Origin of the sequence: Thiococcus pfennigii, from assembly GCF_016583835.1 — a bacterium.
Lineage (GTDB): Bacteria > Pseudomonadota > Gammaproteobacteria > Chromatiales > Chromatiaceae > Thiococcus > Thiococcus pfennigii.
In genome coordinates, this window is record NZ_NRRW01000003.1 from 1 (window position 1) to 57,671 (window position 57,671).

At 69.8% G+C, this 57,671-nt stretch carries 49 protein-coding genes and 1 pseudogene; 32 read left to right on the forward strand and 18 right to left on the reverse strand.

Going from position 1 to position 57,671, the window contains the following annotated elements:
- The first annotated feature begins 190 nt into the window (after positions 1-190).
- The 5 genes from CKO41_RS01545 (at position 191) to CKO41_RS01565 (ending at position 4,938) form a co-directional block, all read left to right on the forward strand.
- Positions 191-1,114, forward strand: a complete 924-nt coding sequence (locus CKO41_RS01545) for a putative porin (protein WP_200381038.1) — start codon at positions 191-193, stop codon at positions 1,112-1,114.
- A gap of 12 nt (positions 1,115-1,126) precedes the next feature.
- Positions 1,127-2,020: a metal ABC transporter substrate-binding protein gene (locus CKO41_RS01550; RefSeq protein WP_200254623.1), complete on the forward strand. Its 894-nt coding sequence runs from the start codon at positions 1,127-1,129 to the stop codon at positions 2,018-2,020.
- The gene (locus CKO41_RS01555) at positions 2,020-2,586 is read left to right on the forward strand and encodes an ATP-binding cassette domain-containing protein (RefSeq protein WP_200254624.1); all 567 of its coding nucleotides are present in this window, start codon (positions 2,020-2,022) and stop codon (positions 2,584-2,586) included. Before CKO41_RS01550 ends, CKO41_RS01555 begins: the two co-directional genes overlap by 1 nt.
- Entirely contained in the window at positions 2,583-3,407 is an 825-nt protein-coding gene (locus tag CKO41_RS01560; protein WP_200381039.1) for a metal ABC transporter permease, read from the forward strand. The genes CKO41_RS01555 and CKO41_RS01560 overlap by 4 nt, the downstream gene beginning before the upstream one ends.
- A 445-nt stretch (positions 3,408-3,852) precedes the next feature.
- The gene (locus CKO41_RS01565) at positions 3,853-4,938 is read left to right on the forward strand and encodes an alpha/beta hydrolase family protein (protein ID WP_200381040.1); all 1,086 of its coding nucleotides are present in this window, start codon (positions 3,853-3,855) and stop codon (positions 4,936-4,938) included.
- On the opposite strand, the gene CKO41_RS01570 is transcribed toward CKO41_RS01565, so the two are convergent.
- From CKO41_RS01570 to CKO41_RS01585, 4 genes are all read right to left on the reverse strand, one after another.
- Positions 4,914-5,258, reverse strand: a complete 345-nt coding sequence (locus CKO41_RS01570; protein WP_207143632.1) for a DUF2149 domain-containing protein — start codon at positions 5,256-5,258, stop codon at positions 4,914-4,916. The genes CKO41_RS01565 and CKO41_RS01570 overlap by 25 nt on opposite strands.
- A complete protein-coding gene (locus CKO41_RS01575) occupies positions 5,251-5,721 on the reverse strand; it encodes a MotA/TolQ/ExbB proton channel family protein (RefSeq protein WP_200251284.1) in 471 nt (156 codons plus the stop codon). Before CKO41_RS01575 ends, CKO41_RS01570 begins: the two co-directional genes overlap by 8 nt.
- Positions 5,722-5,789: 68 nt before the next feature.
- Complete coding sequence (gene cobN / locus CKO41_RS01580; protein ID WP_200381041.1) at positions 5,790-9,716, reverse strand: cobaltochelatase subunit CobN; 3,927 nt, start codon at positions 9,714-9,716, stop codon at positions 5,790-5,792.
- Positions 9,717-9,737: 21 nt separating this feature from the next.
- Positions 9,738-11,729: a TonB-dependent receptor domain-containing protein gene (locus tag CKO41_RS01585; protein ID WP_200381042.1), complete on the reverse strand. Its 1,992-nt coding sequence runs from the start codon at positions 11,727-11,729 to the stop codon at positions 9,738-9,740.
- A 244-nt stretch (positions 11,730-11,973) separates the two neighbouring features.
- Here CKO41_RS01585 and CKO41_RS01590 point away from each other — a divergent pair, with 244 nt between their 5' ends.
- From CKO41_RS01590 to CKO41_RS01635, 10 genes are all read left to right on the forward strand, one after another.
- Positions 11,974-13,266 carry an MFS transporter gene (locus CKO41_RS01590; RefSeq protein WP_420826441.1) on the forward strand — a complete coding sequence of 431 codons (1,293 nt, stop codon included), beginning with the start codon at positions 11,974-11,976 and terminating at the stop codon, positions 13,264-13,266.
- Between the two features lie 310 nt (positions 13,267-13,576).
- The gene (locus CKO41_RS01595; protein ID WP_200251293.1) at positions 13,577-13,894 is read left to right on the forward strand and encodes an ATPase; all 318 of its coding nucleotides are present in this window, start codon (positions 13,577-13,579) and stop codon (positions 13,892-13,894) included.
- A 56-nt stretch (positions 13,895-13,950) separates the two neighbouring features.
- Positions 13,951-15,051, forward strand: a complete 1,101-nt coding sequence (locus CKO41_RS01600) for a V0D/AC39 family V-type ATPase subunit (protein WP_200381043.1) — start codon at positions 13,951-13,953, stop codon at positions 15,049-15,051.
- A gap of 22 nt (positions 15,052-15,073) precedes the next feature.
- Entirely contained in the window at positions 15,074-17,044 is a 1,971-nt protein-coding gene (locus CKO41_RS01605) for a V-type ATP synthase subunit I (protein ID WP_200381044.1), read from the forward strand.
- Between the two features lie 48 nt (positions 17,045-17,092).
- Positions 17,093-17,551, forward strand: coding sequence for an ATP synthase subunit C (locus CKO41_RS01610; protein WP_200381045.1), 459 nt, complete (start codon positions 17,093-17,095; stop codon positions 17,549-17,551).
- Between the two features lie 13 nt (positions 17,552-17,564).
- Positions 17,565-17,921 carry a V-type ATP synthase subunit F gene (locus CKO41_RS01615; RefSeq protein ID WP_200381046.1) on the forward strand — a complete coding sequence of 119 codons (357 nt, stop codon included), beginning with the start codon at positions 17,565-17,567 and terminating at the stop codon, positions 17,919-17,921.
- Entirely contained in the window at positions 17,918-18,556 is a 639-nt protein-coding gene (locus CKO41_RS01620; protein WP_200381047.1) for a V-type ATP synthase subunit E family protein, read from the forward strand. The genes CKO41_RS01615 and CKO41_RS01620 overlap by 4 nt, the downstream gene beginning before the upstream one ends.
- A gap of 4 nt (positions 18,557-18,560) precedes the next feature.
- Positions 18,561-20,369 (forward strand): V-type ATP synthase subunit A, encoded by a 1,809-nt coding sequence (locus CKO41_RS01625; protein ID WP_200381048.1) that lies wholly within the window; start codon positions 18,561-18,563, stop codon positions 20,367-20,369.
- Complete coding sequence (locus tag CKO41_RS01630) at positions 20,366-21,745, forward strand: V-type ATP synthase subunit B (protein WP_200381049.1); 1,380 nt, start codon at positions 20,366-20,368, stop codon at positions 21,743-21,745. The genes CKO41_RS01625 and CKO41_RS01630 overlap by 4 nt, the downstream gene beginning before the upstream one ends.
- Before the next feature lie 55 nt (positions 21,746-21,800).
- Complete coding sequence (locus CKO41_RS01635; protein WP_200381050.1) at positions 21,801-22,424, forward strand: V-type ATP synthase subunit D; 624 nt, start codon at positions 21,801-21,803, stop codon at positions 22,422-22,424.
- Positions 22,425-22,633: 209 nt separating this feature from the next.
- Here the strand turns inward: CKO41_RS01635 and CKO41_RS01640 are convergent, their stop codons facing one another.
- From CKO41_RS01640 to CKO41_RS01665, 6 genes are all read right to left on the reverse strand, one after another.
- Positions 22,634-23,422: a PP2C family protein-serine/threonine phosphatase gene (locus tag CKO41_RS01640; RefSeq protein WP_200251314.1), complete on the reverse strand. Its 789-nt coding sequence runs from the start codon at positions 23,420-23,422 to the stop codon at positions 22,634-22,636.
- Positions 23,423-23,441: 19 nt separating this feature from the next.
- On the reverse strand, positions 23,442-24,179 hold the full coding sequence (locus tag CKO41_RS01645; RefSeq protein ID WP_200381051.1) for a DsbC family protein: 738 nt from the start codon (positions 24,177-24,179) through the stop codon (positions 23,442-23,444).
- Between the two features lie 13 nt (positions 24,180-24,192).
- The gene (locus CKO41_RS01650; RefSeq protein WP_200381102.1) at positions 24,193-24,675 is read right to left on the reverse strand and encodes a YajQ family cyclic di-GMP-binding protein; all 483 of its coding nucleotides are present in this window, start codon (positions 24,673-24,675) and stop codon (positions 24,193-24,195) included.
- Between the two features lie 81 nt (positions 24,676-24,756).
- Positions 24,757-25,653: a site-specific tyrosine recombinase XerD gene (xerD, locus tag CKO41_RS01655; protein WP_200255465.1), complete on the reverse strand. Its 897-nt coding sequence runs from the start codon at positions 25,651-25,653 to the stop codon at positions 24,757-24,759.
- Positions 25,650-26,123 (reverse strand): methylated-DNA--[protein]-cysteine S-methyltransferase, encoded by a 474-nt coding sequence (locus CKO41_RS01660; protein ID WP_200381052.1) that lies wholly within the window; start codon positions 26,121-26,123, stop codon positions 25,650-25,652. The genes xerD and CKO41_RS01660 overlap by 4 nt, the downstream gene beginning before the upstream one ends.
- Before the next feature lie 207 nt (positions 26,124-26,330).
- On the reverse strand, positions 26,331-27,515 hold the full coding sequence (locus CKO41_RS01665; RefSeq protein ID WP_338115527.1) for a ChaN family lipoprotein: 1,185 nt from the start codon (positions 27,513-27,515) through the stop codon (positions 26,331-26,333).
- A 240-nt stretch (positions 27,516-27,755) separates the two neighbouring features.
- Here CKO41_RS01665 and CKO41_RS01670 point away from each other — a divergent pair, with 240 nt between their 5' ends.
- From CKO41_RS01670 to CKO41_RS01695, 6 genes are all read left to right on the forward strand, one after another.
- Positions 27,756-29,903, forward strand: coding sequence for a M1 family metallopeptidase (locus CKO41_RS01670; RefSeq protein WP_200381054.1), 2,148 nt, complete (start codon positions 27,756-27,758; stop codon positions 29,901-29,903).
- 129 nt (positions 29,904-30,032) lie between these two features.
- Complete coding sequence (locus tag CKO41_RS01675) at positions 30,033-31,097, forward strand: hypothetical protein (protein WP_200381055.1); 1,065 nt, start codon at positions 30,033-30,035, stop codon at positions 31,095-31,097.
- 19 nt (positions 31,098-31,116) lie between these two features.
- Complete coding sequence (locus tag CKO41_RS01680) at positions 31,117-31,779, forward strand: hypothetical protein (protein WP_200381056.1); 663 nt, start codon at positions 31,117-31,119, stop codon at positions 31,777-31,779.
- Between the two features lie 482 nt (positions 31,780-32,261).
- Positions 32,262-32,594, forward strand: coding sequence for a DUF1820 family protein (locus CKO41_RS01685; protein ID WP_200252481.1), 333 nt, complete (start codon positions 32,262-32,264; stop codon positions 32,592-32,594).
- A 65-nt stretch (positions 32,595-32,659) separates the two neighbouring features.
- Complete coding sequence (locus CKO41_RS01690; protein ID WP_200252483.1) at positions 32,660-33,238, forward strand: ankyrin repeat domain-containing protein; 579 nt, start codon at positions 32,660-32,662, stop codon at positions 33,236-33,238.
- A 96-nt stretch (positions 33,239-33,334) separates the two neighbouring features.
- Positions 33,335-33,673: a BolA family protein gene (locus CKO41_RS01695; protein WP_200252485.1), complete on the forward strand. Its 339-nt coding sequence runs from the start codon at positions 33,335-33,337 to the stop codon at positions 33,671-33,673.
- Between the two features lie 20 nt (positions 33,674-33,693).
- On the opposite strand, the gene CKO41_RS01700 is transcribed toward CKO41_RS01695, so the two are convergent.
- The 4 genes from CKO41_RS01700 to CKO41_RS01715 form a co-directional block, all read right to left on the reverse strand.
- Positions 33,694-35,052 carry an alanine/glycine:cation symporter family protein gene (locus CKO41_RS01700; protein WP_200252486.1) on the reverse strand — a complete coding sequence of 453 codons (1,359 nt, stop codon included), beginning with the start codon at positions 35,050-35,052 and terminating at the stop codon, positions 33,694-33,696.
- Between the two features lie 187 nt (positions 35,053-35,239).
- Positions 35,240-36,571, reverse strand: a complete 1,332-nt coding sequence (locus CKO41_RS01705) for a class II fumarate hydratase (protein WP_200381057.1) — start codon at positions 36,569-36,571, stop codon at positions 35,240-35,242.
- A gap of 19 nt (positions 36,572-36,590) precedes the next feature.
- On the reverse strand, positions 36,591-37,955 hold the full coding sequence (locus tag CKO41_RS01710; RefSeq protein ID WP_200252491.1) for an NAD-dependent succinate-semialdehyde dehydrogenase: 1,365 nt from the start codon (positions 37,953-37,955) through the stop codon (positions 36,591-36,593).
- Between the two features lie 5 nt (positions 37,956-37,960).
- A complete protein-coding gene (locus CKO41_RS01715; protein WP_200381058.1) occupies positions 37,961-38,479 on the reverse strand; it encodes a hypothetical protein in 519 nt (172 codons plus the stop codon).
- Between the two features lie 330 nt (positions 38,480-38,809).
- On the opposite strand from CKO41_RS01715, the gene CKO41_RS01720 reads away from it, so the two are divergent.
- The 4 genes and pseudogenes from CKO41_RS01720 to CKO41_RS01735 all read left to right on the forward strand — a co-directional run bounded on the left by CKO41_RS01720 (position 38,810) and on the right by CKO41_RS01735 (position 45,160).
- On the forward strand, positions 38,810-39,253 hold the full coding sequence (locus tag CKO41_RS01720; RefSeq protein ID WP_200252496.1) for a tetratricopeptide repeat protein: 444 nt from the start codon (positions 38,810-38,812) through the stop codon (positions 39,251-39,253).
- A 184-nt stretch (positions 39,254-39,437) separates the two neighbouring features.
- The gene (locus tag CKO41_RS01725) at positions 39,438-40,541 is read left to right on the forward strand and encodes an efflux RND transporter periplasmic adaptor subunit (RefSeq protein ID WP_200381059.1); all 1,104 of its coding nucleotides are present in this window, start codon (positions 39,438-39,440) and stop codon (positions 40,539-40,541) included.
- 12 nt (positions 40,542-40,553) lie between these two features.
- Complete coding sequence (locus CKO41_RS01730) at positions 40,554-43,721, forward strand: efflux RND transporter permease subunit (RefSeq protein ID WP_200381060.1); 3,168 nt, start codon at positions 40,554-40,556, stop codon at positions 43,719-43,721.
- 79 nt (positions 43,722-43,800) lie between these two features.
- Positions 43,801-45,160: pseudogene (locus CKO41_RS01735) on the forward strand (IS1182 family transposase).
- 175 nt (positions 45,161-45,335) lie between these two features.
- Here CKO41_RS01735 and CKO41_RS01740 read toward each other — a convergent pair.
- On the reverse strand, positions 45,336-46,076 hold the full coding sequence (locus tag CKO41_RS01740; protein ID WP_200381061.1) for a PP-loop family protein: 741 nt from the start codon (positions 46,074-46,076) through the stop codon (positions 45,336-45,338).
- Between the two features lie 224 nt (positions 46,077-46,300).
- On the opposite strand from CKO41_RS01740, the gene CKO41_RS01745 reads away from it, so the two are divergent.
- Positions 46,301-46,666, forward strand: coding sequence for a hypothetical protein (locus CKO41_RS01745; protein WP_200381062.1), 366 nt, complete (start codon positions 46,301-46,303; stop codon positions 46,664-46,666).
- Between the two features lie 54 nt (positions 46,667-46,720).
- Here CKO41_RS01745 and CKO41_RS01750 read toward each other — a convergent pair whose 3' ends face one another.
- The gene (locus CKO41_RS01750; RefSeq protein WP_200381063.1) at positions 46,721-47,434 is read right to left on the reverse strand and encodes an aldehyde dehydrogenase family protein; all 714 of its coding nucleotides are present in this window, start codon (positions 47,432-47,434) and stop codon (positions 46,721-46,723) included.
- Between the two features lie 360 nt (positions 47,435-47,794).
- Positions 47,795-48,265 (reverse strand): aminoacyl-tRNA deacylase, encoded by a 471-nt coding sequence (locus tag CKO41_RS01755; protein ID WP_200381064.1) that lies wholly within the window; start codon positions 48,263-48,265, stop codon positions 47,795-47,797.
- Positions 48,266-48,725: 460 nt separating this feature from the next.
- On the opposite strand from CKO41_RS01755, the gene CKO41_RS01760 reads away from it, so the two are divergent.
- From CKO41_RS01760 to azu, 6 genes are all read left to right on the forward strand, one after another.
- A complete protein-coding gene (locus CKO41_RS01760; RefSeq protein WP_200250383.1) occupies positions 48,726-49,172 on the forward strand; it encodes a hypothetical protein in 447 nt (148 codons plus the stop codon).
- A 177-nt stretch (positions 49,173-49,349) separates the two neighbouring features.
- Positions 49,350-51,344: a TonB-dependent receptor plug domain-containing protein gene (locus CKO41_RS01765; protein WP_200381065.1), complete on the forward strand. Its 1,995-nt coding sequence runs from the start codon at positions 49,350-49,352 to the stop codon at positions 51,342-51,344.
- Positions 51,345-52,093: 749 nt separating this feature from the next.
- Entirely contained in the window at positions 52,094-54,628 is a 2,535-nt protein-coding gene (gene feoB / locus CKO41_RS01770; RefSeq protein ID WP_200381066.1) for a ferrous iron transport protein B, read from the forward strand.
- Positions 54,629-54,663: 35 nt separating this feature from the next.
- A complete protein-coding gene (locus tag CKO41_RS01775; protein ID WP_200250389.1) occupies positions 54,664-55,380 on the forward strand; it encodes a DUF4857 domain-containing protein in 717 nt (238 codons plus the stop codon).
- A gap of 12 nt (positions 55,381-55,392) precedes the next feature.
- The gene (locus CKO41_RS01780; protein ID WP_200250378.1) at positions 55,393-56,025 is read left to right on the forward strand and encodes a hypothetical protein; all 633 of its coding nucleotides are present in this window, start codon (positions 55,393-55,395) and stop codon (positions 56,023-56,025) included.
- A 313-nt stretch (positions 56,026-56,338) separates the two neighbouring features.
- Entirely contained in the window at positions 56,339-56,785 is a 447-nt protein-coding gene (azu, locus tag CKO41_RS01785; RefSeq protein ID WP_200250377.1) for an azurin, read from the forward strand.
- A 212-nt stretch (positions 56,786-56,997) separates the two neighbouring features.
- Here the strand turns inward: azu and CKO41_RS01790 are convergent, their stop codons facing one another.
- A complete protein-coding gene (locus CKO41_RS01790; RefSeq protein WP_200250376.1) occupies positions 56,998-57,513 on the reverse strand; it encodes a flavodoxin in 516 nt (171 codons plus the stop codon).
- Between the last annotated feature and the right edge of the window lie 158 nt (positions 57,514-57,671).

A 57,671-nucleotide genomic window follows, 5' to 3' on the forward strand; every position in this document is an offset into this window, starting at 1 on the left:
CCCCCGCGCGGCGCTACGCCGCTGCACGTCGCACCGAATATGCCTTCGCCGATGTGCGCCGAGCGCTCGCCCATGAGCTCGCCGACGTCGGTTTCGGGGTCGACTGCGGCGATCCCGGCCACGGCACTCGAAATCCCCTCATCGCGGCTGTCATGCGGTTAGTCGCCTGAGGAAAACGAGAAACTTCAGCTTGAAGGTCAAGGCCGGAAAATTCCTCTCCGACGTTGGTTACATGAACAACCAGCACCCGCACAGCTGGGACTTCACCGACCAGAATCTCGCCTATCTCAATCTGCTCGGCGACCATGGCCTACGCGACACCGGCGTGCAGATCACCTGGTTGCCGGATTGGGGGCATTACACCCTGTTCGGCCTCGAGGCATTCCAGGGCGAGCAGGAGAAACTCGGCGCGCTGGCCGACGTCGGCGACGGACTCGAGGCAGAACTCGCCGATGCCGGGCTGAGCGTCGACGACCTCGCTCTCGGTGACGAGCAAGACGGACCGCGACTGTACACGGCATTCGTCAAATTCGCCCCCGACCTCGGCTACGACCACGCCCTACAGCTCGGCGCCTGGGGTGGCTGGGCCGACCAGCACCAGGAGATCCATGGCGACCCGGAGGATGGCAACCTCCATACCCTCGAAGGCGATGCCTGGATGTGGGGCGTAGATGCCGTGTACAAGTACGCCGGCGGTGGCGCCTATGGCAAGGGTGACTTCAAGCTGCAGGGCGAATACATCTGGCAACGCAAGGATCTCGACCTGCAATTCCATCAGGCGAACCCGGCATTGGTCGGCGCCGAGCGCCAATTTACCGAGGATGGACTCTATCTACAGGGCCTGTACGGATTCGCGCCACGTTGGCAGGCAGGTCTGCGCTATGACGTCGTGGGCCTGACCAACAAACTGGAAAGCGGTGGCAGCACGCTGCGCGAGTGGAATGACTCGGATCGCTGGACCGCGGCGTTGACCTGGACGCCGACCGAGTATTCACGGCTGCGCCTGCAATACGCGATGGCGGATATCACGATCGACGGCGAGTCCAACGCGTTCGACTACGTCTACCTGCAGTACATCATGAGTCTGGGCTCGCACGGCGCCCACAAGTTCTGACGGGGTACGAAAATGAAAACGATCAGCTCATTGCTGGTAGCCGCCTTCACGATGTTACTCGCGTCATCGGCCTGGGCCGCATTGGACATCGCGGCAACCAGTTCCAGTACTGGGGCGCTGGTTCGCGAGATCGCGGGGGAACACGCGAATCTGACCGTTCTGGCACCACCCGACCGCGATCTGCATCACTTGCAGGCCCGCCCGAGCATGATTCGGGCGCTGCGAGGGGCGGATCTGGTGGTGGCGCTCGGGGCGGACCTCGAGGTCGGCTGGCTACCGCTGGCGATCAGCCAGGCGGCCAATCCGAAAATCCTGCCGGGCAATCCAGGCTACTTCGAAGCCGCGGCGCAGGTGAGCTTGCTCGACATCGGGGGTCCGGCCGACCGAGCCTTGGGTGACGTTCATCCAACGGGCAACCCGCACGTGAATATGGACCCGGTGCGCATGGCCGAAGTGGCCACGGCCCTGGCGGAACGCCTGGCGAGACTCGATGGCGAGCATGCCGCGGACTATCGCGCTCGTGCCCAGACCTTTGGGCGGCGGGTCGACGAACGGGTAGCGACTTGGCATCGACGGCTCGCCAATCCACCCGGTGTCGTCTCGTTCCACAAAGACGTCATCTACCTGCTCGAGCGATTCGACGTCCCCTATTGGGGAACGCTCGAGCCCGTGCCCGGGGTCCCGCCGACCGCGTCGCACATTCGCACGTTGATCAATGAACTGCAAGGCAGGTCCGGCCTGGTATTGTCCACGACCTATCAGCCCGACCAGGCACCCGCATCGATCGCCAATGCCTTGGGATGGAGGCAAGTCCGGCTACCCTTGGAGCCGCCGCTCGATGCCGATGGCGATGGCTACCTGCAACATATGCAGCGTTGGGTCGACGCACTGGCGGGCGGCGGTTGATGACGCAGACCCTGATCGTTGCCAATGGGCTGGTGGCCGGTTACGCAAAGCCGGTCATCGGTCCCTTGTCGTTTTCGGTCGGGGTCGGCGAAGTCGTGGGCCTATGGGGTGCCAACGGTTGCGGCAAATCGACCCTGCTGCGCGCCATCGCAGGCAACGCCCGGATCTTCGACGGAGATCTCGGGCGCCCACCAGGGCTGACCCTGGCCTGGCAGATGCAGCAACCGGTGCGGCTCGACGAAATGCCCCTCGATGGTCACGACTACCTGCGCTATGCACAGGCCCACCGGCAGGCGCCGCCGAACCGCCTGGCCCCGTGGCTGGACCAGCGCATCGATACATTGAGCGGTGGCCAGTTCCAGCTACTGGCAGTATGGGCCATGCTCGGCGGACAATGCGACCTGGTGATGCTCGACGAGCCGACGAACAACCTGGACCCGACCGGCGAACAACTACTCACGGAGATGCTGCAATCCCAGCAAGGCCGTCGCGCAGTGCTCCTGGCCAGCCATGAGCGGCGATTCCTCGACGAGGCCTGCAGCCGGATCTTGGAGATCGGTCGATGAACGGGGACGCGCTGCTGGACCCGCTGTTCCGAATCCCGTTCGCCGCCGGCCTGCTGCTAGCCCTGGCCCTGCCGATCGTAGGGACACTCCTGCGCCTCAGGGACGAGTGGCTGGCAGCCCTCGGACTCGCGCACCTGGCCGGCGCCAGCGGGCTCGTGGGCCTGGCCGCGGGGATCCCTACCGTTCTTGGTGCCCCGCTCGGCGCGCTGGGTGGCGCATTCGTCAAGTCGTTCGGACGCTTCCGCGGCAACACCGTCTACGCGCTCATGATCCTGGTCGGCTGGGCGGCCACATTGTTGGTCGCCGCCAATACCGCCCTTGGCAGCGCCATGGGCCATGCGCTCGTCGAAGGGCAACTCTACTTCGCCGGCCGCGCCCACCTGGCCGGCACGCTCGTCTATGTTGCGTCCACGCTCGCCCTCTTGCCGTGGATGATCCCGGTGCTCGTGCGTACCCGCCTGTTCCCCGGCCTGGAGATCTCCGATCAACGGTCTACCCAGCGGTGGCAACTTGGATTCGACCTGTTGGTGGCGCTGGGCATGGCCCTGGGCACAAGCACCCTCGGGCTGATGGCCGCCTTCGCGCTGGTGTTCGTGCCACCTTGGGTGGCCTTCCAGCGCGCACCCCACTGGCGCGCCTGCCTGACGATGAGCGCCGGGCTGGGCATCCTCGCCTACGTCCTGGCGTTCGCCATCGCCCTGGCCTGGGATCAGCCCTTCGGACCGACCCTCGTAGCCGTTCTGATCGCCGTGGCAGGGCTGACCATCTTCCAGGGACACGTCGCGGCACGGCGCCTCGGACCTCCGCCGGTATCGTCTTAGCGATCCGCCGTATCGAAGGCAACCTGGGACAGGTCCGCGAGCGCTTCACGGGCTGTCCTCTCAACACCGATGACCGGCCGACGGTCGAGTTCCAGGCCCCCGTCACCCACCGCGCCGAGGCCGCAGGACATCAGAACTGGCCCACTGGCGAGCGGTTGCTTCGCCTCCTGGCGAAATCGCCCCGCATGCCACCCGGTGGACGTACATCGACGCGGACAGCGAGTACAGCAGTGCGGATGTTCCCAGACCGCCGCCAACGACGATCGGAGACCTTGAAAGATTGCCATCCGGGCAATCTTTCAAGCCGGCATCCTTACCCCGCGCGGGCACCGTGAATCTTTCACGGTGCCCTATCGTTGTCTTTGTCGTAATCGACGATCGGACTACGATTAGGACAACGACAACGAACAGCCTCGGGATTTCTGAACTGCTGCACTAGGATGCGATGATGACCAGGCGAATCAAACTGATTGCGAGTGCCGTTGCGGATCCGAAGACGATCCGGTTCGAGGCGGCCGGCAAGATCACCCTGACACCCGGGCCCGTTCGCGAAGGCGGCCGGGGCGCAAACCGTGGCTTCAAGCGCATCGGCCTGGCCGCGCTCTCGGTCGTCGCCGCCGCGCCCTCGTTCGCGGCCGGCGTCTCGGCCGACCCGGGCCTTCGGGACGACCCTGGCATGGCCCGGCACGCGGCAGGCCCCGTGCGGGTGCTGGAGGACATCGTCCTGCCCAGCGGGGACCTGGCCGATCTGTACCTGCCGCGCGTGCCGCGGGGTCGTGCGCGTCTCTTCGAAGACGCCTTCCCGCTCGTTGCCCTGCTGCAGGGCGCCCAGGTCGACAAGTCGCAATACGGCCGAGTCGCCAGCGAGGTCGCCGGCCATGGCTTCGTCGTCGTCGTCCCGAACCATCCGAACCCCCTCTTTCGGGGCGGGTTGTTCACGGAGGTCGAGGTCGTCACGGAGGTCTTCGATGCCGCCGTCGCGGCCGATGAGGATCCGGGCTCTCCGCTCTACCAGGTCGTCGACACGGCGAGCATGGGGCTGATCGGCCACTCCTTCGGTGGGGCCGTTGGCCTATATGCCATCGCACACTGCTCACCGCGGCCCTTCAGGCGATGCGACCCGGATGAGCCGACCTACACGCCCCCCGAGGCGCTGCGCGCCGGCGCCTTCTACGGTACCCACCTGGTCTCGGGCGACGAGGTCACGGACCTGGATACCTCGGGCGCGGCCGTCGCGCTCATCCAGGGGACGCGAGACGGGGTGGCGACACCCCTCGAGGCGCAGGCGACCTATCCGGTGCTGGAATCACCGCGCGCCTTGGTCGAGATCGACGGGGCGACGCACTACGGCCTCTGCGACGAGGAAGACCCGGCCGGGGCGACCGAAGACCCCAACGAGCCCACGATCGACCAGGATGTCGCCACCCGCGAGATCGCCCGATGGATGGCCCTGTGGCTCGGGAACCACCTCCATCACCGGCGAGACGCCGAGCCGACCATCGCCCGTCAGTCATCAGCCTCCGGCACATAGATCAGGCTGCCGTCGGCGAGCCGGTAGGCGATCCCGGCACGGATGCCCTGCCCCTCGCCGATGGCGCCGGTGGCCTCGTACTGGGTCAGCTCCTGCCCGTCCTTGATCAGGATCTGCATGTCCTCCTGGCCGGGGTTGACGACCATGACGACCTCATCCTGGCTGAACGGGTTGAGCGGGTTCTGCATCAGGATGATCACGAGTACGGCGATGATGACGAGGAAGACATCGACGATATTGACGACCGACAGCACCGGGTCGTCGACCTCCTCGTGCTCCAGGTAACGGCGGCGCACCGCCCGCACCGCCCCGTCAGACATGACCCTGTTCCTCCAGGACGCGCAGATCGGCGAGCAGCCAGCGCCGCCGTACCGTGAGCACCCAGAAGGAGATGGACGCGGCGATCAGGGCGACGATGACGGCCGCGAAGGCGATGACCAGGTTCTCGCTGACCCCGCGGGCATCGCCCTCGGTCAGCGACATCAAGGCCGGCCCCATCGGGATCATGGTCGCGACCAGGCCCAGCATCGGGGCGGTGCGGGTGGCGAGGCGCAGGACCTCCAGGCGGCGCAGGATCCAGAGCTCCAGGTCCTCGGCGGCGCCGCCGGCCCGTTGCCAGTGCCGATGCAGGACCGACGCCCCGCCGCGCCGCCGCTGCCAGGCCTCCATCGCGAAGCCCCCGAGGCTGAAGAAGGCGTACAGGAACAGACCGAGGATGATCAACAGGACCGGCGCGAGGAAGAGCTGCGCCAGCTCGTACATCAGGGTTTCAAGGGCTTGCATGCGTATCGGCTCGCTTCAGGGTTGAGGAGTAAAGAGACATGTGCCGGATTCCATCGCGGCGCCGCCGGTCAGGCCGGCGCGCGTTGCGCGCGCCATTGCCTCGCCGCGCCGCCGGCCGTGACGAACGCCAGCAGCATCAGCAGCCAGACGACCTGCTCGGGCGTCGCGGCCGCCGCGGCGCGGCTGTCCTGGGGCTCCAGCCGTTGGCCCGTGACCGGCGTCGGATGGCCGACGGCGGCCTCGGCATCCGGTGGGACCAGGCCCTCGAGGCCGAAGCCCCCCGCGAGTTCGCGGACGTAGGGATCGACCTGGCTGCTCGCGGCCCGGTAGCCATGGCGCTCGACCGCGTCCAGGTAGACCTCGACCAGGGTCGCGAGGGTCGCCTCGCTGGCCTCCCAGTAGTCCTTGCGCACGGCCTCCAGCATCCGTTCGACGACCTGGGCCAGGGCGGTCGGATTGTGGGTCTCGAACCATTCGTCGAGATCGAGCCCGAGCGAGTCCTCGACATAGACCTCGAAGAAGGCCTGCCACTGATCGTCGCGGACGATCTCGGGCGCGGTCGCCTGCCAGCCCCAGAAGTTATTGATGGTATCGACGATGTTCAGCGTGCCGCCGTAGCCTTCCGCCTGCATCGCCTGGATCCACTGCGGATGGAGGTAACGGGCGCGCAGCTCGGTGGCGAGGAAGCGGGCCGCCGAGTCGATCCGATCCTGCGCGTTCGGGTCGCGCAGGTTGCTGATGTAGAGGCTCGGGCTCCGTCCGCTCAGGTGGCGAACTGCGAGCGCCAACCCGCCGAGGTATTGGAACGGATCGTCGGTCGAGAGCATCCCGTAGAGGTTCGATGAGCGCGACAGGACGGCGCCCTCGACGCCCTCGAGCTGCCTGGCATAGAGGTTCAGACCCTCCGGCCTGCGCCCCCACCGCGCGGTGTCCGGGCCGTAGGCGTACTGCATCCGCGCCAGGTAGAGCTCGGCCAGCTTCGCCTCGTCGTCCCAGGTGTCGGACGCGAGCGTCGCCTCGTCGAGGCCGGTGCCATAGGTGCCGGTCTCGTTGGAGAAGACCCGGGTCAGGGCCAGGTCCCGGGCCTCGTCGGCGCCCATCCCCTCCGCCAGCAGGCGGCGCTCCAACGCCAGGGTGTTGGCCCGCACCGGGTTGTCCGGTTCGTCGAGTTCGGCGACCCGGGCGACGGCCTTGGCGATCTGTTCCATCAGGTTCGGGAAATGGTCGCGGTACAGGCCGGTCGCCGAGACCACGACGTCGATCCGCGGCCGGCCGAGCGCCTCGCGCGGGATCACCTCGATCTCGGTGATGCGCCCGGCCCGATCCCAGATCGGGCGGACACCGAGGGCGTGGAAGACCTGCGCCTCGAGCACACCGAGATGGCGCATCGCCTCGACCGACCAGAGCGAGAAGGCGAGCTTCTCCGGCGGGCGGCCCTGCTCGGCTCGGTGCGCCTCGACCAGCGCGGCCAAGGCCGCCACGCCCGCGACATAGGCCTGTTCGGTCGGCAGCTTGGACGGATCGAAACCGTAATGGTTGCGCCCCGTCGGCAGGCTCTCGGGATTGCGGATCGGGTCGCCGCCATAGCGGGTCGCCAGGTAACGCCCATCGAGGGCGGTCGAGAGCCCGGCCAGCTCCTCGGCGGCCGCGAGCCTGGCGTAGTAGTCACGGGCCAGCGCGACCAGCTCGGCGGATCGTTCGTCGGGCGCGGGTTCGCCATCGAGCAGATGGCGCTCGAGGAAGCGGTAGGGTTCGCTCTCGCTCAGGCGCTGATAGTCCTCGACGAAGAGTTCCTCGGGCTCATCGATCGGCAGCAGGCGATACAGATCCTCGCCGAGCATCTGCATGACCGTGGTCAGGCGATGGCCCGGATCCGGCGCCTCGCCGAGGGTATGCAGACCGAGCGGCTGCGCCGACTGGGCGAGCTCATGCAGGTAGTCGTGCAGCGCCCGCTCGAAGGCGACGAAATCCGCGGCCGCCTCGTCGGCCGACCAGCCGAGATCCTGAAGCAGGTCGAGCGCCTCGGCCTCACGGATGATCGCCTGCTCGGTCTGCACCCTGACCGCCCCCTGATCGAGCAGCTCCCACTCGTGGATCAGGTCATGCAGCGGCATCAGCGCCTGATGGAGCCCGGCCGGCGCGAAGGGTGGGGTCTGGTGGCTGATGGTCACGGCCCGACCGCGACGCTTGGCCTGCGTCGCCTCGCCGATGTTGTCGACGATGTAGGGATAGGCGACCGGCAGATCGCCGAGCACCAGATAGGGGTCGTCATGGATCGACAGGCCGCGCTCCTTGCCCGGCATCCACTCCTGCGTGCCATGGGTGCCCAGATGGATCAGCGCGTCGGCGCCGAATCGCTCGCGGACGTAGAGATAACTGGCCAGATAGAAGTGGTTCACCGGGACACGGCTATCGTGATAGAGGGTCCGCTCCGCGGGCTCGCCGGCCTGTCCGCGCGGCGGCTGCGGCAGGATCACCAGGTGGTCGCGGGCGATGCGCGGGATCACGAAGGAGGCCGAGCCCGCCTCCTCGATGACCATCGGGCTCTCGCCCGCCGGCCCCCAGCGCGCGTCGATCCGCTCGCGCACGGCGGCCGGCAGGGTCGCGAACCAGGCCTCGTAATCGGCCAACGGCAGGCGCTCGGCCAGGCCCCGCTCGAGCAGTGGGCCGAGCGCCTCGGGCCGGTAGAAGGGCGCGAGCAGGGCGGAGCCGTCGGCGATCATCTGCGCCTCGTCGACCGGTTCGACCCGATAGCCGGCCTCGGCGAGCCCCTCGCTCAGCGCAGCCAGGCTGCGCGGTACGTTGAGAAACGAGGCGGCCAGGTTCTTCTCGCCCGGCGGGTAGTTGTAGAACATCACGGCGACCCGCTTGTCGGCGTTCGGCGTGTCGCGCAATCGGATCATACGCAACGCCTTGTCGACCAGTGCCTGCGCCTGCTCGGGGATCGCGACGAGGCGCCCCGCCTCGACGGCGGCCACGACCAGCGGATCGATCAGACCGGCCTGTTCCGGGATCGCCAGGTAGAAGGGCACCCCGCCCATCGCGATGCCCTCGGCGCTCGCCGCCCAGTCGGCCTCGTCACCGCTGCGCCAGCTGATCGCCTGCAACACGGGCACATCGAGCCGCGCGTAATCGGCACCGCGCTCGCCCAGGTACATGACCTGGTAGTTGATCAGCACGTCGATCGCCGCCTGGCCGTCGCCCATCACCAGATCCAGATCGCCCGGACTCGGCATGATCGGGTGGTAGAAGACCACGGGCACGGCCCCGGCCTGCTCGATGCGCTGCACCAGGTCGTCGATGTAGTCGGTCAGGGCCGAGGCGATCGAGGACTGGTAGATCGCGACCCCGATCCGCGGCCGCGCCTCGGTGCGCTCGGGGCCGAGCCACGCGAGATACGCATCCAGGTCGGCCAGCACGAGATCTGGATGCCGCGGGTGGTAGATCCCATGCTCGGGGAACACCAACGGTGGCGGCACCGCGGTCTCGCCGTCGCCCCAGAGCTGGTGCTTCAGGTACGCGAAGAGGCGCTCGAAATTGGTCACCCCGCCCTGGCGGTAATAGTCGTAGAGGACCGCGGCCCGCTCGGCGTCGAGCCGGTCGAACTGCGGGCCACGGGCCGCGACCAGCAACCAGGGTATCCCGGCCTCGTCCAACCAGGCCTGCGCCTTCCCGAGGATCTGCTGGGCGTCGCTCTCGCGTGGCGCATCGATCAGCACCATCCGAGTGCGGGCCACGACCTCGGGCAAGGGCGCGCCGTCCGTCCGATCCAGATTGTGCACGGCCAGCCGCAGACCGGCCGCCCGCGCCGCGTCGGCCACCGTGTCGAACTTGCCGGCCAGCACGAAGTCGTTGGTCAAGATCACCAGATCCGGCGACCCGCCAACGGCCCGCGGCGCCGTCGGCGGCTTGATCAGGAAGACCAGGATCAAGGCCACGATCGAACCGAGCAGAAGCCACCTGGCCGCCGGCCAAGGGTTAGCGATACCCGTCATGCGATACTCCGAGAAGGATGGCTAGTCGAACTGCGCCTGCAGACTGGCGTAGAAGAAGCGGCCCCGTTCCGAGTAGCCGAAGTCGTCGGACTTCTCCAACGGGTTCTCGTCGGTCAGGTTCTCGACCCCGAGTCCGAACTCGATGCCCCGCGCGAGGTCCTTGCGGACATTGAAGTGGACCAGGGTGTAGTCGGGCAGGTCGTAGCGGGTCGTGCCGGCGCCGTAGAGCACCTGGGAGCCCGTGTATTCGGCGCGCACTTGGGGTTTGAGCCCCCAAGGTGCCTGATCCCAGGTCACGCGGATGGCCCCGGTCGCCCGCGGCCGACCGGCCAGGCGGCGCTGATTGGTCTCGTCGCGCGCATCGAGGTAGGTGTAGTCGAGGGCCAGCTCGACGCCGCGCGGCAGCGTCAGCGCGAGCGAGGACTCGACCCCCTGCGTGCGGGCCCGGTCGATATTGATGTGCTCGAAGACCCGGCCGACCCGGCTGTCGCAGTTCTCGACGCACAGGTTCGCCAGCAGGTCGTCGATGTCATTGCGAAACAGCGTCAGGGTCGCGGCGATGCGACCGCCGTCGTAGGAGGCCCCCAGTTCGTAGTTGTCGGAATGCTCGGGCCGCAGATCCGGGTTGCCCCGGAAGCTGTGCGCCCCGGCGAAGCTGTATTCGGGCGACAGCTGTTTCAGCGTCGGGGCCTTGAAGCCCTGGCCATAGCCGCCGCGCAGCGTCCATTGCGGCCCGAGGTGATAGACCAGATAGGCGCGCGGGCTGGTCTCGGAGCCGAAGAAGCGCTGATCGTCGTAGCGCATCCCGAGCGTCAGGATCAGGTCGTCGAGTAGGCTCCATTCGTCCTGGACGAAGAGCGCGCGGTTGTCGGCCGTGTCCTCGCCCCCCGCGAGGGCCGGATGTTCGAGCGTCTCCTCGCGGTACTCGCCGCCGACGGTGACCAGGTGGCGCTCGAGGATCGGGAGCGTGACATGCCCGTCGATGATGTCCTCGAGCAGGTTCTGTCGGGTCGTCGGCGGGACCGCCGGATCATCGGTGCGGTTCTTCGCATCGAACCGCGAGCGATAGGCGTTGAGTGCGAGACTCGCCGGGCCGACCTCGCCGCGGTAGCTCGCGAAGTACTGGGAACGGTACAGGTCGTAGCTGCTGGTATGGATCGGCGGTCCACCACGGTGGTCGGTCTCGCGCCAGCGCTCCTCCTCGCCGCCGAGGGCGCCGATCTCGATGCGGTGACCCGGCACGGGCACGAAGGTCAAGGAACCGGTCGCGGCCAGCACGTCCTTGCCTTCCACCTCCGTCAGGCTCGGATCCGACTTCAACGCCGTATCGTCGACGCGTGCCGACAGGGCCGAGAACTTCAGGCCCAGCCGCTCATCGAGGAGCGGCCCCGAGACCGATGCGCCGAGCTGGTATTCGTCGCCACCGCGCCCGTGATCGGTCAGACCGCCCAGGACCCGCACGGCCCCCCGCCAGTCCTCGCCGACCGGCCGCGTGATGACATTGATGACACCGCCCATCGCATCGGTGCCATAGAGGGCCGACAGCGGACCGCGCACGATCTCGATGCGCTCGACATCGGTCAGCGGCACCCACGCATAGCCATAGTCCGAGTGACCGATGTACTCGTCGGTCGCCGTGACGCGGCGGCCATCGTTCAGCAACAGGACATGCTTGCTGTCGAGCCCGCGGATGTTGACGACGCGCCGCCCCGACAGACCCACGCCCGAGACGGTCACTCCGGGCGCCTCGCGCACGGCGTCGAAGACATCCCGCGCCGGCGTCGCGTCCAGGTCCTCGCGGGTGATGACGGTGACCGAACCCGGCGCGTCGCGCAGGTCGCGCTCGGTCAGGGTCGCCGTCACCACCAGCGACGGCAACTCCGCCACCGGCTCGGCCGCGGCATCGGCCGCGGCCAGCAGGGCCGCGACCGCGGCGGCGAGCCAGGACAGGGATCGGGGGCGAGCCGAGGAGATCGGCCCGCGAGGGACAGCGAGATCGGATGATGCAGCCATATCGTCTCCAGAAGGGCTCCCGCCTCGGGCGGGTGGATGCGACGCATGGCTGCTCGGCCCGCATCGCGCGGGCAGGAGTGGCTGCTAAAAGCGCATGATAATCGATTTTATTTGCGAGCGCAAAACCCAGCGCCCGATCGCGGCGCTTTGACAGCCCGCACCCCGTGGCCCGATGCTACCCCTCCCCGCCGCGGCCCAGCGCCCGTCGCGCGATGGCCGGTCCACAAGGAGCCCCAGCATGTCGATGTCGGCCACCGAACAAGCCCGCTTTTCCAGTCGCCGCTGGGGCGTCTTCTGGCTCCTCGTCGGCTCCTACGTGATGGTCTATTTCCATCGCATGGCCCCCGGGGTCGTGGCCTCGGACCTGATGCAGACCTTCGCGATCAGCGGCGCCGCCCTCGGCTCGCTGGCCGCGACCTACTACTACATCTATACGGCGATGCAGATTCCGGCCGGGGTGCTGGCCGACACGCTGGGGCCGCGGCTCAGTGTCACGGGTGGCGCCTTGGTCGCCGGCGGCGGCTCCATCCTGTTCGGGTTGGCCCCGGACTTCGCGACCGCGAGCTGGGGACGGTTCCTCGTCGGCCTCGGCGTCTCGGTGATCTTCGTCGGCCTGATGAAGAGCAATGCGGTCTGGTTCGCCGAGCGCCAGTACGGGCGGATCAGCGGCCTGACCCTGATGCTCGGCAATCTGGGTTCGATCCTGGCCGCCGGCCCGCTGGCCCTGCTCCTCGCCGGCGTGTCCTGGCGTCAGGTCTTCGTCGGCGCCGGCATCGTCTCGCTCGTGCTCGCGGCGCTGACCCTGTGGCAGGTGCGCAATCGCCCCGAGGACCTGGGCTTTCCGTCGGTGCGCGAACAGGAGGGCCTGGCGCCGCACCCGGCGCGCCGCCAACACTGGCTGCGCGACCTGCGGGCCGTGCTGGGGCACCGTGCGGCCTGGCCAGGGTTCTGGGTCAATTTCGGCGTCACCGGCAGCCTATTCGCGTTCGCCGGGCTCTGGGGGGTGCCGCTGATGCGCGATGTCTTCGATCTGGAGCGGACCTCGGCCTCCCTCTACACGACGATCGCCCTCGTCGGCTTCGCCATCGCCTCGCTCGCGGCCGGCTGGCTCTCGGATCGGCTCGGGCGGCGCCGGCCGGTCATCATCGGTGCGGCCGCGCTGTCCGGGCTCGCCTGGCTGGCGCTGATCCTGCTGCCCTGGCAGGTCGGCTGGAGCGGGCTGTCGCTCTACGGGCTCCTCGGCGTCGCCGCCGGGGGCTTCGTCGTCACCTACGCCGCCGCCAAGGAGTGCCTGCCGCCGGCGGTGGCCGGCATGGCGATCGCGCTGGTCAATACCGGCCTCTTCCTCGGCGCGGCCGTGATGCAGCCGGCCTTCGGCTGGGTGCTCGACCTGACCTGGGACGGCACCCTGCGCGAGGGGGTCCGCATCTATGCGATGGACGATTACCGCAACGGCCTCTGGCTCTCGTTCGCCTTCGCCGTCATCGCGCTGATCGCGGCACTGCGGGTACGCGAGACCCATTGCCGACACCTGTAGGGCGACCGGCTTCCAGCCGCCTGCCTCCAGCGCAGACCGAGATCGGGTGCGGCTGAAGCCGCATCGCAGTGCGCCCAGAAACCCAGGGCCATCGCCTTCCTGCGGCTCAAGCCGCACCCACCGCGAGGCAATCGACAGCCGCGTAGGCCTGGTGCGCGATTTTCCGGGAGTGGCCTGGGGTACGCACCGCCTACCCTACGTGGCTTGTCGTCGCCCCTGCGATGGTGAGAGGATCGACATCGACGCCGGCGAACGGTCCGCCGTCCTCGCCGGCGGTGTTCAATCTCAGCGCCACCTCGGAAGCCCAACGATGGACACCACCCTCCAGCGGCTGCTCGACGCCGAGATGCGCGCCGAACGGATCGCCCAGCAGGCGGAGGCCGAGCAGGATCAGATCGTCCAGGCCGCCGTCGCGGAGGCCCGTGCCGAGGAGGAGCGGCTGACCGCCCGGATCCCGGAGCTGCATCGTGCCCAGCTCGCGAAGGCCCAGGAGCGGGCCGAGCAGACGGTCGCCGAGCTCAAGCGCCGCTACGACGAGCGTCACGCGCGACTGCGCGACATGGCCGAGGAGCGCGAGGACGAGGCCCTCGAGGCGGCCTTCCGGGTGATGACGGATCCGCAGCTGTGATGCCCCCCGCTCGCCCCAACGAAGATCGGCCCTGACCGCCGCGCACGAGCCATCCGATGTCGAGCGCCGCCGGCGAGGCCTACGTCAACACCCGCGTCTCGATCATGGCGACGCGGCTGCTCGCGCCCGGGCAACTCGAATCGCTCGCCCGCCTGGATCTCGCCGAGCTGGCCGAGCAACTCGCCCTCGGCGACCTCCTCGACGGGCAGCGCGACGGCCGGCTCGACCGTCGCGCCCAGGGCGACACCCGCGCCAAGAGCCGCGCCGTCGAGCAGGCCCTGATTGCCACCCTGCTCGCCGAGCTGCGGATCCTGGTGCGCCCGATGCGCCCGGTCGAGCGCGCCCTGGTGCGCGCCTGGGGACGCAAGTACGCCCTCTTCAACCTCAAGGCCCTGCTGCGCGGCCGGCTCTACGACCTCGACCAATCCGATATCGAGAATCACCTCTACGACCTGCCGCCGGAGCTCGGCCTCGGCGAGCCCTCCCTACTGCGGGCCGAGACCGTCCTGGAACTGCTGCGCGCCCTCGAGGGCAGCCCCTACGCGCTGATCGCCCGCCAGGCCCGCGAGATCTACGAGCAGCGGCACGAGCCCTCGGCGTTGGAGGCGGCGATCGACCAGCTCTACTACGAACGCCTGGCCCGTCAGGTGCTCCAGTTCCACGACGAGGACCTGCGCCCGCTCCAGGTCCTCGTCGGCGCCCTCCTCGACCGGGTCGGCCTGCTCTGGCTGCTGCGTTCGCGCTTCGTCTTCGGGCTCTCGCCGTCGGAGACCTTCTTCCGCCTGGTGCCGTCGTTCCGCGTCATGCAACGCGAGCGGCTGATCGCGCTCGTCGACCTGGAGTCGCGCGAGCGGGTCCTCGAGGCCCTGCCCGAGCCGTTCGCCGCGCTGCTCGCCGACAGCCGCGACCTGGTCGACATCCAGCGCCGCCTCGCCGCCCACTTCATCGACGAGACCCGCCGGGTGCTGCGCCTGAGCCGCTCCGGCGTGGCCCGCACGCTGGCCTACCTGATGCTTCGCGAGCTCGACCTGATGCGCCTGTTCGCCCTGATCCAGGGCCGCCTCCTCGGTCTGCCGGAGGACCTGATCGGGCAGGCCGCCGAACTCGCCGAGCCGGACGAGCGCGAACCGCTGCGACACATGGAGGCCGCGCCATGACAGGCGACGGAGGCGACGCGCCATGCTGACCCCGACCGCGATGCGCCATGTGCGGCTGCTGGCCCTGACCGATGACCTGCCGCGGGCCGCCCTGGCGCTGGCCGAGACCGAGAGCTTCCATCCCGACGCCCGGGCGCCGACCGAGGCCCAGCTCGCCGGCCAGCCCGGTCGCGACTACCGCACGATCTACCAGCAGGCCCATGCCCGGCTGGCCAAGATCGGTAAGCCGATCCGGCTCCGCGCCGATCCGGCGATCGCCGAGGTCCGGGTCGTCGAGGCCGGCGAGCTGGCCGAGGTCAACGACTGGCTCGGGCGGATCTGGCATGAGGCCTCGCGCTACGAGGAGGAGCTGCGCCGGCTCGAGGCCGAGGAGCGCCTCGTCGTCGAGCAACAGGCGGCGCTGGAGAACTTCGCCGAGCTCGAGGTGGACCTCGGCCGGCTGCACAGCAAGACCCGGTTCCTGGACTTCTACATCGGCATGGTCCCGCGCGAGAACCTCAGCCGGCTCGCCGACGCGGTCGCCCTCGCCGAACACCTACTCTACCCGTACATGATCCGCGGCGAGCGGGCCCATGTCGTGATCGTCGGCCCATGCGGCGAGCGCGAGGCGCAGCTCGGCTCGGTACTCGCCTCGGCAGGCTTTCAGGCCCTGCCGATCCCGGCGGGCCTCGACAGTGCGCCCGACGAGATGGGCCCGATCCTCGCCGAACGGCGCCGGGGCATCGTCGCCGAGCGGGCGGCGCTGCACGAGCGCCTCGACGACTGGGCGGCGAGCCTGCGCGAGCGGCTCGACGCGGCGGCCCAGACCCTCGCCCTAGCCGAGCCCTTCGTCGCCCTCGACCCGGCGCTGCGCAGCGCCGGCCCACTGGCCCATCTGGCCGGCTGGGTACCGGCACGCGCCCTCGCCGACCTCGAGGCGCGCCTCGGCGAGACACTGACCGGGCCCTTCGCCATCGAGGACCGCGCCCCGCGCCCGGACGAGCGCCCGCTGGTGCCCACCGTGGCGCCGCGCAGCCGCCTGCTCCAGCCGTTCCGGCTCCTCGTCAAGCAATACGGGATCCCGCAGTACGGCGAAGTCGACCCGACCCCGCTCTTCGCCGTGACCTTCCTGCTGATGTTCGGCACCATGTTCGGCGACGTCGGCCAGGGCGCGGTCATCGCCGTGCTGGCCTGGCTGCTGCGCCGGCGGCTCGGGCGGTTGGCCCTGTTCGGCGTCCTCGCCGGCCTCTCCTCGATCGCCTTCGGCTTCCTGTTCGGCAGCGTCTTCGGCGACGAGCATCTGCTGCCGGCGCTCTGGATGTCGCCGCTGCACGACCCGATCCTGATGCTCCAGCTGGCCCTCGGCTGGGGCGTGGGCTTCCTCGTCCTCGCCTGCCTGCTGGCCATCTACAACCGCCTGGCCGTCGGCAACGTCCGCGACGCGCTGCTCGGCCCACACGGGCTGGTCAACCTGGTCTTCTACCTGGCGCTGGTCTGGGGCGGGCTCGGCCTGGCCCGCGACGGGACCTTCGGCTGGCTCCCGGGCGCGCTGGTCGCGGCGAGCCTCGCGGCGCTCGCGGTCCACAGATGGAGACACCTGGAGGCGCCGCTCGGGGAGCGGATCCTGGTCGTCTCCATCGAGACCCTGGAGACCGTGATCGGCTATGTCTCGAACACGCTGTCGTTCCTGCGCGTCGCGGCCTTCAGCCTGAACCACGTGGCGCTGTCGATCGCGATCTTCACGCTGGCCGACATGATGGGCCAGGTCGGCCACCTGGTGACGCTGGTCCTCGGCAACGTCTTCGTCATCGTCCTGGAGGGCGGCATCGTGATGATCCAGGTGATGCGGCTGCAATACTACGAGGGCTTCTCCCGCTATTTCTCGGGCAACGGGTTGGAGTTCGCGCCGCTGCGGCTGCGCCGTGCCCCGGCCCGCACCCCGGTCCGCACTCAGATCGGCAGCGGGACCGGTCAGCAACGCCGGGGGACACGCACGGCGGTGCCGCCGCGCTGAGCGGACCCGGTCCGATCCACCACCCATTTCGCCACACAGGAGCGCATCATGTACTGGCTCGTCGGTCTCATGTCCCTGGCCCTCGTCGGCCTCATCGCCACCGGCCTCGCGCTCGAGCTCGGCGCCGTCCGGGTCGTGCGGCTCGCCCGGGTGCGCCGTTGGCTGAAGCCGGCGCTGGCCACGCAGCTCCTGGTCTTCGTCTCGGCCCACCTCGGCCTGCTGGTCCTCGGCGTCGGCGACGCCTTCGCCCAGACCACGGAGGCGGCGAGCGCCGGCGGTGCCGAGATCTCGATCGGGATGGGCCTCGCGATCCTCGGCGCCGGGATCCCGACCGGCCTCTCGACGATCGGCGCCGGCATCGCCGTCGGCCCGATCGGCGCCGCCTCGCTCGCCGCCATCACCGAGAAGCCCGAGAGCCTGGGGCGCACGCTCATCTACCTCGGCCTGGCCGAGGGCATCGCCATCTATGGCCTGGTCATCAGCATCCTGCTGCTGAACCGGATCTGACCCGGAGGCGGCGATGAGCGGCGACACCGACCAGGGGACGACGACCCGGATGCTCTTCCTCGGCGAGCACAGCCTTGCCGAGGGACTGCGCCTGATCGGCTTCGAAACCCACCCTGACGCCACGCCCAGCGACCTGGAACGGGTCTGCCGCACGCTGATCCGCGAGCGCGCGAGCGCCTTCGTCCTCGTCGATGACAGACTGATGCAGTCCGGCACGCCGGCGCTGCGCCAGGTCCTCGACGAGGGCGGGCGCATCGTCGTCATGGCCCTCCCGCCGCTCGCCGGACCCGTGCGACTGACGAGCCGGGTTGCCGAGCGGCTCCAGGCGCTGTTCGGTCCCGCCACCCTCGATCCCCAGGAGCGACAGTGAGCCAGGTAGACGACCTCGAGCAGGCCATCCTCGCCCGCGCCGAGCAGCTCGCCCGCCAGTACCGCGAGCGGGCCAACCGCAGCCGCGACAACATCCTGCGCGAGGCGGCCGAGAAGCGGCGCCTGCGCGAGCAACGCGAGGAGGCGAGCGCCCGGGCACTCGGCGAGCGCGCCTTCCGCCAACAGGTCCAGGCCAGCGAGCTGACGATGCAGAGCCAGCTCGACCGCACGCGCTGGAACCTGATGCAGTCCGTCGAGCGGCGCCTCGCCGAGCGGATGCGCCTGTTCATGACCGACGAGGACGCCTACCTCGCCTTCCTGAAGGACCTGATCGTCGCGAGCGCCCACGCCATCGAGGACGACCGGCTCGAGGTCCTGGCCAACGCCGCCGACATCAAGCGCTTGCCGCGGGTCTGGGAGACCGTCGCCGCGGCCCTGCCCGAGCGCGACCTGCGGCTCGTCGAGGAGCCACTGGCGACCCTCGGCGGCGTACTGGTGCGCAGCGCCGACCGGCGCATCCGGGTCGACAACAGCTTCGAGGGCCGGCTGGCGCGCCTCGGCCCGCAGATCACCCAGGTGATCTTCGAGCGACTGCTCCCCAGCGGCCTCGACACGGGCAACCTCTTCACCGGGTGAGACCATGAGCGACAGCAGGCGCAGCGGCGTCATCCGCGACATCAACGGGCCGATCGTGACCATCGAGGCGCCCGGCATCCGCAGCGGCGAGCAGGTCCGTATCGGCGAGGCGGGCCTCCTCGGCGAGGTGATCTCGCTCAAGGGCGAGCAGGCGGTGGTGCAGACCTACGAGTCGACCGACGGGGTGCGCCCTGGCGAGCCGGCCGTCGGCTTGGGCTGGCCGCTGTCGGTCGAGCTCGGCCCGGGGCTGCTCGGGGGCATCTTCGACGGCATCCAGCGACCCCTGGAGCAGATCGCGCTGGCCTCGGGCGACTACATCCGCCGGGGCCTGAGCATCCCAGCGCTCGATCGCTCCCGGCTCTGGGCGTTCGAGCCGAGCCCCGGGCTGGAGCCCGGCACGCCGCTCGCGGGCGGCATGGTCCTAGGGACGGTCCAGGAGACCGCGACCATCCTGCACCGGATCCTGGTCCCACCGGGCGTCGAAGGCGAACTCCTGGAGCTGGCCCCGGCCGGCGAGTACGAGATCGAGGCCACCATCGCCCAGGTGCGCGACGCCCGCGGTCCAGGTCGTGACGAGAGCCGGCGCCTGTACCTCTACCACCGCTGGCCGGTGCGCCGGCCCCGGCCCTACAGCCAGCGCGACGACGGCGTCGCGCCGCTGATCACCGGCCAGCGGGTCATCGACAGCTTCTTCCCGCTGCTCAAGGGCGGCAAGGGCGCGGTGCCGGGGCCATTCGGCGCCGGCAAGACGATGGTCCAGCAGCAGATCGCACGCTGGTCGAACGCCGACATCGTCATCTACGTCGGCTGCGGCGAGCGCGGCAACGAGCTGGTCGACGTCCTGGAGAGCTTCCCGCAGCTCGACGACCCCCACACCGGGCGCAAGCTCATGGAGCGCACCCTGCTCGTCGCCAACACCTCGAACATGCCGGTCGTCGCCCGCGAGGCCTCGATCTACGTCGGCATCACGATGGCCGAGTACTACCGCGACATGGGCTACGACGTGGTCATGCTCGCCGACTCGACGAGCCGCTGGGCCGAGGCGCTGCGCGAGGTCTCGGGGCGCCTCGGCCAGATGCCGGTCGAGGAGGGCTACCCGGCCTATCTCGCTTCGCGCCTCGCGGCCTTCTACGAACGCGCCGGGCGTGTCGAGACCTGCGCCTCGGCCTCGGGCTCGGTGACCCTGATCGGTGCCGTCTCACCGCCCGGGGGCGATTTCTCAGAGCCGGTCACGAGCCACACGAAGGACATCATCGAGACCTTCTGGGCCCTCTCGAAGGAGCTCGCCGACGCCCGCCACTACCCGTCGATCGACTGGGACACCAGCTTCTCGGGCCATGTGCCGACCGCCGCCCAGTGGTGGGCCGACGAGGTCGACCACGGCTGGGCGGCGCGCCGCGCCCAGGCGCTGAAGCTCCTGAGCCGCGACGCCGAGCTCTCGCGCATCGTCAACCTGGTCGGCCCCGAGGCCCTCTCCGACGTGCAGCGCTGGGAACTGGAGGGGGCGGCCCTGGTCAAGGAGGGCATCCTCCAGCAGAGCGCCCTCGATGAGGTCGACACCTTCTGCTCGCCGCCGCGGCAGTTCGCGCTGCTCGATCTGGTCCTCTGGATCTACGACCAGGGTGCCGAACTGGTCGGGCGCGGCGTGCCGGTGCGCGAGGTCCAGTCGCTGCCGTTCCTCGCCCGCGTGCGGCGGCTCAAGTCGATCTACGGTAACGACCAGCTCGAGGGCATCCGCCATTTCCGCGCCGAGGTCGGGCAGGCCCTCGACGGCCTGCGCCTGGAGTACGATCAGGGGGAGGCGAGCCGATGAGCATCAAGGAGTACCGGACCGCGGCCGAGGCCCGCGGCGGCCTGCTGGTGCTGAAGGGGACCCCGGGCGTGGCCTTCGGCGACCGGGTGCGGATCACCGACCACACGGGCGGCGTGCGCAACGGCCAGGTCATCCGCACCGCCGACGACGAGGTGCTGGTGCTGGTCTTCGAAGGCACCGACGACCTGGACCTGGCCGAGACCTGGGTGCGCTTCCTCGACGAACCCATGGAGATCGCCCTGTCGCCCGAGATCCTCGGGCGCGAGTTCAATGGCCTCGGCGAGCCGCGCGACGGCCGCCCGCCGATCCTCTCCAACATCCGCCGGGCGATCGCCGGTTCGGCGATCAACCCGGCCGCCCGCACCTACCCGCGCGAGTTCATCCAGACCGGCATCTCGGCGATCGACGGGCTGAACTCGCTGGTGCGCGGCCAGAAGCTGCCGATCTTCTCGGGCTCGGGCCTGCCGCACAACCGCCTCGCCGCCCAGATCGTGCGCCAGGCGCGGCTCAAGGGCGAGGACACGAGCTTCTCGGTGGTCTTCGCCGCGATGGGCGTCTCCTACACCGACGCCCGCTTCTTCCGCGACGAGCTCGCCTCCTCCGGGGTGCTGCGCAACGTCGTGATGTTCATCAACCTGGCCGACGACCCGCCGGTCGAGCGCCTGCTGCTGCCGCGCACGGCCCTGACCGCCGCCGAGTACCTGGCCTTCGACCTCGACCGCCATGTGCTGGTCGTGATGACCGACATGACCTACTACGCCGAGGCGTTGCGCGAGGTGGCGACCGCCAAGGGCGACGTGCCGGCGCGCAAGGGCTACCCGGGGTACCTCTACTCGGACCTCGCCGAGATCTACGAGCGTTGCGGGCGCATCCACGAGCGCCACGGCTCGATTACGATGATGCCGGTCGTGAGCATGCCCTCCGACGACATCACCCACCCGATCCCGGACCTGACCGGTTATATCACCGAGGGCCAGATCGTGCTGTCGCGCGACCTGCACAACCGCGGCATCTATCCGCCGGTGCACGTCTCGCCGTCACTATCGCGGCTGATGAAGGACGGCATCGGCAAGGACGACACCCGCGAGGACCACCCGCGCGTCGCCGCCCAGCTCTACGCCCTCTATGCCCGTGCCCAGGAGACCCGCAACCTGGCCTCGATCATCGGTGCCGACGAGCTCTCGGAGCGCGACCGCCGCTATCTCCACTTCGCCGATGCCTTCGACGCGCGCTTCGTCGGCCAGGGCGAGGACGAGGACCGCAGCATCGAGGCGACGCTGAACCTGGCCTGGGAACTGATATCGCAGTTCCCGCGCGAGGCCCTCACGCGCCTCAGCGAGACGGACCTGGCGAAGTACCACCAGGGCGAGGACTAGGGCGAGGGACCGCGCAGCGGCAGGCGCGACCGTCCACCAGCGAGCGACCCATCCCATGGCCCAACCCCTGATCCGCGTACCGCCGACGAAGAACGCCTTGCTGCGGCTGAAGAAGCAGGCGCAGTTCCTCGAGGAGGGTCACGCCCTGCTCGAGCGCAAGCGCGAGCTCCTCACGCGCCTGGTCTACGAGCGGCTCGGCGCGTATCGCCGGCTGCGCGAGGAGGCCGAGCGGGCCCTCCAGGCGGCCTACCGCAGCCTCGGCATCACCCACCTGCGCCTGGGCAGCCGCGGCATCCACCAGGTCGCCCTCGGCGCCGAGGCGGCCTTGGCGGTGAGCATCCTGCCGCGGCGCAGCCTCGGGGTCGAGTATCCGTCGGTCACCGCCGAGCGCCGGGCGCTGAAGCCGGTCGGCCTGCTGGGCACGGATGCGAGCTTCGACGAGACCCGCGAGCTGCTCGCCGAGGCGGCCGTGCTGCTCGCCCGACTCGGCGAGGTCGAGATCGCGCTGCACCGCCTGCTGGAGGAGCAGCGCAAGGCACAGAAGCGCGTCAACGCGCTGAAGTACAATGTGATCCCGCGCTACCACCGGACGATCCACTTCATCCAGTCGGCGCTCGAGGAAGAGGAGCGCAACACCCTGTTTCAGGTCAAGCGGCTGCGCGAGCGCAACGGTGGTTGACGCCGCCCCGGGCAGGGGATCGTGGGTGGCGGCTGGGCGGCTCGGTACGCAACGCGCACGCTAAGGAGCGGCGCAGAAACGACCGACACAAGCACGGGGAAGACACGCACCAACAGGCGCGAAAAACATCATAAAATACTGTTTTTATTAATTTATTTCGCGTGCTTCGTAGTTCCCATGCGATGTGCCGGTCGTTCTTGACTCATCGCTCAGCGGCTTGCGCCAACGCGCAGGATGGCCAGCGTGATGTTGTCGGTGCCGCCGCGCTCGCAGGCGAGGTCGACCAACGCATCGGCGAGGCCCCCGAGATCGGCGTCGGCGACACCGAGCAACTGGCGCAACCAGTCATCCGGGATCATGTTCGTGAGCCCGTCGGTGCAGAAGAGGTAGATATCCCCCACTGCGAACCCTTCGGCACCGACCGCGACCTGGATCTCGCCCGTCGAGCCGAGGGCCCGGGTCAACAGGTTCTGGCCGACACCGTAGCGGCGTGCCTCGGCAAGCGAGGGGAAGAAGCCGCGGTCGACGACGTCCTGGATGAACGAGTGGTCGCGCGTGATCTGGAGGACCTCGCCATCGCGCAGCCGATAGAGCCGGGAGTCGCCGACATGGGCGTGCGCGAGCCAGCCCTCGCCGACATAGCCGACGACGACGGTCGTGCCCATGCCGCGGCAGGCGGCATCGCTGCCGCTCGCCTCCCAGATCTGTCGGTTCGCCTCTTGGACCGCTGCCGCGAGAAAGGCCGTGGCCGCGTCGCGGTTGGTCCGCGACGGCGGCTGCTCGCGCACCCGCCTGGCGATCACGTCGGCGGCGAGCTGGCTGGCGACCTCACCGGCGTTCGCCCCGCCGACGCCGTCGGCAACGAGAAGGAGCCCGTGCCCCTCATCGACGAGCACCGCGTCCTCGTTGTGCACGCGCACCACGCCGCGGTCGGTGCGCCAGGCATACTCCAGTCGGTACCTCGGGGCGCGACCGCCCCGCCCATCGACCCCGCTCAAGACCCGCACCCCCGCCCGATCAGCGCGCGCCGAGCTGCTCGAGCATCGCCGCGAGCTGCGCCGGCTCGATATAGCCTGGCACCAGATCGCCCGATTCGAGGAGCAGGGCCGGGGTGCCGCGGATCCCCATCTCGCTCCCAAGGGCCAGGTGCGCGTCGACCGGGTTCGGGCACCGCCGGGCCGGGACCTCCTTGCCCGCCTTGGCCGCCGTCAGCGCGGCGCGCCGGTCGTCGGCGCACCAGACCGAGACGGCCTCGTCGTACGACGGACTGCCCGCGCCGGCACGCGGGAAGAAGAGGTAGCGGATGCGGATACCCTCCGCGCCATAACTCTCGATCTGCTGGTGGAGCTTGCGGCAGTAGCCGCAGTCGATATCGGTGAAGACGGTGACCGTGTGTTCGGTCTTGCCTGGCGCGTCGAAGATGATCATGTTCTCCTCGCCGACCCGATCGACGGCCTTCAGACGCGCGGCCGCGAGCCGTGGCTCGGTGAGGTCCTCGCGCTCCTTCAGATCGACGATCCGCCCGTCGACGAAGTAGCGCCCGTCGCCGGTCACGTACATCAGTTGGGTGCCGACGAGGACCTCGTAGAGCCCCTTGACCGGCGAGGGCTCGATGCTGTCGATCCGGATGTCGGGTAGCACCGCCTCCAAGGATTTGCGCACCGTCGCCGGGCCGTCGGCGAGGGCGGGCTGGGCCAGGGCCAAGGCGAGGGCCAGCGCGGGGGCGACGGCCAGCAGTCGGGCGGGTCTCAACATCGGTGTCGTTCCTCTAGTCTCTGAAGTTGGTGAACTGGACCGGCAGCTGCCAGTCGCTCTCGCGCAACAGGGCGATGGCCCCTTGCAGGTCATCGCGGCTCTTGCCGGAAACCCGGACCTGTTCGCCCTGGATCTGGGCCTGGACCTTGAGCTTCGAGCCTTTGATCGCCTTGACCATGCGCTTGGCGGTCTCGGTGTCGACGCCCTGCTTGATGCGCACCTCCTGGCGGGCCGCATTGAGGGTCGTCACGGGGTCGGCGACCTCCAGGCAGGCGACGTCGACCCTCCGCTTGGCGAGCTTCTGACGCAGGATGTCCATCATCTGCTGGAGCTGGAACTCCTGCTCGGCCTCGAGCCGGACCTGTGCGTCCGCCAGCTCGAAATGGGCCTTGACGCCCTTGAAATCAAACCGCGTGCCGATCTCGCGATTGGCCTGATCGACCGCGTTGCGGACCTCCTGGAGGTCCACCTCGGCGACGACATCGAAGGTGGGCATCGCTGCGCTCCCGTTGTCCTCGTATTGCTCCTCGGCGGCACGATAGAGCATGGCGCCGGCCGATGCCAGCACCGCGGGCGGTCAGGCGCGCGGATGGTGCCGGGCATGGATCTGCTTGAGCCGTTCGCGCGCGACATGGGTGTAGATCTGGGTCGTCGACAGGCTGCTGTGCCCGAGGAGCATCTGCACGACCCGCAGGTCGGCGCCGTGATTGAGCAGATGGCTCGCAAAGGCGTGCCTCAGCGTGTGCGGCGAGAGAGGCTTGGCGATGCCGGCGATCAGCGCATAGCGCTTGATCAGGAGCCAGAAGGCCTGGCGCGTCATGCAGTCGCTACGCCCGGTCGGGAACAGGTAGTCGCTGCGCCGCCCGCCGAGGATATCGGCGCGCGGTCCCCGGGCATAGTCGCGCAGCCAATCGGCGGCCTCCTCGCCGAGCGGCACCAGCCGTTCCTTGCCGCCCTTGCCGACGATGCGCACGACCCCTTGGGTCAGGCTCACCTGCTGCGGGGTCAGTCCGACCAGCTCCGAGACCCGCAGCCCGCTCGCATAAAGGACCTCGAGCATGGTCCGGTCGCGGTGGCCGCGCGGGTCGTCGCTGTCCGGGGCGGCAAGCAGCGCCTCGACCTCGGACTCGGTCAGGGTCCGCGGCAGCGGCCGACCGAGGCGTGGCGCCTCGATGCGGGCGCTCGGGTCGACCTCGATGACCCCCTGGCGCACCAAGTGCTGATAGAACTGGCGCAGGCAGGAGAGACAGCGGGCCGCCGAGCGCGGCTTGCGCCCGGCGAGGGACAGGGCGCGCAGGTACTCCAGCAGATCACCGCGCTCGGCCTCGACGAGCCGGCGGCCGCGCTCGCGCACGAGCCAGGCGGCGAAGTGACGCAGGTCCGACTGGTAGGCGCTCAGCGTATTGCGGCTCAGGCCGCGCTCCATCCAGAGTAGGTCGGCGAAGCCCTCGATAACGCCCACCTCGTCGCTCATGGCGCCGGCACCGCCCCCTCGTGCGCGAGCAGCCAGCGCTTGATCGCGAGCTTGCGCCCGCCCATCGCCCCGGCAAAGCCGCCGAGGCCGCGGACAGCGACGACGCGGTGACAGGGGATCGCGATCGGACAGGGATTCGCGCGGCAGGCCAGGCCGATGGCCCTGGCCCCGGTGCCGAGCGCGCGCGCCAACTCGCCGTAGGTGCGCGTCTGCCCGGCCGGGATCTCCCGCAGCGCTGCCCAGACGCGGCGCTGGAAGTCGCTGCCGGCGAGCCGCAGCGGCAGCGCGAGCGGTACCCGCGGATCGGCGAAGTAGGTCGCGAAGGCGCGCTGCACGCGCTCGGGCGGCGCGGCCATCGGGCCGCCATCCGCGCCGGGCGGAACCTCGGGCGCGAGGTCGACGCGCACCAGCGCCCCATCGCGCCAGTCGATGCCGATCGGACCGAAAGGTGTCGTCGAGATGGCGATCATGGCTCCGTTCGCTGCCTGTTGTCTGACCGACCTCGCGCCGCGCGCCCGGCCGCCGATTCGGTGCGCGCCGATCTCACCCGAGGGCCGCAGACGGCCCGCCTCCGCCTGCCGCCGTCGAATAGCGCCGTGCGGCCCGGGCGAAGACGGCTCGCTGGCTTCGGCGGACTCCCGACCCTCCCCGCGGGCTTCAGGCGCGCGCCGTGCGGTTCAGTGGAGCACCACGTCGAAGGTCAGCCGCTCGCTCAGGCCGTTGGCCCGGTCACGCAGCACCTCGACCGGGACCCGCTCGCTGGCGGCCCGATCGATCAGCGCGATGCGCACGTCGGCGTAGCCGTGCACGGCCACGTCGGCGACGCGCACGATGCGGTCCTTCTTGCGCATCCCGGCGTCCTTCGCCCCGCTCACGTCACCGAAGTCCTGGACCTGAACGCCCGGGCCGTCCGACGCGTCCTCGAGCAGGACCCCGAGGAGGCCGGTCTTCGGCAGGTCGACCGGGTCCGGGTACAGCAGGAAGTCGGCGACGTCGCCCCCGAGGCGGCGGTCGCGCCCGTCGATCAGGATCGCCGAGGTCGTCGGCATGCGCCGCAACAGCCGGCGCGGGATGCCCTGACCGTATTCCAGGTGCCCGGCCCCGGCGAGCACGACCAGGGTCTTCTGCGGGTGCCCCTTCAGGTACTCGGCGGCCCGCGCGGCCATGCCCTCGTCCCAAAGCAGCTGGACCTCGAGGAAGTGCTCGAACTCCTTGCGGTCGGCCAGCATCGGATGGGCCCGGAAGGCGGCCTCCAGCCGCTCCCGGTAGGCGCCGTCGTCGCGCGCGATCGAATCGGGCAGGCGCGCGCGCTCGGCCGCATCCAGGCCGGCGATGCCGACCTCGCCGACCTTCTCGGTCAACTCGCTCTCCAGGTTCAGCGCGATGATCGGGACGCCATGATCGCGGGCGAAGCGCAGGATCGGCCGATAGAGCCGATAGTCGAAGCGCCAGCGGGTGAAGTACTGCGTCCGCCGCAGCATCGTCTCCTCATCGATGCGCCCGGCGACATAGTCGTCCAGGTGCGCCTGGTAGGGCTGCTGGAAGGCCTCCATGCCGATCGCCAGGTCCTTGCCCCGGGCGCGCAGCCCTTGCAGGATCGCGAGTTGGACGAGGTGATCCTCGTAGCGGTCGTGGCGCTCGCCGACGAAGATCACCTGCCGCTCGGCGAGGCGCGCCAGGATGTCGGTCAGTTGCGGCAGCGCGGCGACCTCGACGACGCGGGTCGCGAACGTCGCGCCGGGATCGGATGCGGCCTCGGGCGGCAGCGAGCCGGCCGCGACGATCTGGCCGGCGGCGAGCGCGCCGACGAGGAGGATGACGGCCCGGGCGGCCCGGCGGGTGTGGCGGATGGCGTCGATCACGGGACCTCTCGCATGACAAGGGACGGGCGTTGACCGCATTATGACCTGGCGAGGCGCCGATTGATCGGCCGTCCAGGCCGACAGCGGCACGAACATCGAAGATCCGGTTGGCGCCCCCGCTCGACGAGGGGCACTGCCTATGTCGGCGTCTCCCTAGCGTAACGTCGAATGGATGCCTTTTGGACAATTTTTCCGGACGGGCCGGCGCGGCCCGGTCGATGAACCAGCGCAGTTGTGACCATGAACAGAAAGATCCAGTTCCTCTCCGGCGGCCTGCTGCTGTCGTGGCTCGCCCTCGCATTGGCGACGCCAGCCCCGGCGGCAGACATCCTCGAGCACCGCATCGACGCGGCGATCGACCCGGCCACCGGGCGCATCGAGGCGACCGACCGGCTCGCGCTGCCCGCCGGGCAACCCCGCTGGACCTTCTATCTCGACGGCAACCTGACCCCCGAGGTCGCCGCCGGTGACGCGACCCTGACGCCGATCGCCCGCGAGTTCCACCTGGTCCGCTGGCGGCTCGAGCGCCCAACCACGGAAGCCGACCCCGGGCCTGTGACCATCGCCTACGCCGGGACCATCCGCCACGGCCTGCGAGACCTGCACGAGGGCATGGGCCGCACCCGCCAGTGGAGCGTCGGGACCATCTCGCCCGAGGGTGCCTTCCTCAGCGGGCAGAGCGGCTGGTATCCGACCTCCGCCGCCGAACCGGCGGAGGCGCTCCAGACCTTCCGCCTCGCGGTGACCCTACCGCGCGGCTGGCTGGCGGTCTCGCAAGGTGCCGGCCCGGAGATCGCCGAGACCGCCGACGGGGTGCGCGTCACCTGGCACGAAGGACACCCGCAGGACGAGATCCACCTGATCGCCGCGCCCTTCACCCGCTACGCCCGCACGACACCGGTGGCCGAGGCCCAGGTCTACCTGCGCACGCCCGACCCGGCCCTGGCCGAGCGCTACCTCGCGGCCACGGCCGACTATCTCGCCCTCTACGACCGCCTGATCGGCCCCTATCCCTACGCCAAGTTCGCCCTGGTCGAGAATTTCTGGGAGAGCGGCTACGGCATGCCGTCGTTCACGCTGCTCGGCCCGCAGGTCATCCGCCTGCCCTTCATCCTGCACACCTCCTATCCGCACGAGATCCTCCACAATTGGTGGGGAAACGGCGTCTACGTCGACTACGCGAGCGGCAACTGGAGCGAGGGCCTCACGACCTACCTCGCCGACCACCTGCTGCGCGAGCGCCAGGGTCAAGGTGCAGACTACCGCCGCGACGCCCTGAAGTCCTACATGGACTATGTCGACGCCGCGCGCGACTTCCCGATCCGCGCCTTTCGCGGCCGCGACAGCACGGCCGCCCAGGCGATCGGCTACGGCAAGACGATGATGGTGTTCCACATGCTGCGCCGCGAACTGGGCGATGCGGCCTTCATCGCCGGGCTGCGCCGTTTCTACGCCGACAACCGCTTCCGGGTCGCGGGCTTCGCCGACCTGCGCGACGCCTTCGCGGCGACGAGCGACCGCGACCTGGACGGCTTCTTCCGCCAGTGGACCGACCGCCCCGGCGCCCCGGGCCTGGCCCTGCGCGACGTCCGCGTGAGCGTCGACGGCGACGGCTACCGGTTGCGCGGCGAGTTGCGCCAGACCCAGGACGGCGCCCCCTTCGCGTTGCAGGTGCCGCTCGTCATCCACGACGCACAGGGTCGACCGACCGAGCGGACCCTGGCGATGAACGGGCGACGCGCCGCCGTCGACATCGCGCTGGCGAGCCGCCCGGTGCGCCTCGCGGTGGACCCGCGTTTCGATCTCTTCCGCCGGCTCGTCGCCGGCGAGGCCCCGATCACGCTGAGCGCCCTGCTCGGCGCGGACCGCGGCCTCATCCTGCTGCCGGCCGACGCCGATCCGCCACTCGCCGGCGCCTATCGACGCCTCGCCGAGGCCTGGCGGCGCGGCCAGCCGGGCTGGCAGATCCAAGCCGACGCCGACCTGGAGGCCCTGCCGCGCGACCGCCCCGTCTGGCTCCTCGGCTGGGAGAACCGCTTCCTCCCCGAGGCGGCCGGGGCGGCCGACATCGCCCTCGATCGGGCGGACCGCCGCGCACACCTCCCCGGCGGCACGACGAGCGGTGCCGGCGAGGGTCTGGCGATGACGCTGCCCGACGGCGAGCGCACGCTCGGCTGGCTCGCCGGCGTCGAGGACCAGACCATCGCCGCGCTGGCCCGCAAGGTGCCGCACTACGGCCGCTACGGCTACCTCGTCTTCGCCGCCGGCTCCGCCGAGAACCGCCTCAAGGGCCAATGGCCGGCGGGCGAGACGGCGCTGACGATCTGGCTCGACGGACACCGCCCGACCCTCGCCTGGCCGCCGGACGCCCCGCTCGTGGCCGAGTGATCGCGGGTGATGACGGGCCGGCTATGATAGGATCACGGCCGTCTCGACCCGCTCCGAAATCCCTGGCGGGTCGTCGATCGGCGGCGTTTCCGCCGCCTTGTCGAGCACTCTCCAACAGTCGAGGGCCAAGTGAACGGGCGCGCCTTTCTCTTCCTGCTGATCGCGGTCGCCGCAGGACCATCGCTCGTCGGCTGCGCAACGCAACCGATGACGACCGCCGCCGCCGAGCCGGTCGATGTCCGTGCCATGATCGTCGGCAAGCCGCAGATCCAGCTGCCAGGGGCGCGGCTCGCCGAGGTCCGGTCGATCGCGCTCGGCGCCGCCCACTCCAAGGGCTGGACACCGGTCGAGGAGACGAGCGACCAACTGGTCCTCCAGCGACCGATGGACCCGACCTCGCCGCAGGCCGTCGCGCTCGGGGCCGCCGGCGAGCGCAGCCCGATCGTCCAGGTCAACACCTATCTGGTCGAGGAACCGGGCGGGGTGCGCGTCGCCCTGGCCGCCGAGGTCCTCACGACCGCCCCCGACCAAACGACCAAGACCGTCGATTACACGGAGGCCTACCGGGCCGACCTCGAGCGTTCGCTCGAATCGCTGAGCGAGACCTGGGTGGCGAACCGCGAGCGCGTCGCCGCCGCATTGACCGGAACCCGCTCCGCCGCCCAGTCGCCGGAGATCCCCTACCCCTATGGCGACCCCAATGCCGACCTCGACGGGGTCCCGAGCGACCCGCTCAAGGCCGCCTGGGCGTCCGCCACGACGTTGGTAGGCGAAGGGTCAGACGGCTCCGCCACCTCCGGACAGGCGACCGGGGCGAGCGCCCCGCCGGCCGCCGGGGTCTCGTCGCCGAGCGCGGGGCCATCGTCGTCTCAGTCGTCTTCGTCCCAGCCAGCGCAGCGCTCGGGCGGCGCCCCGGTCGTCGACATGAACGCCGCCACCGCCTGGGGCACAGGCACCACGACGACCTCGACGGCCAGCGAGGCCAGTTCGGTCGCGTTCAACGAGCGCCCGCGCACCGGCATGTGGGCCTACTATGCCGAGCAGTTCGCCATCACGCGCGGCTGCGCACTGACCGACCAGGGTGCCGTCCTCGTCGAGCAGCGGCCCGACGCCGAGATCCTCGACGTCGCCTGCGCCAACCTCCCGACCTTCCGGCTGCGCTGCCACAACGGGGTGTGCCGCGGCCTGGACTGACGGGCATCCGCAGAGACCCGTGCTGCGCCCCCTGGCCGCCCTGCTGCTCGCCGCCGGCGTCCTGCTCGCCGCCCCCGCGGTGGCCGCCCAGGAGGCGGGCCCGGCGGTCCGGCTCGACGGCGCCAGCCTCGACGAGGCCCGCCAGGTCGCCCTCGACGCGGCGGCGCGCCGCGGCTGGTCGGCCATCGCCGTCGAACCGCGGCGCATCACCCTCGAGCAGACGCTGCCCGGACCCGCACCGCGGCTCGAGCGCCCGGCCGAGACCCTGGTGCGGGTGTACGCGACATTCCTCCCCGACGGCGACGACGTCCTCGTGCAGGTCCAGGCGATCCGGATCGACGCGCCGGAGACGCCCACCGAGCGCCGCACCGACATCACCGGACCCTATCGGGACAACCTGATGAACGCCTTGCGCGCCCTCCAGGGGCACTGGGCAAGCCGCTTCACGGTCCTCGACCCGCCGCCCCGGGCGCAGCCCGCGGCCAGGCCGGGCCAGGCCCACCTCGGAACCTGGGCCTACTATGCCGAGCGCTATGCCGAGGCCCGGGGCTGCCGCCTCGCCGATGCAGGGGCCGAACTCCTCGACGCCGACAGCGATGCCGAACTGCACCGCGTCCCTTGCCGCGACGGCACCGCCATCCTGGTACGCTGCCACCTCGGGGAGTGCGGCGCCGCCCGCTAACGGACCTCCGGCGCCGCCACCGGGCACCTCCCAGAAATTGTCAGAAGCTGACGCCGTCGGCGCGAGCGGGCTGCGCCGAGATCGCAAGCGCCTGCTTTCCCTATCGATATTTTTTGGCATCAAAGATGAATCAGCAAAGCCAGGTCGACCGGGGCAAACCAGGGTCGGGGGCCGGGTGCAGCACGCGCCTCGGCCACCGCCGCCCACCCCGGGCCGACCGTTCGGAGCGCCGCCGGAGCGCGTAGGGGCCCCGCGGCCTTGCATTCGATTGCCGGCGGCCGCCCGATCCGCCGGGATCGCCAGGGAACGCCGCCGAAAGACGCACACGATCACGGACCTCCGGCGGACTCGGGCGTGGGCCATCCTCGGTCAAGTGCCGGGGATGGCCCCCCCTTTTTCCGGCTCCATGCGCGTGGGCACGCTTTCGCCCTCTGGTCTCATCGGTCACAATAGGCCCTCGTCACCGCCCCGAGAGCCGCACCATGCGAGTGTTCCGCGTCGCCTTCTTCAACCAGGGCAAGGTCTACGAGATCTACGCCCGCCATGTGCGTCAGGGCGAGTTCTATGGCTTTGTCGAGATCGAGGGCATCCTGTTCGGGGAGGCTTCCTCGATGCTCGTCGACCCCGCCGAGGAACGCCTCAAGAGCGAGTTCAAGGGCGTCCAGCGCAGCCTGATCCCGATCCACGCCGTCGTGCGCATCGACGAGGTCGCCAAGGAGGGCACAGGCAAGATCCACGAACTCGGCGAGGGCTCCAACATCACCCCCTTCCCCTCGCCGTCGCTCTACGCCCCGGGCAAGGACAAGGACCGCTAGCCGCGGCGGCCGCCCTTGCGATATCGCATTGGCCGGCCACGGCCGGCACGGCGATGATGGCGGGCATGCAGCACACCCGCCTCCAACGTCACCTCCTGATCGCCGGCGTGGCCCTGCTGGTCGGCTGCGGCGATCGCTCGCCCACCGACGACTCCGCCCAAGGCGACGCCCCGGCGCTGATCCAGGCCGCCGAGCACGGCGACATCTCGGCACTGAACGCCCTCCTCACGGACCGGGGCGAGCCCGACGTACGCGACGCCTGTCAGTGGACCCCGCTGATGAAGGCAGCCCTGAACGGCCACCTGGCCGTCGTCGAGCGCTTGGTCGCCGCCGGCGCCACCCTCGATGCCGAGGACAGCGGCGGCTACACGGCGCTGATGCTCGCCGCGTCGAACGATCACGCGGCCGTCGTCGACTACCTGGCGACGCGCGGCGCCCGGCTCGACCACCAGGAAGGGACCCAAGGCTTCACGGCGCTCATCTGGGCGGCCAAGCTCGGTCACGCAGCGACAATCGAGACCCTGCTGCGCCATGGCGCCGACACGGCCCTCGCCGACCACACCGGCCGCACCGCCGCCGAGCGGGCCGCGGAAGAGGGCTTCCCGGACATCGCCGCCAAGATCGAGGCCGCCGCCGGCGCCTGAGCCGACGCGGCGCGCCCGACAGGCTGGCGGTTGTCCGGCGCCCATCCGCCCCCACCTCCGGGTCTTGTCAATAACCCCGATCCGGAGCCGTCCGCAATGTCCCGCAAGACCCGCATCGAAGAGGCCCTCGCGACCCGGCTGTCGCCGATCCATCTCGAGGTCATCGACGAGAGCCGCCAGCACGCGGTCCCGCCGGGGGCCGAATCCCACATCAAGGTCGTCGCGGTGAGCCTCCAGTTCGCCGGGCAACCGCTCCTCGCCCGTCACCGGCTCGTCAACGGCGCCCTCGCCGGTGAATTCGCCACCGGGCTGCACGCCCTGTCGATCCACGCCTGGACGCCCGAGGAGTGGGCGATGCGCGACGCGGCCGTGCCGGCATCGCCGCCGTGCCGCGGCGGCTCCAAGGAACCGCCGGGCGGCCAAGCCGCCGCCTGACGGACGGCGGCTGCATCCGATCACCCCGCCCGGTGCGGCGAGGGCTGGCGCGCGAAGTATTCCCGCGTGATCCGGAAGACCACTGGCGAGAGCAGCAGCAGCGCGACCAGGTTCGGGATCGCCATCAGGGCATTGAGCGTGTCGGCCACCAGCCACACGAAGTCCAGGTGCAGCAACGCCCCGACCGGGATCGCGGCGACCCAGATCAGGCGGAACGGGGTGATCGCGCGGACGCCGAAGAGGTACTGGACGCAACGCTCGCCGTAGACGCTCCAGCCCAGGATGGTCGTGAAGGCGAACAGTGCGAGACCCAAGCCGACGATGTAGCCGCCGACGCCGGCCAGACCGGCCTCGAAGGCCGCCGACGAGAGGACCGCCCCCGTCTCGCCGGACGACCAGACCCCGGAGACCATGATCACCAGCCCGGTGATCGTGCAGATGATCAGGGTGTCGAGGAAGGTACCGAGCATCCCGACCGTGCCCTGGGCGACCGGGTCGTCGGAACGGGCCGAGGCGTGGGCCATCGGCGCACTGCCGAGCCCGGCCTCGTTCGAGAAGATGCCGCGCGCCACGCCCATCTGGATCGCCAGCATGACGCCAGCCCCGGCGAAGCCGCCGAGACCGGCGGCGGGCGTGAAGGCAAACTGGACGATCTGCTGGATCGCGCCAGGGATCGCGCCCAGGTTGGCCGCCAGTACGACCAGACCCCCACCGACGTAAGCGATCGCCATGAAGGGCACCAGCCGGCCGGCGACCTCGGCGATCCAGCGGATGCCGCCGATCAGGACCAGGCCGACGAGCGAGGCCATGACCACTCCCGAGACCCACTTCGGCACCGCGAAATTGCTCTGCAGGACATCGGCGACCGAGTTCGCCTGCACCGTATTGCCGATGCCGAAGCCGGCCAGCGCACCGAAGACGGCGAAGGCGATCGCCATCCAGGCCCACCTCTCGCCGAGGCCATTGCGGATGTAGTACATGGGCCCGCCGACGTAGGCGTCCTTCTCGTCGACCTCGCGGTACTTCATCGCGAGTACCGTCTCGGCATACTTGGTCGCCATCCCGACGAGGGCCGTGCACCACATCCAGAACAGGGCGCCCGGCCCGCCGATCGCGATCGCCGTGCCGACGCCCGCGATATTGCCGGTACCGATCGTTGCCGACAGCGAGGTCATCAACGCATTGAACGGCGTGATATCGCCGGCACCCTGCCCGACCCGACCGCGCCAGAGCATCCGGAAGCCATAGCCGATGTGGCGCAACGGCATGAACCGCAGCCCGATCGTCAGATAGAGGCCGGTGCCCAAGATCAGCACCAGCATCGGCGGCCCCCAGACCAGCCCGTTCAGCCCTTTGATGACGTCGGTGATCAACTCCATCAGGTCCCCTCCCCCAGGATAACCGGCAGTGGCACGAAAAGGCGTGAAACTATAGCAGCGCCACCGCCCGCCTCCTAACCCCTCCAAAAAGGCAAAAAAGGGGTCAGAGCCCTTTTCTCCTTAAGGGGACCTAACGTGGCGGGGCATCCCTGCCCCGCGCGGGCACCTTGAATTTTTCTAGATGCCCTTAAAAGGGCTCTGACCCCTTTCTTAGGAGCCGGCGCAGCTCGTCGTCGCCGAGCGCCGTCTCCTCGCGAGCGACTTCGAGCACCGTGCGGTCCTCGGCGAGTACGCGCCGGGCGATCGCCGCCGCCCTATCGTAGCCGATCACCGGGGCGAGCGCCGTCGCGAGCATCGCGTTGCGGGCAAGGCCCCGCGCGAGCCCCGCGCGATTGACCCGAAAACCCATGATCGCCTTCTCGCGCAGCGCCGTGCAGGCACCGCTGAGCAGCGCGATCTGCTCGAGCAGGTCGGCGCCGATCAGCGGCAGCATGGTGCAGAGCTGGAAGCGGCTATCCTGGGCCGCCAATGCGATCGCCGCATCGAGGCCGACGACCTGGACGCAGGCCATCGCCACGGCCTCCGGGATCACCGGATTGACCTTGCCGGGCATGATGCTGCTGCCGGCCTGGAGCGCCGGCAGCTCGATCTCGGCCAGGCCCGCGGTCGGGCCGCTGGCCATCCAGCGCAGGTCGTTGGCGGCCTTGAGCAGTGCGAGCGCCAGGACCCGCAGCTGGCCGCTCAGCTCCACCGCCGTGTCCTGACTTGCGATCGCTGCCCGAAAATCCGGGGCCGGTGCGAAGTCGAGGCCGGTGCGCCGCGACAACTCGTCGGCGAAGGCCTCGGCGAAGCGCGGGTCGGTGTTGAGGCCGGTGCCAACGGCGGTGCCGCCCTGTGCGATGCGCCGCAGTCGCGCACCGGCATCGACGAGGCGCGCCCGGCAGGCGCGCACCTGCGCCGCCCACCCGCCGAGCTCCTGGCCGAGGGTCAGCGGCACCGCATCCATCAGGTGGGTTCGCCCGGTCTTGACGATGTCGGCCGTCTCGGCCGCCCGCCGCTCGATCGCCTCGGCCAGGGCATCCAGCTCGGCGTCGAGCCCGACCAGCGCCAGCGCGGCGCTCAGGTGAATCGCGGTCGGGATGACATCGTTGCTGCTCTGGCCGCGATTGACCTGGTCGTTCGGATGCACCGGCTCGCCGAGCGCGCGGCCGGCGAGGGTCGCGATCACCTCGTTGGCGTTCATGTTCGTCGAGGTGCCGGAACCGGTCTGATAGACGTCGACCGGGAACTGCCCGTCCAGCTCGCCGGCAGCGACCCGCTCGGCGGCCTCGGCAATCGCCGCGGCCGTCGCCGACGGCAGCGCGCCGAGGGCACCATTGACCCGCGCCGCGCAGGCCTTGATCAGCCCCAGGGCATGGATGAAGGACGGCGGCATCGGCCGGCCGCCGATCGCGAAGTTCTCGATCGCGCGTCGCGTCTGCTCGCCGTAGAGGGGCGCCTCCCCGGGCTCATCGTGCATCGTCGCATCTCCGTCGCCGCTAGCCGACCCACAGGGTCTTGGCGTTTACGAACTCGCGGATCCCGAGTTCGCCGAGCTCGCGGCCATAGCCCGAGTCCTTGATGCCGCCGAACGGCAGTCGCGGGTCGCTTTTGACGATGCCGTTGACGAAGGCGGCACCGCAGGCCATGCGCCGGGCGAAGGCCTCACCGCGCCTCGGGTCGGCGGTCCAGACGCTGCCGCCAAGCCCGTAGCGGCTGTCGTTGGCGATGCGGAGCGCCTCGGCCTCGTCGGCGGCACGGATGACGGCCGCGACCGGCCCGAAGAGCTCGTCCTCGTAGGCCGGCATCCCGGGCGCGACCCGATCGAGCAGGGTCGCGGCATAGAACCAGCCGGGGCCCTCGAGCGGACGGCCGCCCGCCAGGCAGCGCGCCCCGGCGCGCAGGCTCGCGCGAACCTGCTCGTCGAGTTGCTCGCGCAGATCGGCGCGGGCGAGGGGCGCGAGCGTGGTCGCCGGATCGAGCGGATCGCCCGGCCTCAAGGCCTCGATCGCCGGACGCAGCCGGGCGACGACGTCGTCGGCGCGAGCGGCGACGACGATGAAGCGCTTGGCCGCAATGCAGCTCTGCCCGGCATTGATGAAGCGTCCGCGTACGGCGGACTCGACGACGGCATCGAGGTCGGCATCCTCGAGGACGACGAAGGCGTCGGAGCCGCCGAGCTCCAGCACCGTCTTCTTCAAGTGCTCGCCGGCTGAGCGCGCGACCCGACGGCCGGCGGCCTCGCTGCCGGTCAGGCTGACGGCGCGGATGCGCGGATCGGCGACGAGCGCCTCGGCCCGCGCGGCGTCGATCAGGAGGGTAGCGAAGACCCCGACGGGCAGGCCGGCCTCGGCAAAGACCTCGGCAATCGTCAAGGCGCAGCGCGGCACGTTCGAGGCGTGCTTGAGGAGCACCGTGTTGCCGGCCGCGAGCGCCGGCGCGGCGCAGCGGAAGACCTGCCAGAACGGGAAGTTCCAGGGCATCACGGCGAGGACGAGGCCGAGCGGCTGAAAGACGACGAGGCTGCGCCCGGCATCGGAGTCGACCGGTACATCGGCCAGGAACCGCTCGGCGTGCTCGGCGTAGTAATCGCAGACGAGCGCGCACTTGTCGATCTCGGCCTCGGCCTCGCCGATCAGCTTGCCCATCTCCCGTGTGATCACCCGCGCCAGCTCCTCGCGACGGGCGCGCAGCCGCTCGGCGACGGCCGAAAGAAACGCGGCGCGCTCGGCGACCGGCCGGGCCGCCCAGGGGCCGGCGACGGCGGCCGCGGCGGCGACCGCCCGCGCGACGTCCGTCTCGTCGTGCCGGGCGATGGTCTCCAGGATCCCGCCGTCGCACGGATTGATCGATTGCAGCGCCATGGTCGTCATCCCTCCCCATCGCCGTCCCGTGCCCCGGCGGCAGCCTGCGCGGTCAGGTCGCGTGCCCAGTCGGGCAGGCGCTCGCGCACCCGGAGCGCGACGTTCTGGTCATGGCTCGCCAACCACTCCTCGAGCGCCGCCGCACCCTCGTCCAGCACCCCGCAGACCGCCGGTGCGCGCGTGAGCGCCGGCAGATCGGCGAGCAGGTCGAGGAGCATCCCGCGGGCGATGCCGTGGCGTTCGAACAGGTCGGCGAGGCCCGCGAGTAGCGCCTCGTCGGGGAGTGGGCCGGCGCGGCGAAAGCGTCGTGCGGCCCCGAGCAGGAAGAGTTCGAGGCCGAGCCGCGCCCCGGGCTCGCTCGGATGCTCGGGCAACGCCGCTAGGCACGCGGCGACGAACGGCTCGAAGGCCGCAAGGGGCCGCGGAACACCGGCCCTGCGGGGCAGGAAGGCAGTATGCCTCTCGCCCTGCGAATCGACCACGAGGGGACGGCCATCGGGGGCCTGCTGCCAGATCTCAGTCATTGCCGCGACTCTCGAATCTCGTGTAGTGAACGACGGACCGCATGCCGGTCAGCTAGGCCGGCCTTGTCCTTGACTCCGGGCAAGAGCCACCTGCTCCTCTCGACACGATCCCGGTCCTAGCCGCGCCCAAGGCCGACCGCGCCGGTCCATGATCGGGCGATGGCGCCCGCAGGCCGCAACTTCAATAGGCACGTCAAAACGGGGTCAGAGCCGTTTTTCTAGAATCCGGCTTAAAAAGGGGTCTGACCCCTTTTTGAAGAGTTGAATTTTGCGATGGGCGCTCCACCCTGCGACGAGGGCCGGCGTGGGCCGGTCAGGAGATCACCGAAGATGAGCGAATCGATCAGCGACCTCGACATGGAACTCGCGAGCGGCATCGCCGCGTTCGAGTCCAAACAATTCTCGCGGGCCGCCGGCCTGCTCTCGCCGCTCGCCGAGGCTGGCCACCCGGAGGCCCAGTACCGGGTCGCGATCATGGCCCAGAATGGCCTCGGGATGCACCCCAATGCCCTACTCGCCTACAAGTACATGAAGGCCGCCGCCAAGGCCGGCCTCGCTGTCGCCCAGCACGGTCTGGGCTTCATGTACATGGAGGGCGAGTGCACCGAGAAGGATGCGACCAAGGCCGTCGAGTGGTTGACCAAGGCCGCCGAGCAGGGCCTCGCAGGCTCGCAGACGATGCTCGCGATCATGTACGAGGAGGGCCGCGGGGTCGCCAAGGACCTCGAAGAGGCCCGCAAGTGGTACCGGCTGGCCGGCTTCGACGAACGCTGAGACGACCCCCGGCCGCGGCGCGAGGCGTCGAGGCGGGGTCGCGACGCGGCGTAGCTCCTGGTAATGTAGACTCGTCGTGGTCGCCCGGCGCGCGATAGGCCCCGGCGCGCCCGAGGGCGGGCTGCCGTGCCTTCGACGATTGCCTGCGGAGACTCCCCGCCAGACAGGCCACGCCAGGAGCCTCATGCCGATCCGGATCGACCCCCTCCACCGCCAGCCTTGGATCCTCTTCGTCGCCGTCCTCGCTGCGTTCGGTCCGGCCCGCGCGGCCGCGCCCGCACAGGGCGCCCCCGTCGCGGTCGGGCGCGCCGACCAGACGGCGATCGTCCGTGAGGTGACCGTGACCGGCACCGTGACCTCGCCGCGCACGGCCGCCCTGTCGACCCAGGTGGCCGGCATGGTGACGCGTCTGACCGTCGACGCCGGCGATCGGGTCGCCCGCGGCGATCTCCTCGTCGAACTCGATCGCGAGGTCGCCGCCTTCACGCTCGCGACGGTCCAGGCCGAGACCGAGCGGGCGACCGCGGCCCTCGCCGATGCCCAGCGGCGCCTTGGCGAGGCGCGCGCACTGGTCGGCGACGGCGGCTTCTCGCAGAGCGAGGTCGAGACGCTGGCCGCCGAGGTCACGATGGCCCAGGCGGCACTGACGGCCGCCGAGGCCGAGGCGCACCGCCAGGCAGCGGTCGTGGCCCGCTATCGGGTCACGGCCCCCTTCGCCGGGGTCGTCGCCGAGCGCGTCGCCGAGCTCGGCGAATGGATCACGCCCGGCACGCGGGTGCTGGAACTGGTCGCCATCGATGGGCTGCGCTTCGATTTTCGGGTCCCCCAAGAGCTGTATCCGCTGCTCGGGGAGGCCACGCCGGTGACCGTGTGGCTCGATGCACTGCCGGGGCAACCGTTCGTCGGGCGGGTCCAGGCCATCGTCCCGGTCAGCGACCCCCGGGCCCGGACCTTCCTGCTGCGCGTCCTGCCCGCCGAGGCCCTGCAAGCGGCCATCACCCCTGGGATGTCCGCGCACGCGACGCTGCGCATCGACACGGGTCGGCGCGGCGTCGTCGTGCCGCGCGATGCCCTGCTGCGCTACCCGGACGGACGGGTCTCGGTCTGGCGCCTCGATCGTTCGGGCGAGGCCCCTCGGGTACGCGAACAGCGGGTGACGCCGGGCCTCGCGTTCGGCGAGCGGATCGAGATCCGCGAAGGCCTCGAGGCCGACGCACCGGTCATCGTCGAGGGCAACGAGGCCCTGCAGGACGGCCAGGTCGTGCGCGTGCGCGACTCGGCCCGCTGAGGGCGCCCCGTCATGTTCGAGGCGATCATCCGCCGTGGCGTCCTGATGAGCGTGATCGTCCTCATCATCGCCGTCCTCGGCATCCTCGCCGCGCTACGCATCCCGGTGCAGATGATCCCCGACCTCGAGGTGCGCACCGTCACCGTGCGCACGGCCTGGCCGGGCGCGACGCCGCAGGACGTCGAGAAGGAGATCCTGATCGAGCAGGAGGAATACCTGCGCACGATTCCCAACCTGCGCCGCCTCGTCGCGACCGCCTCGAGCGGCCGCGCCGAGATCGAGCTGGAATTCCCGTTCGGCGTCGACATCACCGAAACCCTGATCCGCGTCAACAACGCGCTGAATCAGGTGCCCGCCTACCCGGTCGCCGTCGACGAACCACGCGTCTACGCGACCTCCTTCTCGCAGCACTCGTTCATGTATTTTCGGGTCACGCCACTGCCCGGCAATCCGCGCGGACTCGACATGGACATGATGCGCGACTTCATCGAGGACGAGGTCCGCACGCGCATGTCGAGCGTCGCCGACGTCTCGCAGATCGGGGTCTGGGGCGGCGCCGAGCGACAGGTGCGCATCCTCATCGACCCGCGACGCCTCGCCCAGCGCGATCTGACGATCGCCGACGTGCGCGACGCGGTGCGGGCGCGCAACCAGGACGTCTCCGCCGGCGAGGTCGAGAGCGGCAAGCGGCGCTACCTGCTCCGCACGGTCGGGCGCTTCGACGAGATCGACGCCCTCGGGGATCTGATCCTGGCGCGGCGCGGCGACACCCTGATTCGCCTGCGCGACGTTGCCGAGATCGTCCTCGATCACTTCGAGATCCGCGCCCACTCCTACGTCGACGGCGCGCCGGTGATCAACCTCTCGGTGCGCCGCGAGACCGGCTCGAACGTCATCGAGATCAAGCGGGCGATGATGGCGGCGGTCGCCGAGATCAACGACGAGATCCTGCGCCCGGCCGGTATGGAGATGGCGCTCACCTCGGACGATGTACGCTACGTCGAGGCCTCGGTCGCCAACGTCTGGCAGAATCTGGCGATCGGCATGCTCCTGGCGACGCTCGTCATGTACGCCTTCCTGCGCTCGTGGCGGGCGACCCTGGTCGGCACCCTGGGCGTGCCGATCTGCACGATCGCCGCCTTCCTCGGCCTGCTCCTGACCGGGCGCACGATCAACGTGATCTCGCTGGCCGGGATCGCCTTCGCGATCGGCATGACGCTCGACAACAGCATCGTCGTGCTCGAGAGCATCGAGATCGAGCGGCGTCGCGGCCTGGACCGCTTCCGCGCCGCCGTCGCCGGGGTGCGGCGGGTCTGGCCGGCGGTGCTCGCCTCGACCCTGACGACGGTGCTGGTCTTCGCCCCGGTGGTCTTCATCCAGGAGGAGGCCGGACAGCTCTACTCGGACGTCGCGATCGCGATCTCCTCGGCGATCCTGATCTCGATGCTGGTCGCCATCACGGTCGTGCCGACCGCGAGCGCGCGCCTCGCGTTCCACGCCGGCGAGGTCGGCGGCTGGGGCCTGGGCCGACGCGTCCTCGCGGGGGTCGACTGGTTGATCGACGGCGCCCAGCGGCGCGCGGCGACCATCGTCGTCGCCGTGCTCGCGAGCCTCGCCGTCATCGGGTGGCTGACCCCGTCCGCCGAGTACCTGCCCGAGGGCGAAGAGGCCAAGACCTTCGCCCGCATGAATGCACCGGCAGGGTATAACCTGGAGCGGATGAGCGAGATCGGCGCCGAGCTGCAACGCGACCTGCTGCCGCATGTCGACGCCGACCCGGAGGCCTATGCCCGAGGCGAAGCACCCGTGCCGGCGCTACGCTATCTCAACATGCGCATCGAGCCCGAGGGCATCCGCCTCATCGCCGAGCCCGTCGATCCAGGCCAGATCGACGCGCTGATGACGACCCTGCGCCGGCTCTACGAGGCCTACCCGGGGATGCGCGCCTTCGTCTCGCGCGGCTCGATCATCACCAGCAACGAGGGCGGCACGCGTAGCATCAACCTCGATATCTCGGGACCGCGCCTGGAGACCATCTACGGGGTCGCGCTCGCCGCCTATCGGCGCGCCGGGGAGGTCTTCGACCGGCCACGTATCCAGTCCGACCCGCCGACCCTCTCGCTGGCCCAACCGCTGATCGAGGTCCACCCCGACTGGGAGCGGGCCAGCGAACTGGGGATGACCGCCGGCGACCTCGGGTACACGGTCGCTGCCCTCACCGACGGGGCCTTCGTCGACGAGTTCTTCCTCGCCGACGACAAGATCGACATCTACCTCTTCAGCACCGCCGGATCGGCCGCCGAGGTCGGCGACATCGCGACCCTGCCGATCTACACCCGGACCGAGGCCGTGCTGCCGCTCGCGGCCATCGCTGACATCGTCGAGACCGTCGACACTAGCCTCATCCGCCGCGTCAACGGCAATCGCACCGTGACCCTGAACATCATCCCGCCGGCGGACGTCGCGTTGGAGCGCGGCGTCGAGATCGTCCAACGCGATGTCCTCGGACACCTGCGCCAGGCCGGGGAGATCCCCTCGGACGTCTCCATCGACCTCTCGGGCGCGAGCGACCAGCTCGAGGCGACGCGCGCCTCGCTGAGCGGCAATTTCGTCGTCGCCCTGATCATCGTCTATCTGGTCATGACGGCGATCTTCACCCACTGGGGATACCCGCTGCTCATCATGACGACGATCCCGCTCGGCATCGCCGGGGGTATCGTCGGGCTCTGGCTGCTCAATCTGGTCGGCGGTCTGCTGCCGCGCCTCGGCCTGGAGGCGATCCACCAGCCGTTCGACATGATCTCGATGCTGGGCTTCCTGATCCTGATGGGCACGGTCGTCAACAACCCGATCCTGATCGTCCACCGGGCGATCGACAATGTCCGTGCGGTCGGTCTCGGCGCCGTCGCCGCGGTGCGCGAGGCGGTCGAGGCGCGCCTGCGACCGATCGCGATGTCGACGATCACGACGATCGCCGGCCTCTCCCCGCTCGTCTTCATCCCCGGGGCCGGGACCGAACTGTACCGGGGGGTCGGCGCGATCGTACTCTTCGGCATCCTGGGCGCCGCCGCCGTGACCCTGACGATGCTGCCGGCCCTGACCGTCTTCGTCCTCCAGCTCAGCGAACGGCGCGCCCGGGCCGCTCGGGACGGGCAGCCTTTAGGGGAATCCGGGACCTAGCAGCCTGTCGGACTTTCCGTGGGTCGGGCGGCGGGCCTGCCGGTAGAATAGGACGTCCCAACGCGCAGAGCCTGTACCGATGAGCAACTTCCGACCGATCGCCCGTGCCATCGACTTTCTGCTGCCGCCATCGGTGCAGGAGTGGCTGCCCGCGCGGCACTTGGCGCGCTACATCGTCGAGGTGGTGGAGGGGTTGGACCTCAGTGCGCTGGAGCGGGCTTATGGTGGCCGGGGGAGTGCGGCCTATCACCCGGCGATGCGGCTGGCGCTGTTGATCTATGGCTACGCCACCGGGTGCTACTCCAGCCGCAAGATCGAGCGGGCGACCTATGACTCGCTGGCGTTTCGCTACATCGCCTGCAACACCCACCCCGACCACGACACCTTGGCCAGCTTCCGGCGCCGCTTCCGCAAAAAGTTTGAAGAGGTCTTCGTGTCGGTGCTGGTGGTAGCGCGGGAAAACCAGCTCAGCCAGTTCGGCAGCGTCAGTCTCGACGGCACCAAGATTCACGCCAACGCCAGCCGGCACAGTGCCCTGTCGTATGGCCACGCCGAGGCCATCGAAGCGCAGCTCAAGGCGGAGGTCCAGCAACTGCTGGCGCTGGCCGAGGAGGCCGACGGTGGCCACGTCCCCGATGGACTGAGCATCCCGCAGGAGCTGATGCGGCGCGAAGACCGCCTGGCGGCCATTGCCGAGGCCAAGGCCAAGATCGAGGCCCGAGCGGCGGAGCGCTTCGCCCGCGAGCAGGCCGATTACGAGGCCAAGCTCGCCGCGCGCGCCCAGCGTGCCGCCGACACCGGCAAAAACCCCCGCGGCCAAGCCCCCCAAGGCCCCCGAGCCCGGACCTCGCCCGGCGGATCAGATCAACCTCACCGACGCGGCATCGCGGATCATGCCGGTCGCCGGCGGGGGCTTTGAGCAGTGTTACAACGCCCAAGCGGTGGTTGATAACGAGACCATGCTGGTGCTGACGCCCCAGGTCACCCAGGCGGTCAACGACAAGCAACAGGTCACGCCGATGCTCGAGCGGGTGCGGGCACTGCCCGCGGGGCTTAACCAACCCAAGCAACTCCTCGCCGACGCCGGCTATTTCAGTGCCGAGAACGTCGCCACCTGCGAGCAGGCCGGCATCGAGCCGCTGATCGCCGTGCAGCGCGATCACCACCATCCCCATTGGAGCGAGCGCTTCAGTGAGCCCGCCGCACTGCCGCCCGACCCGAACCCCGTGCAGCGCATGACCCATCGCCTGAAAACCACAGCGGGCCGGGCCTCGTACGCCCTGCGCAAACAGCGGGTCGAGCCGGTCTTCGGCATCATCAAGTCCGTGATGGGGTTTCGCCAGTTCCTCACCCGCGGCCTGGACAACGTCCAGGGCGAGTGGACCCTGGTGTGCCTGGCGTGGAATCTAAAGCGCATGGCGGCTTTGCGCCCGCAGTAAGGGAAAACGAGAGGAATACTGCGCGTTTCGCCGATATGCGTCGCTTTTGCGCAACAAATGGCCCTTCAATGGGCTCCAAACGGCTATTCCAAGGGCTAAGTCCGACAGGCTGCTAGGGCCGATTCGTCGATGGGCAGACGACTCGGGCCCGATGTCGGGTCAGGCCGCGCGGCCCTCAGGGCGGCGCGCCCTCGGTCAGCAAGGGCCGGATCGCACGGAGGATATTGGCGAACAGGTGCGGGTGCTCGGCCTCTTCGCGCGCCAGCAGGGCCTTCATGTGCTCGCGGCGACTCGGCATCGTGAAGCAGGCCGGGCAGCTGTCGGGGACGACCGGCAGGCCGGCGGCCTCGGCGAAGGCGGCCGTCTGGCGCTCGCGGCAATAGGCGAGCGGCCGGATGATGCGGATATCGCCGGCATCGTTGCGGTAGTGGGCCTTCATGGTCCGCAACTGCCCGCCGTGGAAGAGCGACATCAGCAGGCTCTCGGCGAGATCGTCGAGGTGCTGACCGAGGGCGAGGACGCCGTAGCCCTCGCGGCGGCAGAGCCGGTACATGATGCCGCGCTTCATCCGCGCGCAGTAGGCGCAGAAGGAGTCGCCGTCCATGTGCGCCTTGGCCTGTTCCATGATCGGTTGCTGTTCGTAGAGCCACGGGATGCCGAGGTCCCCGTAGTAGGCCTTGAGCGGCGCCGGGTCGAAGCCCGGCACCTCGGGGTCGACGGTGATGACGCCGAGCTCGAAGCGCACCGGGGCATAGGTCTGGAGGTGGCGGAGGATCGCAAGCAACGACAGCGAGTCCTTGCCGCCGGAGACCCCGAGCAGGATGCGATCGCCATCGCGGATCATGTCGTAGTCGACGATGGCGCGCCCGACGAGGCGCAGGAGGGACTTAGGGGGCTTGATCCGGGCTTCGCTCATGGCGGTTAGTCTACCCGATTCGCCCGCTCGTCCGCGGCCGGCGCTGCACCTCCCGCCCGAACTCGGGGCACACCGACCCAGCCATCCCCGGGGGGGTTGATCGATGTCAGTGTCACCAGGGTCGGAACGGGCAACGATTATCAGAGTTATTTTTAACGTCAGACCGCCGGTCGGCGATGACCGAGCGCGTGTCAGCGCGAGCCCCGCGCGCGACAGGGGGAACGATGATCGAGATCCGCCACAGCATCCCCGGCCGGCTGCGGCTGCGCATCGCGCGGCTCGGCGGCGACCGCGCCCTGGGGGCGCGGCCCGAGGCGGCGCTCGCAGAGGTCGAGGGCGTCCACCGGGTGCGCGCCAACCCGGTGTGCGCGGCGCTGCGCGCGGTGCGGAACCTGAGCCGGATGGCGCTCAGGACCGCCGATCAGAACTACCATTTCGCGATCGGCACCGACCTCATCGGCATCGGGCTCGGCGCCACCGGGATCCTGTCGCCGGCGACCGGCGGCCTGATCCACATCGCCCATACGCTGGGGATCCTGGCCAACTCCGCGCGGCTGCTCGGTTTCGAGGCGCCGACACCGCGTCGATGAACCGCCGAGGGCCGCCGCCAGGGCAGATCCTCCCAACGCGGCCCTGTCGGCCACTCAGGCGATCGAGGCGCCCCGCATCGGGCCGGCGGACGGCGGCGGCAGGGTCTGCGGCCCGAGCGACAACGGGCGGTTCGCCGTCAGCGGGATACCGACCTCGAGCCCAAGCCCCATCAGGACATTGACGACACCGGCCGGCAGACAACCGGCGACGGCGCAGAGCATCGAGGGCAATCGGGCCGCCGCCTGGCGGCGGGTCGAATAGAGCGCCGCGACGACGACGGTGCAGCCATCGATCAGCGCCCGAAAGACTTGCGTCAGGCCCGCCATCGGTGGGGTCGCGGCCGAGATGACCAGGCAAGAGACACCGCACGGGGCCGCCTCGACGACGGGCTCCGGATCGCCCGGGGAGAGCAGGCCCAGCGTACGCTCGAGGGTGGCGACGAAGTCGTCTCGGAAGCCCTCGATCGCCCCCCTCGGGACCGCCTTGTCGCCGTTGATGCGCGCGCAGCACTCGTCGAGCCAGTGATCCATCCTCCGCTCGCGGATCAGGGCCGGGATCTGCCGGATCAGGGACTCGCGCTCCTCCTGCGTCAGGTCGCGCCAGCGCCACAGCGCCGACTGGGCGGCGGCGAGGGCCTCCTCGACGTCGTCGGCGTTGGAGCGGGCGACGCAGATCGGCGCGCCGCCGATCGTCGGTTCGCGAAACAGATCGAGGTAGGCCCCGGAGTACGGCGGCTGCCAACGGCCATCAATGAGATTGTCCAACATGAGTGCTCTCCTGATTCTGGTAAGGCGGTGTCGCCAAACAGGCGCGTCGGCATCGCCGCAAGGTCTGGACGTCGCTGGACCGGATCCGTTCTCCACCGCACCTCCCGGTCGGACGGCACGTCCCACGGCGCCGATTCCGTTCGGCCTTTATTGATAATAGTTATCATTTTCTAGTTATCGTTGCGGACCGTCAAGGTGACCACCAGCGCCACGCGCGTCCGGTCTCGTCAGTGACGGAAGATCCCCGGTCCGCGGGACATCCCGCCGCGGCATTCAGAGCCGCGGGATACCTAACCCCGCAATGCCTTCGATCTGCCCCCCAGCGACACCGAGACCCTGCCCGATGCCGGGCTACGCGGATCAGGTCGCCCCGCTGAAACGGCCGCGGCGGGCACCCTTCAGCAGGCCCTGGAAGGCCTCGCCGTCGACATGCACGAGATGTTGGTGATCTCCGGCCTCGAAATAGACGTCGTGGAGGCTCGTGAGGTCCTCGTCGAGGAAGGTCTCGACGCCGTAGGCGGGGCCGAGCGGCGGGACCGCCCCCCGCGCACAGTCGGGAAAGAGCGCGTCGAGATCGGACTCCTCGACGAGCGCGAAGTCCCGCCCGGCCGCCTGATTGAGGCGCTCGAGGTGCAGCCAGGCGGTACCCGGGATGACGGCCATCGCATGACCGTCCTGGTCGCGCAGGATGACCGCCTTGGCCATATGGTCTTCGGGCACATGGGCGGCCGTCGCCGTCTCATGCGTAGAGCCGGTCGCCTTGTGGGCCACCAGCTCGTACCCTACCCCCTGGCCGTTCAGGTAGGTCTCGACACTCGTCGCAATCGTCATCGCTGCCCTCCTGTCCTGCTCCATCCAATCTTTTATATTAACCAATTTAGGGTCACGCTGCGGTAATGCCAATACCAGGCAGATCCCGTGTATTTGGCGCCCGCGGTGGCAGAGATAATCCGACCTTCTATCTCTGATACCAACTATAGACCGTCGCGGCGTACCGAGCATTCACCAAATCCACAAGAAATTTCAGGAAACTGTGGGTGGCGGCCCGCAACGGACCACGGGACCGAGATCCAACGACGGCGCATCATGGGTCCCACGCGGGCCACTGGGTCCGCCCCGCCAGGCACCCGTCCCCGCTCGCCGGTCGGCGAAAACCCCAAGGCAATAGTTGCTAATGCTTCTCGTTATCTTATAATAGGGCGCGAACAGGGCGCATCGCCGAGGCAGACCGCCGCCTCTCCCCCACAGGGGCTCCGGATCCGCCCTTACCCCAAGACCCGAGCCAAGCTCCATGCCCAAGACCCTGAAGACCCTGATCGCCGCCGTCGCCCTCGCCGCCGCACTCTCGCCCGCACACGCCGGGCACCGCATGCCGGTCAACGAACTGATCGCCCTCCCCCACCCGATGCGGGTCATCGCCCGCGACCCGAGTCGCTTCGCGCTGAGCGAACGGCAGCAGGCTCGGCTCGGCGCCGAGATCCTGGCCGTCTATCCGCGCCAGATCCACCCGCGGGTGCAGCGCGCCGCCGAACTCGAACGGCGCATCCACCGCGCCCTGTTCATCGATGGCGCGAACGGTGCCACAGTGCACGCCGAGTTGACCGCACTCACGCGACTCAAGCGCGAGATCACGGACCTGCGGATCGCGGCCCTCGGCCGCTTCCGCGACATCCTCACCGAGGCACAGTTCGCCCGGATCATGGCCGAGGCGACACCGAGCCCCGGCCCCGCCCGCTAGCCCGTCGCCGGCGGCCCCGAGGGGGCCACCGCCACACCAAGCTCGGCCCATCGGCAGCGCCCGCGACGGCGAGGGCCTAGTCGTGCCCGCACGCCGCGGGAAGAGGACAGGCAACCGAACGGCGCACCCTGCCAGGCGACCAGGTTTACCCGCGACATCCACGACGAGACCGACACCATGCAGACGGAAAACCGCGAACGCGCCGCGACCCGGCCCCTCGCCCCCGGGCGATCCGGGCGCCGCCCCGGCTGGCTGATCCCCGGCATCCTCCTCTCGGCGGCGGCCCCGCTCGCCGCCGAGGAGCCGCTGTCGGCCGTGACCCTCGACACCCTGAGCGTCACCGCGACACGTTCGGCGACCGCCATCGAAGCGCTGCCGGGCCCGATCCAGATCTTCGACCGCGACGACATCGAGCGCCTCGACGCCCGGCGCCTGAGCGAGGTCCTGCGGCTCGCCCAAGGGGTACACATTCAGAAAAAGGGGACCCGCGATACGGTCTCGATCCGCGGCTTCACGAACGAGCAGACCCTGATCCTCATCGACGGACGGCGCCTCGCGAGCGAGCCATCGCAGAAGTTCGAGCTCGACCGCATCACGCTCGAGAACGTCGAGCGCATCGAGATCGTGCGCGGCCCCTCCAGCGCCCTCTACGGCGCCGACGCCCTCGGCGGCGTCATCAACGTCATCACCCGCCGCCCCGAGGCCGCGACCTTCCAATTCCGCAGCCGCTGCGGCCAGTTCGAGCTCGGTCACGAAGAGGGGTGCGAGGGCGGCTTCTACGGCGCGATCAGGCCGTCGGCGAATCTCGGCCTGTCGCTCTCGGGGACCCGGATCGACCAGCCAGGCGTCACCCTCGACTCGGGCGCCAGCCTGGTCGACGACGAGGACCTGGTGGACTTCACCGTCGAGTCCGACTGGCGGATGAACGAGGCCCTGCGCCTGATCGCGACCGCCAAGTACCTGCACAGCGACAGCCATTTCCTCGCCGAGTCGGGCGGCGGCAAGCTCACCCGCACCGACGAGGACGACGAGCGCACCGACCTGGCGCTCAGCCTCGACTACGCCGCGGAGGACCGCGAGGGACGCCTCCAGCTCTACTACTCGCGCTTGGACAAGGACCGCGAGCAGCGCCTCGAGGGCACCGGCAAGCTCCAGGAATTCGACGAGGTCCGGGTCGAGAAGACCAGCGCCGACGGCCAGTACAGCTGGTTCCTGGCACCGCCGCACCGGATCACGGTCGGCGGCGACTACCGCATCGAGGCATTCCGCGGCACGACGATCGCGACCGGGCAGGACGAATACCAGGTCACCCGCGAGGGCCTGACCGCCACCGGCTCCGAGGCGCACATCGACTACTGGGCCGTCTTCGCCCAGGACCAGTGGCAGGTCGCGCCGCGCTTGAACCTGGTCCTCGGCGGGCGCCTCGACGGCTCCGACCAGTTCGACAACGAGCCGACCGGCAAGCTCGGCGTCGTCTACGATCTGGTGGATCGGCCCGACGCCGCGCTCCAGCTCAAGGGCCAGGTCGCCCAGGGCTACCGCGTGCCGACCGTCCGCGACCTCTACGTCAACGTCACGAAGGGCAGTTTCACCCGCATCGGCAACCCGGACCTCGAACCCGAGCACTCCAGGAGCCTCGACCTCGCCCTGGAGGGGCGCTACGAACGGCTCCGCGGGCGCCTCGGGCTCTTCCACAACGAGGTCGAGGACCTGATCGCCGAGCGGACGATCGGCACGCGGCCCGACGGCAGACCGATCCGCCAGTACCGCAACGTCGACGAGGCGACGCTGCGCGGTCTCGAGGCCGGCCTCGGCTGGCAGTCCCTCGGCGATCTCGCGGTCGATCTCGACTACATGTACCTCGACGCCCGCGACGAGGGCACCGACAGCCGCCTCGAGGACCGCCCACGCCACCGCTTCGTGACGACGCTGCGATACGACTATCAACGCTGGGGCCTCGGGCTCACCCTCTCGGGCGACTACAACCTCGACGTCCTCGACGCCAGCTCGGGCAAAGAGAAGGACTACGGGGTCTGGGACCTGGACATCGCACAGCCCCTCACCGAGCAACTCGACCTGCGCCTCGGCGTCGAGAACCTCTTCGACGAACGCGACGCCGACCTGCTGCTCGCCGGGCGTTTCCTCTACATCGGCCTCAACGGCGCCTTCTAACCCACCGGACAGGGGGGCCACTGGAGGGGGGGAGCCCCTTTCGAGACGACCGCAGCCGGCGCTCGCAGAGCGACCCGGCGGCGGCCGTGACGCCCGGGGGTCCGAATGGCCGCGTACCGATCTACCCCCGCCGGTCCTCTATCGAACGATGTCGCGCCCGCGGATCTCGATCCTGTGACCGGGCCGGCGTCGAAGACGACCCGGTAATCGCCGTAAGGCCTGTCGAACTCCAGCTCGCCTTCCTCGCTCATCACCCCCTCGATGAGCGGATTGCCCCGTCGATTCGAGGACCCGCACCGCGACCCCCGCCGCCGAGGAGCCATCGGAGAAACCGCCCTCGCAGAGGATGGCGCCATCGCCGTTGTCGTAGCAGGCGCAGATCGGCGTATGGGCCAAGGCAACACCCGAGACGGCAACAGGGCGGACACGCAGCCAGCGCGAAGGGGATGGGACGGCATGGGCGACCTCCGGTGGACCGACCGGGCATCGGCACGGCGACGCGCCACCCGGCCGGACAAATGAATGCTAATTGTTCTTATTTGCGCGCCATTCCGCAAGCCTGTATCCTTGCGCCGATCGGTAGATGAACACAGACGCACGGCCCCGGGGCGTCGACCCGCGCAGCGCGGCCCATGGGGGCTGGCCCGATCCGCTCGCGTCCCGGGGGCCAGGGGCGAGAGGGCGCCCCGGTGACACGACAACGACCAGCGCACCGCCGCCCGGCGGCACCAGCGAGGGGTTACAAGACGATGACGAGCCGCAACGGCCTATTGGTGGCGATCGCGGGACAGCAGAACGCCGGCAAATCGACCCTCTTCAACATGCTGACGGGGGCGCGCCAGCATGTCGCCAACTACCCGGGCGTGACGGTCGACAAGAAGTACGGCCTCTACCAGGACGGCGTCGGCGCGGTGCGCACCGTCGACCTGCCGGGGACCTACAGCCTCACCTCCTTCTCGCTCGAGGAGCGCGTCGCCCGGGATTTTCTGCTCGGCGAGCGACCAGACATCACGGTCAACGTCGTCGACGCCTCGAACCTGCGCCGCTCGCTGCACCTGACCCTCCAGCTGATGGAGTTGGAACTGCCGCCGGTCCTGGCGCTGAACATGATCGACGTCGCCGCGAGCCACGGCATCCGCATCGACCACGATGAACTCGCACGCCGCCTCGGCGTGCCCGTCGTGCCGACGATCGGCCGCAAGGGGGAGGGCCGCGTGCCGCTGCGCCAGGCGATCCGCGACTGGGCGCAGACGCTGCGCGAGGGCCGGGCGGCACCCCGCCACCCGATCGACTACGGCCCGCTCGAGGCCGACATCGCCGCGCTCGAGGTCCTGATCGCAGACCAGGGCGTACTCGCCGATCTACCCCGACGCTGGCTGGCCCTGAAGCTGCTGGAGGGCGACGAACAGGCGCGCGGACAGCTCGCAGGGCGCCTCGACACCGCGCCGACCGAGGCCATCCTCACGGAGGCCGACCGGCGCCGCCTGGCCTTCGAGGGCGCCCACGGCCTGAGCGTCGGCGATCAGGTCGTCACCTGCCGCGACCGCACCGTCACCGCGCTGATCGACGGCGTCCAGAACCGCCCCGATGGCCGCCGGCGCACCCTCTCGGAGCGGATCGATCAGGTCGTCCTCAACCGCTGGGCGGCGCCCTTCTTCCTGGTCGCGACCGTGTTCCTGATCTACCAGGTCTCGATCGTCTGGGGCTACGAGCTGACCAACTACACCTGGCCGCTCCTCGCCGGCCTGCGCGAACTGGCCGCCGGCCTGCTGCCCGCCGCCGGCTTCCTCGTCGACCCCTACGTGCGCGCCCTCGGCCTGTGGCTCGTCGACTCGGCCAACACCCTGCTCAACTATGTGCCGATCTTCCTGATCCTCTTCGCCTCGATCGCGATCATCGAGGACACGGGCTACATGGCCCGCATCGCCTTCATCCTCGACAAGATCCTGCACCGCTTCGGCATGCACGGGCAGAGCACCCTGCCGCTGATCCTCGGCGGGGTCTTCGCCGGCGGCTGCGCCGTGCCCGGGGTCATGGCGACCAAGGGCATCCCCGATGCGCGCGCGCGGATGGCAACCATCTTTGCCGTCCCCTTCATGAACTGCCTGGCCAAGGTGCCGCTCTACACGCTGCTCCTCGGCATCTTCTTCGTCGAAGACAAGTCGCTGATGATGTTCTACATCTCGACGATGACCATCATCTTCGCGCTGCTCGTCTCGAAGCTCTTGACGACCACGGTCCTGCGCGGCCACGAGACCTCGCCGTTCGTCATGGAGCTGCCGCACTACCATCGCCCAACCCTCCAAGGCGTCCTGCGCCGCGCCTTCGACCGCACCTGGCAGTACATCAAGAAGGTCGGCACCATCGTCATCGCCGTCGCCGTCGTGGTCTTCGCCCTGCTGCATTTCCCGGGCCTGCCGGCGGAGCGCAAGGCCCACTTCGAGGCGCAGGGTCAGGCGGCCGCGGTCCGCTTCGAGGAGGCCCTGGCCGGCAACGCCTACCGCGACGTGGCGCTCGGCGCGCAGTTGGTCCCGCTGGTCAACTACGCGAGCGACTTCAACCGCGCCCGCCTCAACGCGACGAGCGCCGAGGCCGCGCGCGCCCTGGAGGCGCGTTTCGAGGCACGCAACCCGCAGTTCTACCCGCTCGTCAAGCCGCCACGCGGCGACCGCGACGCGCGCCAGGCGAGCCGCGCCCTGCGCGATCTGCTGCGCGAGCGCAAGTCGCTGCGCCGCGAGATGAAGGAGGAGCGGATCACCAATTCGCTGCTCGGCACCATCGGCCGCGGCCTGGAGCCGGTCACCCAGTTCGCCGGCTTCGACTGGAAGATCAATGTCGCGCTCCTCTCTTCGTTCGCCGCCCGCGAGAGCAGCGTCGCGACCCTCGGCGTGCTCTTCCAGCAGGACGACGACGAGAACCGCTCGCTCGAGGAGCGCATGGGCGCCGAGACCCGCGCCGACGGGGCCACGGCGCTACTCGCGGTGTCGATGATCCTGTTCTTCGCCCTCTATCCACCTTGTCTGGCGACGACCATCATGGTCCGCGTCCAGACCAATTCATACAAATGGATGCTGTTCTCGATCGTCTTCCCGACCTTCCTCGGTCTCGGTGTCGCGAGCCTGGTCTACACGATCGGGCGGGCGGTCAACGCGACCGGCCTCCAGGCGATGACGGCCGTCTATCTCGGCGCCCTCGCGTTGCTGATCCTCGTCGGCCTGGTCAGCGGCCGACGCGCCCCGACGCCGGTGCGCCAGCCGGTGCCAACCGCATCGACGCGCCCCTGACCGAGCACTTCACCGGGGCGCTGCACTCAGCGGGCTTGCGCTTTCCGGTCCGCGCGGCCCTTGGCCGGGTCTCGATCCTCAAGCCCTTCGATGCCGGCTGGTTCCTCATCGCTGACGACGGCGCCCTGTTCCAGCTCAGGCGCGTCGATGATCGCCCGGCGGTGAGCCGGGTGTCGCTGCCCGAGGGCCTCGCCGTGCGCCACATCAAGGTCGCCGAGAACAGGCGCCACGAGGTCCTCGGCCTGCTGCTCGCCGACGACGACCGCCCCTTCCTCCTCGGCGACGGCGAGGAGCCAGAGCTGATCCCGCTCGCGCTGCCCGGCTACGCACCCGAGCGGATGGAGCTCGAGATCCTCTTCGATCCCCTCTACCGCACCGCCGTCTACTCCGACGAGGAACGGATCCAGGCCGTCGTCATGGACCGCGACCATGCCGTCCTCGATCGCTACGCCCGCACCATGGCGATGGCCGAGCCGCGCCTCGCGGATCGGGTCTTCGAGGCCCTGGCGCCGTTTCACCTGACGCTGCGCGAGCCGACCCGCCGCTATCTCGCGCTGACGCCGGCCTGGCACCCAGTCTGGTCCTCCGTGCTCGGCAGCGCGGCCGCCGTCCTGCTCGCGACCGCCTTCCTGCGGCAGCGCGGCCTGGCCCCGAGGCACGCAGCGGGCGACCTGGCACTGGTCGCACTCACCGGCCTCTACGGTCTGGTCGCGCTGCTCCTCCTGCCGCCGGCCCGTCCGCCGTCCGGCTGAGGCCGCGTCGCGATGGCGCGAAGCCCCCGGCAGCGATCGCGGACCCCGGCGGCCCTCGTCGTCATCGGTGTGCACCGCGACGAACTGGCCTTCGGCGAGCGGGTCGTGCAGGGTCTCGATACCGCGCACTTCGCGGTGCTGCGCATCCCCGAGGGACTGCTCGGCCAGCGGCCGCGCCAGGATCAGTTCGAACAGCATCTGCGCCGCCACCACGCGCTCTATTCGCAGATCCACGACCAGTTCGTCCCCGGCCAGCGGCTCCTCGTCGACCTGCACAGCGGGCTCGATCGCCGCGGCCGCTGCGCCGACGTCCTCTGCGCCGACCCGCGACAGCTCGGGTGCATCGCGACCCGCACGGCCGTCGCCGACCCCGCGGGCGGTACGGTCCGCGCCATCCAACTCATCGCCGATACCGCGCTGCCGGAGCTCCGGGAGGCCGGCGTGCGGCCCTGGCCCGTCGCCAGGCCCGAGATCCCCGAGGCGGTCTGGGGCGCCGCCGAACCGCTCTACGTCGGCCTCGAGGTCTATCTGCGCCGTCCCGGTACCGGCACCCCCGGAGACTGGGCCTTCGCCCGCTGCCTGCTCGCGACCATCGCCGACTGCGTCCTGCGCGACCGCGCCCCGGGCGACGCCGGCCGCCCCTGACCCGCTCGGGCGTTGCACCCGGACGGCACCCAAGGCCAAGCGCCTGAACCCGCCAGCCGTCGCGCCCCTTCAGGATGCCCCGACCGTCCGCTCGCACCGTCGCCTACCCGGCCCAACGGACGGCTGCCCGCCGGCATCCTCAAGACCGAGCAGCCAGCGCACCAGGCCCGCACCGTTCCGAATCGGGTTTGCTAATAGTAACGCTTCTTAGTAGCATTTATAGCGCTCGACGCCGGCGGCGAGAGCGGTGTCGGCCGGCGGCGCGAATCGGGCCGGTCGACGGATGTCACGACCAAAGCGGAGTCATAGCGAGATGATTGGCAAGAGATACCTCATGGCGGGCTTGTTGTTGGTGGGTAGCGGCGCGGCGCAGGGCGCCTGCGACTTCAGGATCGAGGTCGGCGACACGATGCTCTACGGCCTCGACGAGATGGTCGTGGAGAAGGGTTGCGAGACCATCGGCGTGACGCTCGAACACACGGGCGACCTGCCCAAGATCGCGATGGGTCACAATTGGGTCCTCGCCAAGACGGGCGACGTCGCGGCGATCGCTACGGACGGCATGGCCGCCGGCCTGGACAACGACTATCTGAAGCCCGGCGACGCGCGGGTCATCGCCGCCACCGAGGTCATCGGCGCCGGGGAGACCACGAGCATCCGCTTCTCCCCCGCCGACCTGAAGGCCGGTGAGGACTACACCTTCTTCTGCTCCTTCCCCGGCCACTACACGGTCATGAAGGGCCGATTCATCGTCGAGTAGCCCCCTCCCCGTCACGCGTTGCCCAGCCACACGGCGCCCCGCGGGGGGTCGACCCCCGACCGGCATCGGAGCCGGCGGGCGCAGCTAGAACGGCGCGTGCTCTGCCCCGTCACTGGCAAAGCCCGTCGATGCCGAGCGCTACACCGGCTAACGATCGCACCTGGCGAACCGCGTTCCGGGCCGATTCGCCCCGGCACCGATCGCCCTGGACCTCAACCGAGCAACGCCGGGCGGATCCTCTCGATCCAGGCGGCAAGGCGGGCGTCGGTCTCCTCGGGTTGATTGTCCTCGTCGAGCACCAGGCCGCAGAAGGTCCCGTCGCCAAGGTCCGCCTTCGAGGCACCGTATCGATAGCCATCGGTCGACCACAGGCCGACGATGTGGGCACCGCGCGAATCGAGCACTTCATAGAGCATGCCGAGGGCATCGACGAACTCCTCCGCGTATTGCTCCTGGTCACCGAGGCCATAGAGGGCCACCGTCTTGCCGGAGAAATCGACGCCCTCGAGCTCCGGGAGGAAGTCCTCCAACGCCACTGGAAACTCGCCGGCCCCGACCGTTGGCGTCCCGATGATCAAGGCGTCGTAACCACTCATCCGCTCGGCGGTCACCTCCTCGAAATCGCAGATCTCGACGATCCCCTCGTCGAAATACCGGCTCTGGATCATCTTCGCGACCCGGCGCGTATTGCCGGTATCCGAGGCATAGAACAGCCCGATCTTCCGCATATCTCCACCTTGGCAAAATATCGCAGTGATAACGATTATCACTTATATCGCCTGAGATGGGAAGCCACGACGGAAGGTTGCGACTGCCTCGGGATCGGGGACGGTGCGTTCGGTCGCCACCCCTTTTCGCAGAGGGGACAAGATCCGGAGGGGCCTGC

Excerpts from the sequence above, each read along its gene's own strand:
- xerD (WP_200255465.1), bottom strand. The coding sequence starts at position 25,653 with ATGAGCGACGAGGTGGGCGTTATCGAGGGCTTCGCCGACCTACTCTGG.
- feoB (WP_200381066.1), top strand. The coding sequence starts at position 52,094 with ATGACGAGCCGCAACGGCCTATTGGTGGCGATCGCGGGACAGCAGAAC.
- CKO41_RS01780 (WP_200250378.1), top strand. The coding sequence starts at position 55,393 with ATGGCGCGAAGCCCCCGGCAGCGATCGCGGACCCCGGCGGCCCTCGTC.
- CKO41_RS01635 (WP_200381050.1), top strand. The coding sequence starts at position 21,801 with ATGGCCCAACCCCTGATCCGCGTACCGCCGACGAAGAACGCCTTGCTG.
- CKO41_RS01695 (WP_200252485.1), top strand. The coding sequence starts at position 33,335 with ATGTCCCGCAAGACCCGCATCGAAGAGGCCCTCGCGACCCGGCTGTCG.
- CKO41_RS01570 (WP_207143632.1), bottom strand. The coding sequence starts at position 5,258 with ATGTCTGACGGGGCGGTGCGGGCGGTGCGCCGCCGTTACCTGGAGCAC.
- CKO41_RS01555 (WP_200254624.1), top strand. The coding sequence starts at position 2,020 with ATGACGCAGACCCTGATCGTTGCCAATGGGCTGGTGGCCGGTTACGCA.
- CKO41_RS01755 (WP_200381064.1), bottom strand. The coding sequence starts at position 48,265 with ATGACGATTGCGACGAGTGTCGAGACCTACCTGAACGGCCAGGGGGTA.
- CKO41_RS01715 (WP_200381058.1), bottom strand. The coding sequence starts at position 38,479 with ATGACTGAGATCTGGCAGCAGGCCCCCGATGGCCGTCCCCTCGTGGTC.
- CKO41_RS01585 (WP_200381042.1), bottom strand. The coding sequence starts at position 11,729 with ATGGCTGCATCATCCGATCTCGCTGTCCCTCGCGGGCCGATCTCCTCG.
- CKO41_RS01670 (WP_200381054.1), top strand. The coding sequence starts at position 27,756 with ATGAACAGAAAGATCCAGTTCCTCTCCGGCGGCCTGCTGCTGTCGTGG.
- CKO41_RS01700 (WP_200252486.1), bottom strand. The coding sequence starts at position 35,052 with ATGGAGTTGATCACCGACGTCATCAAAGGGCTGAACGGGCTGGTCTGG.
- CKO41_RS01645 (WP_200381051.1), bottom strand. The coding sequence starts at position 24,179 with ATGTTGAGACCCGCCCGACTGCTGGCCGTCGCCCCCGCGCTGGCCCTC.
- CKO41_RS01705 (WP_200381057.1), bottom strand. The coding sequence starts at position 36,571 with ATGCACGATGAGCCCGGGGAGGCGCCCCTCTACGGCGAGCAGACGCGA.
- CKO41_RS01685 (WP_200252481.1), top strand. The coding sequence starts at position 32,262 with ATGCGAGTGTTCCGCGTCGCCTTCTTCAACCAGGGCAAGGTCTACGAG.
- CKO41_RS01750 (WP_200381063.1), bottom strand. The coding sequence starts at position 47,434 with ATGTTGGACAATCTCATTGATGGCCGTTGGCAGCCGCCGTACTCCGGG.
- CKO41_RS01740 (WP_200381061.1), bottom strand. The coding sequence starts at position 46,076 with ATGAGCGAAGCCCGGATCAAGCCCCCTAAGTCCCTCCTGCGCCTCGTC.
- CKO41_RS01615 (WP_200381046.1), top strand. The coding sequence starts at position 17,565 with ATGAGCGGCGACACCGACCAGGGGACGACGACCCGGATGCTCTTCCTC.
- CKO41_RS01590 (WP_420826441.1), top strand. The coding sequence starts at position 11,974 with ATGTCGGCCACCGAACAAGCCCGCTTTTCCAGTCGCCGCTGGGGCGTC.
- CKO41_RS01630 (WP_200381049.1), top strand. The coding sequence starts at position 20,366 with ATGAGCATCAAGGAGTACCGGACCGCGGCCGAGGCCCGCGGCGGCCTG.
- CKO41_RS01600 (WP_200381043.1), top strand. The coding sequence starts at position 13,951 with ATGTCGAGCGCCGCCGGCGAGGCCTACGTCAACACCCGCGTCTCGATC.
- CKO41_RS01760 (WP_200250383.1), top strand. The coding sequence starts at position 48,726 with ATGCCCAAGACCCTGAAGACCCTGATCGCCGCCGTCGCCCTCGCCGCC.
- CKO41_RS01605 (WP_200381044.1), top strand. The coding sequence starts at position 15,074 with ATGCTGACCCCGACCGCGATGCGCCATGTGCGGCTGCTGGCCCTGACC.
- CKO41_RS01790 (WP_200250376.1), bottom strand. The coding sequence starts at position 57,513 with ATGCGGAAGATCGGGCTGTTCTATGCCTCGGATACCGGCAATACGCGC.
- CKO41_RS01565 (WP_200381040.1), top strand. The coding sequence starts at position 3,853 with ATGATGACCAGGCGAATCAAACTGATTGCGAGTGCCGTTGCGGATCCG.
- cobN (WP_200381041.1), bottom strand. The coding sequence starts at position 9,716 with ATGACGGGTATCGCTAACCCTTGGCCGGCGGCCAGGTGGCTTCTGCTC.
- CKO41_RS01710 (WP_200252491.1), bottom strand. The coding sequence starts at position 37,955 with ATGGCGCTGCAATCGATCAATCCGTGCGACGGCGGGATCCTGGAGACC.
- CKO41_RS01730 (WP_200381060.1), top strand. The coding sequence starts at position 40,554 with ATGTTCGAGGCGATCATCCGCCGTGGCGTCCTGATGAGCGTGATCGTC.
- CKO41_RS01575 (WP_200251284.1), bottom strand. The coding sequence starts at position 5,721 with ATGCAAGCCCTTGAAACCCTGATGTACGAGCTGGCGCAGCTCTTCCTC.
- CKO41_RS01765 (WP_200381065.1), top strand. The coding sequence starts at position 49,350 with ATGCAGACGGAAAACCGCGAACGCGCCGCGACCCGGCCCCTCGCCCCC.
- CKO41_RS01690 (WP_200252483.1), top strand. The coding sequence starts at position 32,660 with ATGCAGCACACCCGCCTCCAACGTCACCTCCTGATCGCCGGCGTGGCC.
- CKO41_RS01745 (WP_200381062.1), top strand. The coding sequence starts at position 46,301 with ATGATCGAGATCCGCCACAGCATCCCCGGCCGGCTGCGGCTGCGCATC.
- azu (WP_200250377.1), top strand. The coding sequence starts at position 56,339 with ATGATTGGCAAGAGATACCTCATGGCGGGCTTGTTGTTGGTGGGTAGC.
- CKO41_RS01560 (WP_200381039.1), top strand. The coding sequence starts at position 2,583 with ATGAACGGGGACGCGCTGCTGGACCCGCTGTTCCGAATCCCGTTCGCC.
- CKO41_RS01625 (WP_200381048.1), top strand. The coding sequence starts at position 18,561 with ATGAGCGACAGCAGGCGCAGCGGCGTCATCCGCGACATCAACGGGCCG.
- CKO41_RS01550 (WP_200254623.1), top strand. The coding sequence starts at position 1,127 with ATGAAAACGATCAGCTCATTGCTGGTAGCCGCCTTCACGATGTTACTC.
- CKO41_RS01610 (WP_200381045.1), top strand. The coding sequence starts at position 17,093 with ATGTACTGGCTCGTCGGTCTCATGTCCCTGGCCCTCGTCGGCCTCATC.
- CKO41_RS01650 (WP_200381102.1), bottom strand. The coding sequence starts at position 24,675 with ATGCCCACCTTCGATGTCGTCGCCGAGGTGGACCTCCAGGAGGTCCGC.
- CKO41_RS01660 (WP_200381052.1), bottom strand. The coding sequence starts at position 26,123 with ATGATCGCCATCTCGACGACACCTTTCGGTCCGATCGGCATCGACTGG.
- CKO41_RS01595 (WP_200251293.1), top strand. The coding sequence starts at position 13,577 with ATGGACACCACCCTCCAGCGGCTGCTCGACGCCGAGATGCGCGCCGAA.
- CKO41_RS01725 (WP_200381059.1), top strand. The coding sequence starts at position 39,438 with ATGCCGATCCGGATCGACCCCCTCCACCGCCAGCCTTGGATCCTCTTC.
- CKO41_RS01720 (WP_200252496.1), top strand. The coding sequence starts at position 38,810 with ATGAGCGAATCGATCAGCGACCTCGACATGGAACTCGCGAGCGGCATC.